We start from the raw sequence: 57,671 nt of genomic DNA, 5'->3' as shown, positions 1-57,671 counted from the left end.
GAAATGATACCCAGATATTTATAATAAATTCTACAATATAGTCACTCAAAAATATCCCCTCGCATTCCCATATCGTTTGTGTTCATTTTCGATAAATCTACACTTCTACAATATTTATTGTAACATACCAGCCTTTGCTGTGAAGACTATAATTTCATTTCCGTATGTTGTTTGCATCCGGCAGGATGTTGTTTGCGCCGGCGTGCCTTGAACAGGGGAATGTGGATGGTATGATGATGAAAAATCATTTACTTGCAAGGGATGATCTTTCAGGTGTACGGGGTGAGAGGTGGCTGCAAAATCATTTACTTGCATGGTTATTTAGGAAGGAGGGCATATCTATGATATTCGGACATGTATTAAAGAAACACATAAGCATGAATCCTGTCATATCCGGGTTGTTATTGTCAGGCGTTGTCATATGTGTATATTGCATCAGTATCATGCTGGGGTTGGCAGTTGGACAGTATCAGTTGGCTACCTGCAGCAATACGGAAGCATCTCTGACGATAGATATAGACGAGAAAAACGGTATAAATATGGATGAGATGTCTGCATATCTGAACAGCATCTCAAAAAAAGGGATGGTAAATGTATTATATTTCACAAGGTTGGAAAGTAAAAAAATATTGGTAGGCTGGGATGGAACAAAAGGAAACAATTGGTTTCCGATCACTTCAGGAAATTTTTTTAACAAAGAGGAACAGGCAGCAGGTGAATATGTTGGTTTTGTATCTGATAATATGAAAAATGCAATAGCCGGAAGCGGAAGTTTTGAGGCAGGAGAGCATACATATGAAGTAATCGGTATGGGCTGGATCGTTCCATGGTCCTTTGCTTCAGCCAGATCATCACAGTCGCAGATCGACATTTTAGGGGAAGAAGCCGGTGAGGAAATGCAATATATGTTGATTCCATATAAATGCTATAAAGAAGAATTTCAACCGGAACAGATACTGGCACAATTCAATTATGCATCTTATGAGGATTTGCAGAAATATGCAGAAAAAATACAGGATATGTTTCCTTCGACGCAGGTATATTTACCTGATAGTAATTCCGATGATGTGCTGGAAGAAGGACGGACGCAATATGAAATACTGGCATTTCTTTTGTGTATGATCGCCGGGATAACAGTGATCAGACTCATGTCAGAGTGGATCACAACTTATAAAAAAGAGATCACCGTTTTGTGGTTGTGCGGGATGCCAAAAGTACGATGCATGTTATTGATCTATGGACACTGGCTTTTATATTATGGCGTTGGCAGTATCATTGCGATTATTCTGCAATATCTTACATTTCCATTACTTCAATATGTCTATGGAAATGCATTCCCAATGCCTGACAGCCTGATATATATATTAGCTGTTATGTTTGGATTTTCGATATTATGTACGTTAAGACCAATGGGAAAAGTCGTTCGTTTATATACAAAGGGGGAGATCGTATGAATTTTCTTCGGATATGCAGGTATTTATATACAAAAAGGTTATTGGGGGAGTTTGTTTTATTTGTTCAATTAATATGTATGTTAGAAATGTCGTTTGTTGTATTAAAACCGGTCGATTCATATTTAATGGAGAAAAAACAATTAAAGGCGGCATATGTATCAGACCTCGATTCTATGGTGCATTTTAGTAAAAATAATTTGATATATGAACAAGAGATGAAAGGAAATAGAGCTGCGGCACAGGAAATCTATAAACTTCTGCTGGAGGCAGACGATGTTGAAAAAGTGGATCGATGTGCATTTGAAAATGGTACTTATATAAAAACGGATGGGAAGATGAGCAGCGCAAATCTGGTTTTATATTCGAGTGAAATGTTAGATGTTATCCGGTTAAATACGGAATCGGCGGCGTTGAAAAATGTATCGGAAGGATATGTTCCGATATTGGTCAGCAGTTCTATGGCAGAGGAATTACCGGTTGGAACAAGGACAGAAATCAGTCTTGCTTTTGATGATACAATAAAAATATCATGTGAAGTAGCAGGCATCTTGCAGAGAGACAGTGCAGTTCCGGTGGTTTTTAGTTACGGAGATACCATGGAATTGGGGAATATGGCAATTCTGCCAGAGGCTTTGTCAGAATACAAATTTGTTGTATTTGCTAAGGATATGGATGAATTGTTTGACCAACTGACAAATGTTAATTTTCTGATAGAACCGAAAAACAACATATCTGGGGAAAAGCTGGCAGTTTCCTTACAAGATAGAATGAAAAACTATGGAACGGTCAATACATATAAGACAATAGCGACAGGGGCGTTAAAAAATAGGTTGGAAGAAAATGCGTGGTATATTCTGGCATTTGCTATGTTAACATTAATTGCAGTGTTTGGATATGGCGGGTATCTGTATCTTATGATCGCACAGAAGAAAAATGAGTTTGCAGTATTTTATATATTAGGAATGACAAGAAAGAAGATGATAACGGTTATTTTCTCATCCGGTGCAATTTTGCTGGCTGTGTCATTTGGAATAGCGGCACTTTTATATCCATGGTTTACAAAAACGGTATTAAAAATACAGGAGAGTTACGGATACACAGGGATATTTAGTTATGGATTTTCAGCAAGTGTGCTTTTGTTTATTTTGCTATTGAGCATATGGATGGGATTCCGTCGCACCGGAAAACAGGCGGAGATTGAATTATTAAAGGGTGGTGACTGATATGATCGAATTAGAAAAGATTGAAAAAATATATAATGCAGGAAAAGCAACCGAGACGCATGCATTAAAGGATATTAATCTGAGAATAGAAGAGGGGGATATGGTTGCCATTACGGGACCTTCCGGTTCCGGAAAATCAACTCTGCTGCATATTATTGCAGGAATTGATTCACCGAGTTCCGGGGAATATCGTTTTTGTGGGAAACTGGTTTCTGATATGTCTGATAAAGAAAGATGCAGAATACGCAATCAAAAGATAGGGATGATCATGCAGGATTTTGGACTCCTTGGAAACGATACAGTTCTGCGGAATGTATGTCTGCCCGAAGTGATCGGAGGACGATATAATCGTAAATTTGAAAATAAAGCAAAGGAAATATTGTCGGCTGTTGGGCTTCCGGGGTTAGAGCAAAAAAAGACAAATCAGTTATCGGGCGGACAAAGACAGCGGGTTGCGATCGCCAGAGCATTGGCAATGGATGCAAAAATAATCATTGCAGATGAACCAACGGGAGCGTTAGATTCTGAAAATACCGATAGTCTTATGGATTTATTGTTGGAACTAAACAGACAGGGGATAACGATCATTATCGTATCGCATGATCCAAAGGTTGCGATGCGGTGTCCGATCCGGTACAGGATAGAGGATGGAAGAATTGAACGAACGAAAATATATTGACATTACACAATTGTTGTGTACAAATAGTATTATAAGGCGGGATAATACTGGGTGAAAAGATCGGATTTAATTAGACAACTTGAGGCAATAAGGATGAGAAATGTATATCCATGGAGGATGATAAAGAGGATATTCCTGATCCATCCAGAATAACAGAGTTAGATATTAGTAGTGGAACATTTGCTGAAGAAGGTGAGACCATTGTTTCTTTTGTGGATGTTGATTCGGCAGAATATAGACGAAAAATTGATACAAGAACTGTTAGAAGAAATGTAGCGCTTCCAAGCTGGTTAAATTATGAAGCAGAGCGGGCAGGTGTAAATGTATCAAGGATTTTGCAGGAAGCATTAATAAGTACATTACATTTAAAAAGAAAAATTTAAATTATTTCAATAAAAAGGCTATAACTATGAACTGTGTATTATTCAGAGCAGTTATAGCCTTTTTGTATTATGAAGCGGGTTACTTTGCGCACTGTATATAATTTGAGCAAAAAATACTTTGCGTACTGTATATAGTTTCAGAAATTTACTTCAACACCGTTTCCGTTTTGGGCAGAAGAAGTGACGGTTGCATTTTTGATCGTAACAGTTGCACCATCCACCCGGAGAGCATTCTCATCATCGCCGGTAGAGTTATAAGATTCATTGCTGTAGGTTCCGTCGGAATCAATCGTATTTGCACTGTTACCTTGAGTTATTTCGCCTGAACTGCCAAATCCGCCGCCGGGCTGACCTGCGTTGTCACCGTCCGGCTTATCAGGCGGTGTGCCGTTGGAATCTACCGGTGCATTGTCGCCGTCCGGTTTTCCCGGCGGAGTACCATTCGAATCGGATGGAACGTTCTGGTCTCCAGACTGACCGGAAGAAGCGTCAGCCTGTGTTTGGGAAGTATCAGATGCTGTTGAACTGTCATCCGTGGATGCAACAGCTTCTGTTGTTAAAAATTCGCTTACCTGTATGCGCGGTTATAAAACAATCCGTTTCTTGTGTTGAAATACAAAAATGGAAGGATACATTACTATTATGCAGCAAGCCTTTTCTAACGCCGGTTCTTAGTGAGCCGCCAAAGGCGGGGAACTTAGCACCGTTGCGTTAGAATAGAGTGCAAACGTCTTGCGTAATAATGGGTAATGTGTTCTTCCATTTTTAAGATTCGGAAAAACGGATTGTTTTATAACTGTGCGTAAAAAAGAGCACAAAAAAATCGGCGCGACAGGATTTGAACCTGCGACCTCTTCGTCCCGAACGAAGCGCTCTACCAAGCTGAGCCACGCGCCGAAAGAAAATCCATACTCAAATGTATGGTTCCCAACACCTGTATTAGTATAAATATTTCTCCTGAAAAAAGCAAGTGTTTTGTTAGAAAGAATTAAAATTTATAAAAAAGCGTGCAACACTAGCCGTTTGTCCAGTGTACAGTGTACCAAAACAAGTGATATAATGAGTGAATAACCCCGGCAAGCAATTACACAGCATGCCTGCTAGCAGGCGAAGCTGTGTAATTATTTGCCGGGCAAACAGACATGAGCAAGAAGGGCGAAAGTCCGGAATGCGAATGCCTGTGGCGATTTCGGGAGTTCGAAGAACGGAGAAATCGCAGATATTCACGGAGAAGAAATATGCAAATGACAGCATGCCTGCTAGCAGGCGAAGCTGTGTAATTATTTGCGGGGCAAACAGACATGAGCAAGAAGGACGAAAGTCCGGAATGCGAATGCCTGTGGCGATTTCGGGAGTTCGAAGAACGGAGAAATCGCAGATATTCACGGAGAAGAAGGAACAAACGAAAGGACAGCGGTTATGAACGGAACTAGATCAATAGAAAAAGACTGTTATATCAAACCGAAAAAAGCGTGGCGGTTATTAAAGACAGCAGATGATGAGAATGTAACCGCGTACATATATGGAGTCAGTGGAACAGGAAAAAGCACCCTGATCACTCGCTATCTGGGAAAGAGAAAATACAAAATGCTTCATGCAGGAACGATAACACCGGAGGAACTTCAGATTCCGGAAGGAGCGGTGCGGAAGATCATAGTGATCGATGATCTGCATGAGTTGATCTGGGAAGAAGATGATGCAATCCAGGATGCTATTTTCCGGTTGATCGTGAGGGAAGATGTCTGGGTGATCTTGTCAGGACGATGCCCGGTTCCGCCGTGGCTTACCACGATTCGGTTTCGGGAAGGCTTCTATATCATAGATGAAACCATGCTTATTATGGACATGCAGGCTATATTAAAATATGTGGAACAGACACAGATGGTTTTAACAGAAGCCCAGAAGCAGCGTCTGTCACGCGAAACCGGAGGTATGGCATTTGCATTATGCGTGGCAATGTCCATGTATTATGAACTGGGATATACAAATGGACTGACTGATTCAGAGTATGATGAATATTCCAGAAAAGTAATAGAGCAGATGTGGAATTATCTGGAATTTCATGTATACGACAAGTGGGATATCCGTATGCAGGAATTCTTGATGAAGATATCGATCGTGGATACATTTACGGTTCGTCTGGCAGAGATGATCACAGGAACAAATGATGCAGAAAATCTGATCGAACATGCAAGATGGATGGGTAATTTCTTAGATGAACAGATGGGAGCAAACGGAGAAAAAATCTATAAGCTTCGAGATCATATGCGGTTATCCATGCAGCGCAGGATGCACAGAAAGTACACAAAGGAACAGATAAAAAATGTATATGAAAATGCCGGACTGTTCTATCAGCTAGCTGGTGATCCAATGCAGGCACTTACAATGTATGAGAAAGCAGGTTCAACAGAACGGATGCTTTCTATCCTGATCGACAATGCAAGAAAATCACCAAACAGCGCATATTTTTATGAATTGAAGCAATATTATCTCGCACTGCCGGAAGAGAGCGTGAAAAAAAGTCCGGAGCTTATGTGTGGCATGAGTATGCTGCAATCGCTATTGCTGAATCCGGAAGAAAGTGAACGGTGGTATCAGGAACTGCGGGCATATGCAGACAGTCATCAGGCAGTAGCCGGAGAATCGCAAAAAATAATCTGTTGTATCTGGAGATCGGATTGCCGCACAGAGGTTCTGTGGATATGGTCAATATTATGAAGCAGGCATACCGGCTGGTATTTGACCGGCAGGCAACGCTTGGAGAATTATCAGTTACATCCAACCAGCCATCGATGATGAACGGCGGCAAGGATTTCTGTGAATGGAGCAAAAAAGACCGCGAACTGGCAGGCAAGATAGGTAAGCTTGTGGAATTTGTCCTTGGCAAATACGGCAAAGGGTTGGTCAATCTGGCATTGGCAGAGAGCTTTTTTGAAAAAGGCGAAGACAATTACGAGGTTGCTGTCCTTGCAAATAAAGGACGGATGCAGGCAGAAGCAGGCGGCAAAATCGAGCAGTGCTTTGTAGCAGATGGAATCCTGGCATGGCTGCATATCATAAATGGAAAAGTTCAGGAGGCGGAAGAGATTCTGCGCAGCTTTTATGAAAAAGCAGAAAAGGAAGGTGCAGAAAAGCTACTTCCGAATATACAGGCATTTCTGATCCGGTGTGCATTGTACAAGGGCGAGTGGTCAGAAGTGAACCGATGGATGGAACAGACGGCAGATGAAAATGTGGAATTTTCGATCTATGAGCGTTTCTTATATATAACGAAGGTGCGGGTATATATCCAGCGTGGAAAATATGATCAGGCATATAATCTGCTAGTAAAGCTGCAATATTATGCAGATGTCATGAAGCGTACTTATATCCGGATAGAATGTAATCTGTTGATGGCGGTTACTTTGTACCGGATGGGAAATGATGACTGGAAAGTGGTTCTTCAGAAAGGTCTTGCAGAAGCGGAAGAGTACCATTTTGTAAGGGTGATATCCAGAGAAGGAGCGGCTATATATCCATTGCTACAGGCATTTCCGGATGACGAGGGTAAGGCAGAGGAGGATGCAGAACTGGTGAAAACACACCGCCAGTATTACAGACAGGTAATGAAGGAAACGGAGAATGTTGCAAAGTCGTATCCGGGGTATCTCAAAGCAGGAAAGGCTGAGGTCCGGTTAAATGAAACCGGTATCCGTATCATTAAACTTCTGGCAGAAGGATATTCCAGAATACAGGTTGCAGAGCAGCTCGATATGACGGAAGCAAATGTAAAATATCATATGGCACAGGCGTATAAAAAGTTAGGTGTAAAAGATAAAGCTGGTGCAGTACTGGAAGCAAAAAACAGACAGTTGATCTGACTCTGATAAGGGAGTCTGGGTTCAATATATTCCTGAAACGATTAAAAAACGGTAAAATAAGACAGAAAACGGGACATTTTTGCAGGGACTGTTGCAAATTGACCGGTATTTTTGTAAACTGATGCTGTATTGGTTTTGGGGACGAATACAAATGGGTTAAGGAGGAAACAAGAATGGATGAGAGAGAAGTATATGGAAATGAAGTCCGGAAACTTCGAGACAGTATGGGAATGAACCGTAAAAAGTTCTGTGACTATTATGGGATTCCATATCGTACCGTGCAGGATTGGGAGGCAGGAAAAAGAAAGATGCCATCCTATGTGCTTCGGATGATGAAGTACGTTGCAGAAAAAGAGCAGATGATAAAGGTATCATAATGTTCTGATTAAATGAAATGATCTGTATGCAGGATAGTCAGAAATGACAGACTTGCATGCAGATCATTTTTTGATTTATAATGTTGTGCAAGTCGGATTTTGAAACGAACAAGGAGATAAGCAGATTTTTATGAAATTAAAGGAATACATACAGACAAAACGTATCATTGCAGATGGAGCGTTTGGTACTTATTATATATCGTTATATGGGGATGGGAGCAGGGCAGAAAGTGGTGCAGGACTTTCCAATCTTCCGGAGCTTGCTAATATAAAAGCGCCGGAGCGTGTTATCGGGATCCATACAGAATATATAGAGGCCGGCACACAATTTGTCCGGACGAATACATTTGCATCAAATACAAAGAGTCTTTCTGCTGATATGGAAAAAGTGAAAGAGAATATCCGTGCAGCGGTTATGTGTGCAAAAATGGCAGCAGGCAAAGTGGATCGGGAAATTTATCTTGCAGGTGATATCGGACCGATCCCTGTCGAAGGTATGCTGCATTCTGACCGGCTGACACAGGAATATATTGCGATTGGAGAAACATTGCTCAGTCAGGGAATCGATATCCTGTTATTTGAGACCTTCCCGGAGCTCGAAACGATCCTTCCGGCGGTTACATATCTGAAAGAAAACCATGACTGTACGATCCTGGTACATTTCAGCGTGAATCAGTTTGGTTACAGCAATACAGGGTTGTCTGCAAAACGTCTGATCGCAGAGGCAAATGCCTGCCCGTATATTGATGGTACCGGTTTAAACTGTGGTGTCGGTCCCGGACATATGGAGAAGCTGGTCCGGAAGATCGCACCGGACGATACGACATTTCTGTCGGTGTTTCCAAATTCCGGATACCCGAAGTATCTGAACAATCGTCTGACATTCACAGATAATGCAGAATATTTTACTGAGAAGATGGAAGAGATCGCAGCTCTTGATGTCGGTATCTTTGGCGGCTGCTGCGGTACAACACCGGAGTATATCCGAAGGATCGCAGCAGGCATATCAGCCGATCATCCGGTTAGGAAAACAGAAACAGAGGAAGAGAAGATTACTGTCTCTGAGCATCCGGCATATGGATTTATGGAACGCCGGGTGAAAGAGCCTGCTCACAAACTGATCGCAGTTGAACTGGTGCCACCATTGAATGCAAATGATGAAAAGCTATTAGATGCGGCGCATATATTAAAAAATGCAGAGGTCGATGTTGTAACTTTCCCGGATTCCCCATCCGGAAGAACCAGAGCGGATTCCGTATTGATGGCAGAGAAGATCAGGCTGGAGACCGGATTATGTGTAATGCCGCATATCTGCTGTCGGGATAAGAATGCGATTGCGATCCGTTCTACGATCCTTGGTTCAAGTCTGAACCACATCACGAACTTCCTTTTGCTGACAGGGGATCCGGTTCCGGTACTGTTCCGTCAGACAACAAAGAGTGTATTTAACTTTGATTCGGTTGGAATGATGAAGATTGTTCAGGAGATGAACAGTGATACATTTACCGACCATCCGGTTACCTATGGCGGGGCGATCAATCACAACCGGATGAATACCAAGCAGAAACAGAACGGATCAGAAGAAAAATGGCAGCGGGAGCGACCTTCTTTATGACACAGCCGATCTTTTCAGCCGAGCAGGCAGATGTTATAAGGCAGATGAAAAAAGAAACCGGGGCAACGATCCTGGTTGGATTGATGCCCCTTGTCAGCCGCAAAAATGCGGTATTTATGAAAAACGAAATGACCGGTATTGAGATACCGGATACGATCATAGAACGATACCGGGAAGATATGAGCCGGGAAGAAGGAGAAGCCTGTGGTGTCCAGATCGCCAGAGAATTCATGGCGGTGACAGATGATTTTGCAGACGGATATTATTTCTCATTCCCATTTAATCGTGTTCATATGCTGAAGAAGATCTTGAAATAGAAGCAAACATTTTCTCCGGAGGATTGGACAGGTACATGATCGTAAGCATGAGCGTGCAGGCTGCCCAGATGATCGGTTCTGTGATCGCAACACCGAGATAGCCAAGTGCAGGAGCAAGGAACAGAACAGCAAGGATTTTTCCTACCATTTCCATGGTACTGGAAAGAACCGGTACGATCTTTCTTCCCATACCCTGCATTGCACAGCGGAGAACAAATAAAGGCCCAAGGACATAGAAGCAGCAGACGCTGATCCTTATATACATAACTGCCGGATCGATGACTGCCGGGTCATTTGTTCCTGCGATCAGCCGGATCAGAAGCGGGGAAGCAGGGAATCCGATCAGAATGATGATCGTGGTTGCAATCGTATTGATAATGATGCCGGCACGGACACCTGTTTTTACACGGTCGATCCGCTTTGCACCCAGATTCTGGCTGACAAATGTTGTAACTGCATTTCCAATGATATAGAGAACGACATCCAGAATGTCGAAGATCTTTCTGGCAGCCGTATGTGCGGTAATGATATTTGTTCCTAATTTATTGATCGAACTCTGTAAGGTGACAGTACCGAAATTAACGATGCAGCTCATGAAGCCCATAGCCAGAGCGGACTGTACCAGATCATTAAAATCTGCATGGGCAACACGGAATTCGTCTTTTTCCGGAATCAGAAAACGACACTTTGTAAATATATAGATAAAACATGCAATTCCTGCGACTGCCTGCGAGATGACAGTTGCGATGGCAGCACCAGCAACGCCTGACTGGAAGACCTGAATGAACAGCAGATCCAGACCGATATTTAATACAACGGATATGCTCAGGAAGATAAGCGGTGTTTTGCTGTCACCGACAGCACGCAGCAGATTTGCACCAAAATTATAAACAGCGGAGAAGATCAGTCCGGCTAAAATATATTTGACGTAGTTGTCAGCCATATGTATAATTTCCTCAGGTGTATCAAGAAGCACCAAAAGGTCATAGATAAACAGTAATCCTACGATGGTAAGTACAATGGCGGAGACAAGTGTGAGAATGGCAGAAACACCGATGCATTTTCTCATATTTTTCTTATCCTGCGCACCAAAATATCGGGCAATCGGTATGGACAGACCCAGAGTGGCACTGTTTAAGAAGCCGATCAGGGTGTTGGAAATAACACTGGTCGCTCCAACTGCGGCAAGTGCTTCCGGATTGATACAGTTTCCGACGATAGCGGAGTCACAGAAGTTATAAAGCTGCTGTGCGATCTGACCCAGGATCATTGGAAGAGCGTAGAGCCAGATTACTTTTATTGGTTTTCCTTCGGTTAAATCTTTCATATATATAAACGGCAGCATTTAAAATTGCTGCATCCTCCTTTCTGCTTTATAGAATTATATACATTTTTGTAAAAGTGTAAATAGCTTATACGGCAAAAAGGTATGGAGAAAATGATTGAGGTAATTTAGTGAAAATGACGGTTTGCGGAAGAAAATGATTTCTGATGCAGGAAAATAAATGCGCAGCAAAACCGGGTAACCGGATATGTAAGATAAATTTAGATTTGATAAAATAGTTATATGCTAGAATAAAATAACTGGAAGGTCTGGTCACATATGAAGAAAAAAGGCTTTTTATTTTTTGCAGTCTACATTCTGGTACTGGTGGGTATCGGAGTGATGGCTGTTACAAGAGCAGGAGAAACAAGCAGAAGAAAGATATCCATATATAAAGAGGCAACACCGGAGGATGGAACCGGGCAGGGAACAGAGACCTTGCAGGAGGTACTTCATCTGACAAGAGAGGCAGAGATCCTTGAAGTTGCAGAGCTTCCGCAGAAACAGGAATATAATGGTCTGCGGCTGGATGATAACGGGATGCCTTATGCGATCAGGATCAACCGGACACTGAATATCGTAACGGTATACAGTCTGGATGATGAGGGATATTATACAGTGCCGGTAAGAGCAATGCGGTGCTCGATCTCACTGGATGATACAACACCGGTCGGATTGTTTACGACGACAGAGAAGCGTCTGGAATGGGCGTTTCTGCAGGGAAATGTATATGGACAATATGCATATCAGATTCATGGAGGAATTTATTTCCATTCTGTGCCATATACAGAAAATAAACATGATAAGCTGGAAACATGGGAATATAACAAGCTTGGTGAGGGTGCATCCCTTGGCTGTATCCGGTTATGTGTGGCAGATGTCAAGTGGATCTATGAGAACTGTCTGCCGGGAACACAGGTTTATCTGTTTAACAGTGACTATCCGGGACCGCTTGGCAGACCGCAGCAGCCATATACATTTGCAGATGTGTCTGAAACCGGATGGGATCCGACAGATACGGCAGATGGCAGCCCGTATGAAGGAACGGCAGCGATCTATGGCGCAGAGGATCATACGATCAAGATTGGTGAACCGTTTGACAGCAGAACAGGTGTCATGGCATTTTCATCGGACAGACAGAATGTAACAGACCGGCTTATGGTAGATGGTACGGTGGATAATCAGATACCGGGGGAATATAAGTTAGCGTATTCTTTCTATGACAATGGAAAGAAAATAGAGCGGGATATATTTATCCGGGTTGTTGATACAGAAGCTCCGGTTATTACGATGCTGCCAGACCGGTTATATCTGGCCGGATATCATGGAGATAAAGAAGAACTGGCAGACCTGATCGCCAGAAATATTACTGCTTATGACAATGAAAAACAGATCATCCAATACAGATGGACACCAGAGAAGGATACAACAGAGGATGCAGAGCTTGTTATAGATCTTTCCAGGGTGGAGGATATACCGGGAAGCTATGAGATATCCTGTTACGCAGAAGATGCGGCAGGCAACCGATCCGAAAGTTATACAATATGGATCGAACTGGAATAAACAATGGTTGAAGATATCCTGATATAAAGGAGAGAAGCATAATTGGAGATTAAGTCAGAAAATGAACAGAAAACCGGCTACGAGGTTCTGGCGGAAACAGAGGAACGGGTTATCCTGTTTGCTGCAGCGATGGATGGTGTGGAGGTTTCTGAAACAGAAAAGTCGCTGGACGAACTGGAGGAGCTGTTAAAGACAGCAGGAGCACAGTCGGTTGGACGTCTGATCCAGAGCAGGGACCGGGCAGCCAGTGACCTGTATCTTGGAAGAGGAAAGGTAGAAGAGCTTCGGAGCATGATCGCAATGTATGATGCGACCGGAGTGGTGTGTGACGATGAGTTGTCGCCGGCACAGTTGATGAATCTGCAGGATGCATTGGAGATCAAGGTTATGGATCGTACAATGGTCATCCTTGATATATTTGCGGCACATGCAGGCAGTTATGAAGGCAAGCTGCAGGTCGAGCTTGCACAGTTGAAGTTCCGTGCGACCAGACTGGTCGGAATGAGGGATTCCCTGTCACGTCTGGGTGGTGGAATCGGAACCAGAGGACCTGGTGAGAAAAAGCTGGAGATTGACCGAAGAGTGATCAGAGACCGTATATCCAAGCTGAAAGCGGATCTGCGGCAGGTGGAAAACCGACGGACGGAACAGCGAAAGCAGAGAAGCCGGACCGGAATCCCGGTTATCAGCATCGTAGGATATACGAATGCAGGAAAATCCACTCTGCTGAACAAACTGACGGATGCCGGAGTGTTGGAGGAAGATAAGCTATTTGCAACACTGGATCCTGCAACAAGGAATGCGGAGCTTCCGGCGGGGCAGCAGGTGTTATTTACGGATACAGTCGGATTCATCCGAAAACTTCCGCATCATCTGGTAGAGGCATTCAAGTCAACACTGGAAGAAGCCAGATACAGTGATGTGATCCTTCATGTGGTGGATGCATCGGATCCGAACTGGGATGATCATGTTGCTACAGTATATACAACGCTCAGACAGTTGAATATTGATGACGAGAAAGGCCGGCCGGTGATCACGGTATTTAACAAGATCGATAAGCTGCCGGAGGATGCCGATCAGTCATCGATCAAGGATCTGAGAGCGGATCGTATGGTTTATATGTCGGCAAGAACCGGAGCAGGTATACCGGAGCTGTTGTCGGTGATCGAAGGAGTTCTCCGGGATCAGAAAACCTATATCCGCCATACATTTTCCTATCAGGAAGCGGGAAAACCGGGGCTTATCCGAAAATATGGCGAAATGATCACAGAAGAATATCTGGAGGATGGCATTTTCGTGGAGGCGTATGTTCCGAAGAGCCTGATCGGGCAGCTTGGCTTGTCTGATGAGGATTAAAGGAATATAGAGGTATTAAAAGTAAATTAAAATCAGGCAAATGCTTTGACAAATCCGGAGATATCTACTAATGTAAGATTTGTCAGGGCTTAAGACAAATATAAACAGAAAGCTGATTTCTGTAACATATTTATTATGAAAGGAAAGACAAATGGACGAAAATAATATGAATCAGGGATTTCCAGAAAATCCAGACGGTTATCAGGCAGCTCCGAATAATGGGGAATATGCCAATTACAACGCAGATCCAAATGGGAATGCATATGGCGGTTACAACGCAGATCCAAATGGAAATGCATATGGCGGTTATAATGCGGATCCGAATATGGGTGGCTATGCAGACTATAATGCAGACGCAGGCAATGGCGGTTATGTACAGCCGGAAATGAATGCATATGGAGATCAGGTTCCATATCAGGTTCCTGCACCAAAGAAGAAAAAAGGCGGCAAGATCGCATTGATCTCACTTATCGCAGTGGTATTAGTTGCTGCAATTGTTGCTGTTGTATTCTTCCTTGTAAGAAAAACACCGGAAGAAGTGATCAAGAGTTCGATCAAGAAAACAATTACTGATACGGTAGATAAATCTCCGGTGGAGGAGGCAACCGGTATTTCAGAATTCAGTGATGACAAGATGGATTTTGATGTCAATATGACAGTCAATAGTATCTATCAGATGGATGGTATCGCAGGATCTAATCTGGATCTGAATGGTGCATTTGAGAAGCAGAGTGACAATTCATATAATATGAATCTGAATGGTTCTCTTTCGATCGCAGATCAGGCATTATCCGCAAGTGTGTATTGTGTTGACCGGGTGATTTATTTTGAATTGCCGGAATTATACAATGATGTGTTTAAGATGGATCTGGCATCTATGATGGATGCACTTGATACATCTGATCTTGATACAGATACACAGAATAAAGTGAAGGAGCTGTATGAGAAATATATGACTCCTGCAAATGAGGATCTTAAGAAGGCAATTTCTTTTGATAAGGTCGGAAATGCAACAGTAGAGAATCACAATGGAGATTCTGTTTCCTGTAAACAGTATACAGTTACACTTCCAACTGCAGATGTAAAGGCATATGTTACCGCATTATGTAATTATCTGAATGCATATGCATCTGAATTTATAACAGATGAGCAGCTTGAGTCTGCTGACATAACAAGATCAGATCTTGCACAGATATTTAATTATGTACCAACCTATTATGGTATGCTGTTCTCAAGAGATTTTGTATTAAATGTATATGTAAAGCATAATGAAGTTGTTAAACTGGGTATGGATTACAAGTTTACTGTACTTAATGCGGAGGCCTCACTGGCAGTTGACTTTATGGGTACAGACAGTCCGGCTGATGATATCTATGCAGCACTTTCTGTTACAAAGGATGAAGAAGAACTTGCATCTGTTACGATCAGTGACAAGAGTGAGAATGGCAAGGGTTCATATACAAAGAAGCTGGAAGAGACAGTTGTTGTAAATGGAGAAACGACCGCAACCCTTACACAGAACAGTTCATTTGTAAAATCAACAAATGCATTTGAGAGCCATATGACAGTTTCAGCAGCAGAACAGCCTGTATTTGCTTATGATCTGACAGGAAGCCTGAAGGATATCAACAAAGGAAAGTCCTATACAGTTGCTATAGATTCCCTGAAGGTAACAAATGGTGATTCTATCGTATATGCAGACCTGAGCGGTGAGATTAAATTAGGTGATCTTGGTACTGAGATTAAGACGCCGGATCCTTCCAAGAATGTGATTGATTATACAGAAATGACGGATGATTACATGCAGAATAATATGAACACAGACAATCTGAAAAAGATTGCATCTGCATGGGAAAAGGCACTTGGTTCAGCAGCAGATATAAAGGATGATATCAGTCTTGGAGATCTGACATCTTCTGATATTGATCTTGGAGATATCTCAGACATTGAGGATGATTCTGAGATGGTCGTAGACAGTGCTGATATTGATGATCAGGATTATTCCGGCATCAAGATGTCAGGCGACAGCTATACGATCGCGATCAAGGATCCGTCCGGCTATGACCGTGGATATGCAGATGATTCTGAAGTTGATATTTACAATGATAAGTACAATGTATACTACACACTGACACCGGACTGTGATAAAGAAAAAGAATGCGAGAACTTTGAAGCATATTTTGATTATCTTGGAGAAGATGGCAAAGTAGTTGATAAGAAGATGGAGCAGGTTACAGGTGCAAATGGCCAGACACTGGACTGCTATGTAATAAATTCAGAAGTTTACGGAACAAATATCCGTGATTATTATTACTTCTATCCTGTCAACGACAAGGATTACCTGGTTGTAAATGTCAATGTATGGGCAGACGGAGAAGGCGAAGAAGTAAAGGCAGATATAACAGCCATAGCAGATGAGCTTGTAAATGATCAGGTCATTGATATACAGAAATAGCAGGAGAAAAGAATTCCGGGAGCACAGATGATATGAATGTAGTAGAAGTGAAAAGGGTAAGGATCGGTGAGGGCGCAACTAAGATCTGCGTACCGATGGTTGCACCGACAGACTATGATGTAGATGCGCAGATCCGTACGATCAAAAGATCTAAGACAGATCTGGTAGAATTCCGGGCAGACTGCTTTGAGGACTGTCTGGATATGGATATATTAACAAAGACGCTGGAAAAGATTCAGGATAAGTTATCTGAGTTCCCGATCATTTTCACATTTCGTACCAGAAGTGAAGGCGGCAGTCATGATATTACACCGGATCAGTACCGGGAAATGCTTCTGCATGTGATCAAAAGCGGATATGCGGATCTGATCGATGTAGAATATTTCTATGATATTCCATTCGTGACGGAAGTGATCGAGACAGCACATGCACATGGCGTAAAGGTTATCGTATCGAATCATGATTTTAAGACTACGCTACCGATGGAGCAGATCGTAAACCGGTTTAAAGATATGATCAATACCGGAACAGATATTGCAAAGATTGCAATGATGCCGGAAGATGGCTCGCAGGTTGTTGATATGATGCAGGCTGCAAAGGAGCTTCAGGAATCTGGAAATCAGACACCATTGATCGTTATTTCGATGGGTGAGCTTGGTGTATCCACAAGAACGACCGGAGAAATGTACGGAAATTGTATCTCATTCGCAACTGCGGGAATCCCTTCTGCACCGGGGCAGATCGATGTAGAAGCACTTCGCAGTCAGCTGGAAATGATACATAATATAATTGGCAGCTAAAGATGAAGGATGGAGACTGGATGGTTTTATTTGCAGAGAACAGGGTTTTTTTTGCAGATAAGATTCTCCGGTCTTTCTTCTTATAGAACAGGAGAGATCAGCTTGAAAGAATATATTAATCAATATCTGGACAGATACAGGAAAGGGGATTATTACCCATGGCATATGCCGGGACATAAAAGGCAGGATGTATTTAAAGATGATTTCTGGGAAAATATGTTTCTCCGGGATTTTACGGAAGCAGAAGGGCTGGACGATCTTCATGAACCGGAGCTGTTCATGAAGGACAGTCTGGAGCAGATGCGGCGGTTTTATGGTACGGAGAAAACCTATATGATGGTAAATGGAGCCACCGGAGGCATCCTGACAGCCCTGTATGCCTGTGCACCGGAGGGGGCATCTGTGTTGATGGGACGGAATTGTCACAAATCGGTTTGCCATGCAGTCAGTCTTCTGAATCTGAAGCCGGAATATGTCGTACCGGAGTTGCTGCCGGGAACGGATATATTTGCAGATATCACACCGGAACAGATGGAACAGGCATTAAATGAACTAAAAAAAACGGATAGGCTGCCGGCTGTGGTTGTTATCACATCCCCAACGTACGAGGGCGTGATATCAGATATCTGTGGGATTAAAAATGTGCTTGAGCCATATAATATTCCATTGATCGTAGATGAGGCACATGGAGCACATCTCCCGTTTTTGCCGAAACGAAATCTGTCAGCGGTCGCAGCAGGAGCAGATCTGGTCATACAGAGTACGCATAAGACGCTTCCTTCACTGACACAGACAGCACTTCTTCATGTGAACCGGAAGGAGCTGGTTCCGAAGGTGGAGCGGTATTTGCATATTTTTCAGACATCATCACCCTCTTATCTGTTCACACAGAGCATGGAGAAAGCAGTCGTATATGCGGGGAATCATCCGGAAGTATTTGATGCATATAGAAAACGACTAAAGCATTTTCGAAAAAAATGTAAGGAACTGAGGCATATCAGACTGTTACAACCGAAGCAGACATGTTATGCTTATGATAAAGGTAAGCTTGTGTTTACTGTATCAGGTGTGCACCCGGCAGAACCGGGAACGGACAGCCGAAACGACATTCCGGCTACAGGACCGTGGCTTGCGCATGTATTAGCGGCGGAATATCAGCAGGTGGTTGAGATGGCAGGAACGCATCATGTGATCCTGATGACCTCATTTGCAGATAAGAAAAAGGCATTTGAGCATCTCTATGAGATATTGAAACATATAGATTCGGAGCTGACAGAAGCAGCGGATAAAGCAGGAAGAAATGCAGATCAGATGAACCATGCAGATTCCATGTCGGTGCTACCGGATATGGAGAATGCCGTTTTATGTAGTACAGGGTTTCATCTGCCGGAGCAGGTTATGACGCCGGGAGCAGCGTGGAGACTGGATAGCAGCAGAGAGAAGCTGGCAGAGGCGGAAGGAAGCATAGCGGCAGATTATGTATATGCATATCCACCTGGAATTGCAGTTATAACACCGGGCGAGAAGATCGACGGGCAGGTGATCCGGGATATTACGCAGATGGTGGAAACTGGTCTGAATATGATCGGAGTCGAATATCAGACGGATGGGATCTATATTCCGGTTACAGAACCTGTGCGGTAAAGAAAACATCAAAAGTTCAGATGTTTAGATGACGATCATTCATTTACAAATATGATTAAACACATAAAGGAGCATGGAATATATGCAGGGAATATTTATAACGATGGAAGGTCCGGACGGAGCCGGTAAGACAACACAGATCGAACTGTTAAAGGATTATCTGAATAAAAAGGGATATGATGTACTTATCACCAGAGATCCGGGCGGAAATGCTGTCAGTGAAGCGATCCGTGAGGTCATTTTGAATAAAGATTTTACAGAGATGGGATATATGACAGAGCTGTTATTATATGCAGCAGCGAGAGCACAGCTTGTAAAGGAGAATATCAAGCCGGCATTATCTGCAGGCAAAGCAGTTATCGCAGACCGTTTTGTGGATTCATCAGCCGTATATCAGGGAATCGGACGGGGACTTGGAATTGATACCGTTTATAAAGTAAATGAATTTGCCTTGCAGGGCATCCTGCCGGATATGACATTTTTAATGGACCTGGATGCAGAAGTCGGTATTGCCAGAAAGAAAAATCAGGCAGAGCTTGACCGTATGGAACAGGAAAGTCTGGACTTCCATAAGAAGGTTGTTGAGGGTTATAGAAGTCTTGCAGAAATGAGTCCCGATCGTATCGTAAAAGTCGATGCAGCTTTGCCAAAAGAGGCAATACATGATATAATAACTTCGTATGTAGAAAAATGGCTGGCAAGACCATAGCATAAGCAAGGAGAATAGCATGATAGAATTTTCTGAAATTATCGGACATGAGGATATAATCCAGCATTTTAAGAGAAGTATAGAGATGGGAAAGGTATCCCAGGGCTATATCATAAATGGAGAAGAAGGCAGCGGAAAGAAGACTCTGACGCGTGCCATAATCAAGACTCTGGAGTGTGAAGAAGGCGGAACGGAACCATGCTGCAAGTGTAGATCATGCAAGCAGATGGATACGGATAATCAGCCGGATGTTACATGGGTCACACATGACAAGCCAAATGTGATCTCGGTAGAGGAGATTCGTGATCAGGTAAATAAAGATATAACGATCAAACCGTATAGCAGCCGGTACAAGATCTATGTGATCGACGATGCACAGCTTTTAAATGCAAATGCACAGAATGCTCTGCTCAAGACAATCGAGGAGCCACCGGAGTATGCGATCATTTTCCTGCTGACCAGCAATATTGACAAGATCCTTCCGACGATCATTTCCAGATGTATCGTACTGAATATCAAGCCTGTCAGAGAGCGGGATGTACTGGATTACCTGATGAATGAGCTGAAGCTTCCAAAGGAAAAAGCAGATTTCTGTATGGACTTTGCGCAGGGAAATCTGGGTAAGGCGATCCGGCTTGCGACCAGTGAAGAATATAAAGAGATCATAGAGGATGTAACAGGCGTTCTCTGCAGGATCCCGGATATGACAGTCGATGATATTATATTTGCGATCAAGAATATGAACCATCATAAGCTGAAGATCAGTGATTATATTGATCTGATGATGATGTGGTATCGTGACATCCTGATGTTAAAGATCACAGGAAATGCCGGACGACTGATGTTTAAGGAATATTATACAGATATCCGCAAACAGTCAGCTCACATTTCCTATGAGGGTATCGAGAATGTTTTAAAGGCGATGGATAAGGCGAAGATTCGTCTGGAAGCAAATGTTAATTTTGATGTGGCTATGGAACTTATGCTTCTGACTATAAAGGAGAATAAATAATGAAAGAGATCATAGGAGTCCGGTTCAGACCGAACGGCAAGATTTATTTCTTCTCACCGGGAAATCATGATGTAGAATGTGGACAGTTTGTTATCGTGGAGACTGCCCGTGGCGTTGAATTCGGCAAAGTGGTTCTGGGAAAGAGAAATATAGACGATGGCAAGATCGTATCTACTTTAAAGACCATCATAAGAGTAGCTACAGATGAAGATAAGAAGAAAAATGAAGACAACAAGGAAAAGAGCAAAAAAGCATTTGTGATCTGTAAAGAAAAGATCGCAAAGCATAAGCTTGATATGAAGCTGATCGAGGCGGAGTATACATTTGATAATAACAAGGTGCTGTTTTATTTTACAGCAGATGGAAGAATTGATTTCCGTGAGCTGGTAAAGGATCTGGCATCTGTATTCAAGACCAGGATTGAGCTCCGGCAGATCGGTGTCCGTGATGAGACCAAGATGGTCGGCGGTATCGGTATCTGTGGCAGGGAGCTGTGTTGCCATAAGCATCTTTCGGAATTTGTTCCGGTATCGATCAAGATGGCAAAGGAACAGAATCTGTCTCTGAATCCGACAAAGATATCCGGTGTGTGCGGCAGACTGATGTGCTGCCTGAAGCATGAACAGGACACATATGAATATTTGAATGAAAAACTTCCAAATGTTGGCGATTTTGTCCGTACAACAGATGGAAACAAAGGTGAAGTCTTATCTGTAAGCGTTCTTCGCCAGAAGGTAAGGATTGTTGTTACGGATAAGGATGACAATAAAGAGGTTATGGAATATCCGGTCAGTGAATTAAAATTCAAGCCGAAGAAACGCAGAAGTACAGAGCGTATCAGCGACGAAGAATATAAGGCATTGGAAGCACTGGAAGATAAGGGAGGGAAATCCAAGTTTGATGATTGATCTTCTCCCTGATGAACGAATCGATGATCTGCAATGCAAGGGACATCAGATCATACAGAATCCGAATATGTTCTGCTTTGGTATGGATGCGGTGCTGCTTGCAAATTTTGTAAAGCACAGACGGGATGGCATGTACATGGATCTGGGAACAGGAACCGGTGTGATACCGATCCTGCTGGCGGCAAAAGAGCCGTCTGACGGCACCTGCCAATTTATCGGTCTGGAGATTCAGGATGCCTGTGCAGAGATGGCTGGAAGAAGTGTCCGATTAAATGATCTGGAACAGAAGGTTCGAATCGATCATGGAGATATCAGAGAGGTCTCCTGTAATTACAGGAAGGCCTTTTTTGATATTGTGACATCGAATCCTCCATATATCAGCGGAAATCATGGACTGACGAATCCGGATGAACCGAAGAATATTGCCAGACATGAAATCTGCGTGACGCTTTCGGATGTGATCGAAGCAGCAGCATATCTGCTGAAGCCGGGCGGCAGTTTCTATATGATACACAAACCATTCCGGCTGGCGGAGATCTTTGAAGGGCTGCTTGCAAATGGATTGGAACCGAAGCGGATGCAGCTCATTCATCCATATATTGATAAAGAACCGAATATGGTGATCGTAGAGGGCGTAAAGGGCGGTAATTCCAGAATCAAGATCGAGCCGCCGCTGATCGTCTATAAAGAACCGGGCGTTTACACGGAACAGCTTCTTGCCACGTATGAAGGAGAAGCAAAGAAATAAAACAGACAGAACAGGAGAATCTACATGGCGGGTATATTATATCTGGTCGCTACACCAATCGGGAATCTCGAGGATATGACATTCCGGGCGGTGCGTACACTGTCCGAAGTGGATCTGATCGCAGCAGAGGATACGAGAAACAGTATCAAGCTGTTAAACCATTTTGAGATTAAAACGCCAATGACCAGTTACCATGAATTTAATAAATATGATAAGGCGAAGGTTCTGGTGGACAAGCTTCTTGCAGGAACAAATATTGCTGTTATAACCGATGCAGGAACGCCGGGTATCTCGGATCCGGGCGAGGAGCTGGTACGGCAGGCACTTGCAGCAGGAGTAACCGTAACAGCTGTACCGGGGGCATGCGCCTGTATCACGGCGCTGATCTCATCGGGATTGCCGACCAGACGGTTTACATTTGAAGCATTTCTGCCACAGGACAAGAAAGAAAAGGCAGAGGTTCTTGCAGAATTAAAGGATGAGACCAGAACGATGGTGATCTATGAAGCACCACACCGGCTGCAGAAGACACTTGCGGAATTATTTGATACACTTGGTGACCGCAGGATCACACTTTGCCGGGAACTTACGAAGCGGCATGAAACAATCGAACAGTTTCTGTTGTCGGAAGCGATCGCCTATTATGCAGAGCATGAGCCGAGAGGTGAATATGTGATGGTGATCGAGGGCATGGATGTGGCTGCGGCAAAAGCAGAAAAGCAGCAGGAATTTCTTTCGATGACGATAGAAGAACATGTTGCCATGTATGAGAAACAGGGCATGACGAAGAAGGATGCGATCAAACAGGCGGCAGCAGACCGTGGCGTTCCAAAGCGTGAAGTATATAATGTGGTTATGCGATAGAAATAAATAGTTGTAAAGTTCATGCCGGAATGAATCATGTGAGATAAAAATGGTGATTTGCAGGCAATTATAAACAGATGAAAGGTGAAAGGGGTATAAGCATATGACGTGGTTGGAGATATCAGGAACAGTTGGCAGGGTGGCAGCCTGCCTTGGATTTTTTATTGCAGGTATGGTGATCTTCTATCTGCTGACAAAGGTGATCTACCGGATACCGGAGAAACAGCAGTTAGAGCGGCTGCATGAACCGGGAAAGTTCAGAAATGCAGGGATCGTTATATTTGGTGGTCTGGCAGCAGTTTTATTTACCGGATTTTTCGGAATGGGGTTACAGGGGATTATTTATTTCCTGTTTCTGGCGGTTCTTACGGTAGTGACCTTTATAGATATGGATACCATGGAGATCCCGTTTATACTGAATGTCATTATTTTCGTGATGGGTGTGGTATCTCTGATCCTTCAGTTCGTGTCCGATGCAGCTCCGGGATCTGAGTTCCTTGCAATGGATGGGGTTACGATCGTATCCAGACTGATCGGTATGATCTGTATCAGTCTTCCGTTATATCTGATCGTTCTTATTATTCCGGAAGGCTTTGGCGGCGGAGATATCAAGCTGATGTTTGCTGCCGGCTTCTTGCTTGGCTGGAAGGCAACAGTAGTTGGTTTCTTTATCGGACTGATCCTTGGCGGAATCTATGGCGTGATCTGTCTGGTTCGCAGAAGCATGGTAAAAACGATCATTTTGCATTTGGCCCTTTCTTAAGCGTAGGTCTGGCTATTACATTATTCTGTGGAAATAATCTCATGAACCGGTATATTGATTTCTTGAAAGCAGCAATGAACCCGGAGATATAAAGAGATAAATCCTGAGCTGATATTATTTATAGAAAAAACTGCTTGTGTATTCGGATGAGATTGAGTATACTAAAGGGTATGGATGTTTAACGCGTTAAAGCGTTTGAGCGAAAAAGTTGTAATATACGGAGGAATATAGGTATGCCAATTATAGATTATCTGGAAAGAAATGCCAGAGAATTTGGGGATGATGTAGCGCTGGTTGAGATTAATCCGGATGTCACAGAGACGAGAAGAGTGACATGGAGAGAATATGAGCTGATCGAGGCGAATCCAACCTGTCAGTATAGACGGGAGATCACATGGAATGTATTTAACGAGAAAGCCAATCGTTTTGCAAATCTTCTGGTTTCCAGGGGAATCCAGAAAGGAGATAAGATCGGTATCCTGATGATGAACTGTCTGGAATGGCTTCCAATCTATTTTGGAGCATTAAAGACAGGAGCTTTGGCAGTGCCGCTTAATTTCCGTTATGATGCAGAGGAGATCAAATACTGCGTAGAGCTTGCGGATGTGGATGTACTTGTATTTGGACCTGAATTTATCGGGCGAGTTGAGACAGTTGTAGATGAGATCGCAGAGAAGCGTATTCTGTTATATGCCGGTGGCAACTGCCCAACATTTGCAGAGGACTACGACAAGCTGACAGCAAACTGTTCCAGTACATTTGAAAAGAGAGATATTAAAGACAGTGACGATGCAGCGATCTATTTCTCATCAGGAACAACAGGTTTTCCAAAGGCAATCTTACATAACCATGAGAGCTTGATGCATGCAGCTACAGTTGAGCAGAAGCACCATGGACAGACAAAGGATGATGTATTCTTATGTATTCCGCCTTTATATCATACAGGTGCAAAGATGCATTGGTTCGGAAGCCTGATCACAGGCGGAAAAGCAGTTCTGTTAAAGGGTGTTAATGCAAAGACGATTCTTCAAACTGTATCCGATGAACAGTGTACCATTGTATGGCTGTTAGTACCATGGGCACAGGATCTGCTGCTGGCATTAGAATCAGGTGAAGTAAAATTATCAGATTATAAGCTGGATCAATGGAGACTGATGCATATCGGAGCACAGCCGGTTCCACAGAGCCTGATCAAACGTTGGAAAGAATATTTTCCACATCACCAGTATGATACAAACTATGGTCTGTCAGAGTCTATCGGACCGGGTGCGGTACATCTGGGCGTAGAGAATATCGATAAAGTTGGTGCAATCGGCGTGCCGGGATATGGTTGGCAGGTGCGTATCGTAGATGAAGATGGTAAAGATGTGAAGCAGGGAGATGTTGGAGAACTGCTATTAAAGGGACCTGGCGTTATGACCTGTTATTATAAGAATCCGGAAGCAACGGCTGAAACATTAAAGGATGGATGGCTGTATACCGGAGATATGGCAGAGCAGGATGCAGATGGCTTCATCTATCTGGTTGACCGTAAGAAGGATGTTATCATCAGCGGTGGTGAGAATATTTATCCGGTACAGATCGAGAATTTCCTGAGTAAATATCCAAAGGTCAAAGACGTAGCAGTTATAGGACTTGCAGATCCACGACTTGGTGAGATCACGGCAGCGATCATCGAGACAAAGGACGGTGTGGAATGTACCGAAGATGAGATCAATGAATTCTGCAAGGAGCTTCCAAGATACAAGAGACCAAGAAGAATTATTTTTGAGGATGTACCGAGAAATGCAACCGGTAAGATCGAGAAGCCGCTCCTTCGTAAGAAGCATAAGAGCGATAACCTTGTTGCAGCCGAGAATAATGCATAAAGAGATCACAGATCGTGGTATTATACAGATAAAGAATGCAGAATCTGATATGTATTCTTTACAAATCCAGATGTGTGTGCTTAAATATATAGTCGGAATTACAAAATACAACAGGAAGGTAAGATGATCATGAAGACACCATTTGTAACAAAAGCACAGGTTGATGAGATGATTAAGAAATACCCAACACCATTTCATCTTTATGACGAAAAAGGAATCAGAGAAAATGCAAGAAAGTTATATCAGGCATTTTCATGGAATAAGGGATTTAAGGAGTTCTTTGCGGTAAAGGCGACCCCAAATCCTACTATTCTTCGTATCTTAAAGGAAGAGGGATGCGGTACGGACTGCTCATCACTGACAGAGCTTATGATGTCAGATAAACTGGGATTTACCGGAGACGAGATCATGTTTTCATCCAATGATACGCCGGCAGAAGAATTTGTTCTTGCTAAGAAGCTTGGTGCAACGATCAATCTGGATGATTTCACACATATTGACTTCCTTGAAAAGACAGCAGGAATTCCTGAGAAGATCTGCTGCAGATATAATCCGGGTGGAACCTTCTCTATTTCCACAACGATCATGGACAACCCCGGAGATGCCAAGTATGGCATGACCAAGGATCAGATCATTGAGGCGTATCGTATCCTGAAGGGCAAAGGTGTAAAGAGATTTGGAATGCATGCATTTCTTGCAAGCAATACAGTGACGAATGACTACTATCCGGTTCTTGCAAGAACCTTATTTGAGGTAGCGGTTGAGATTAAGGAAAAGACAGGCGTAAAGCTTGACTTTATCAATCTGTCAGGCGGCGTAGGTGTTCCGTATACACCGGATAAAGAGCCGAATGATATCCTTGCGATCGGCGAAGGCGTAAGAAAGGTATACGAGGAGATCCTGGTTCCTGCAGGAATGGGTGACGTAGCCCTTTACACAGAGCTTGGACGATTCATGTTGGCTCCTTATGGCCATTTGATCACAACAGCGATTCATGAGAAACATACACACAAGGAATATATCGGTGTAGATGCATGTGCAGTTAATCTGATGCGGCCTGCCATGTATGGTGCATATCACCATATTACAGTTCTTGGTAAAGAGAATGAACCATGCGACCACAAATACGATGTAACAGGTTCGCTGTGTGAGAATAATGATAAATTTGCGATTGATCGTATGCTTCCAAAGATCGATATGGGAGATGTTCTGGTAATTCATGATACAGGTGCACATGGCTTTGCAATGGGATATAACTATAACGGCAAACTGAAATCCGCAGAGGTTCTCCTCTGTGAAGACGGCAGTACCAAACTGATCCGCAGGGCAGAGACACCGGATGATTATTTTGCTACATTAGACGGCTTCTGGAATGTGGATCTGAACGAAAAATAAGTTCACCTGAGACGGTTGAGAATCGTTGTGCCGGGTTACAGAAAAAAGCAAAAAAAACAGCCATTTTGGAGAAATATTTGTTCCCAAAATGGCTGTTTTAGTTTATACTGAATTTTAGTCAGGCTTTTTCAGGTTCCGGGTAATCAATACCAAATGTGTCAACAGTTACGGAAGCCATTTTCTGTTCTTTTACAGGACGATCACCGTAAGTTGTTCGGGTTGTTGCAATCTTATTTACAACATCCATTCCTTCGATTACTTTGCCAAATGCAGCGTATGCACCGTCTAAATGAGGAGCGGCCTTGTGCATGATAAAAAACTGGGAACCTGCAGAATCCGGTCGCATGGAACGAGCCATGGAGAGAACACCTTCAGTGTGCTTCAGGTCGTTCTTGAAGCCATTCTGTGAGAATTCACCTTTAATGCTATAGTTTGGTCCGCCCATTCCGGTTCCTTCCGGGCATCCGCCCTGAATCATGAAACCATTGATGATACGGTGAAAGTTCAAACCATTGTAAAAGCCTTTTTTTACGAGTGAGATAAAGTTATTAACTGTATTAGGAGCAATGTCCGGGTACAGCTCAGCCTTTATAACATCACCGTTTTCCATTGTAATTGTTACTATTGGATTTGCCAAAATAAATCGCATCCTTTCATTTATGATGAGGCTATCATATCATTACAGGCTTTACAAAGTCAATGTTGGATGCATTGTTTTGGGTTGGGGTAAATTTTTATTGGGGAATAAAAAGTTACAAACAGAAAAAGGAGAAACGCAGAGTGAAGAACGGAAAAGGTATTAAGGTAATTATTGTATTGGTCGTCGTTATTGCCCTTGTTGTGATAGGCGGATTAAAGATTAAAAATGTCTATGATGGATTTATGGATGAGTACAAGGGGACGGAGAGCACATCGGGAACAGATGTAACGATCGAGATTCCGGAAGGAGCATCGTCAAAGAAGGTGGCAGCGATCCTGCATGACGCTGGACTGATCAAGTATGAATATGCATTTGTATTACGAGTGAAAGAATCAGAATACAGAGGACGGATCCAGCCCGGTACATTTACACTGAACACCGGAATGAGTACACTCGAGATGATAGAAGAACTTTGTTATGTAGAACCTGTCAAGGAAGTTGTTGATACACTGACGATACCGGAAGGATACAGTATCGAACAGATCGCAGCAAAATGTGAGGAGCAGGATATTTGCAGCTCGGAGGAATTCCTGAATGAAGTAAAGAACGGAAATCATCAGATCCCGTTCAGTACCGGAGACATGAATACAGATGGTGCGAAGTACGACCTCAGGGATATTTGTTTCCGGCAACCTATGATATTTATGAAGATACGACTGCGGCAAGTCTGATTGATACGATGCTGGAAAAATTCCGGAGCGTTTATACCTCAGAATACAGTGCTAGGGCAGCAGATCTTGGATATACAGATTATCAGATCCTGATCATGGCATCAATCGTGGAACGTGAAGCAAAGATTGACAGTGAGAGACCAATCATTGCAGGTGTTATCTATAATCGTTTAAAGATCGATATGATGCTTCAGATGTGTCCGACGGTTCTGTACCCTCTGACAGACGGAATGTATGATAAGTCAGAGGTTACTTATGATGATCTGGAGATCGAATCACCATACAACACTTATAAAAATGCCGGACTTCCGGTAGGACCGATCTGCAATCCGGGTCAGGCATCGATAGAGGCTGTATTATATCCGGATGAGAACGATTATCTGTATTATCATACCAGTGATGCCGGAGATGGAAGCCATATCTTCTCATCCACATATGATGAACATATTAATACGCAGTAATGTATTGGGCAGATTGCCGATTTCTTTTTAAAAAGACTTGCGATATATGGTGAAATTATATATACTTATAGAGTATGCATGAACAATGGGATAATTTGTTACCTTATATGCACAGCAGAACGTGTGATAGGAGGATTGTTTGATGAGAAAAGTGAATTTCAAAGTAAGAAATATAGGCTCTGAAAAGTATTTGTCTTATGTTTTGGATGATGAGACAGATCTGGATGAAGAGTTGCTTGATTACCTTGATGATAATAAAATTGCAGAACTCATTGATATCATTTATGAAGAAGATGATGAGAATGATTATCTTACATACAATATAACGGACAGAACAACAGTTGGAGCACTCCTTTCAGGCACGGTACATGCAGAGATGATGCTGGGTATAATCAGAGGGGTTGCATCAGGAATTATGAATATGCGTGATCTGGGAATCCCTGTTTCATATGTTATTCTGAATAAGGATTTTACATATGTAAATCCTGTAACGTTTGATGTAAAGATGATCTGTATTCCGGTAGGATCGGATGTGGCAGCAAATGCGGAATTTAAGGCTTTTGTAAAAGGCCTGATTCTGAATGCAACATATGCGGACGATGAAGATTGTAATTATGTTGCTAAGCTAATAAATATGCTGAATGTAGAGAAGTTCACGATCCGTGGTTTTGTAAGTCAGATCACAGAGCTGATGGAGGCTGCCGGATTACAGGTAGAAGAAGAATTTATGGATGTTGGAGATTCCGGCGTGGAGGTTTCTCAGGGTGTGGATATTCCACAGGGTGATACCTCTCTGGATGATCTTCCGGAATTTAGGGATATATCATTTGACGATGATGACGATGATGGCCTTGAGATGTACGAGGAAGAACCGACAGAAGAGAATACGATCTTCAAAGATCTGGATTTGAATGCAGATGTTGACAGCGCACTGAATTCTGTAAATATGGATCTGTTCGATGAGAGTAATCTGGAAGAGCTTACACTGGATGAAGATGCAGAGTTAGAAGAAACGGCTCATGATGAGGCAGAACCGGAAACAGAAGAAGCAGAGGCAGAAGATATTAAGCTTGCGACAGAGATTCCGATAGAGACACCGGAGGAGGCAGAAGAGTCAGAAGGTATGACAGAGATGCTGACGGGTGCTGATCTGGCGGACATCGGTGAAGAAAAGCCACATGCATTTAATATCAAGGAGATTGCACATACTGCTGAGGGTGTGACAGAGATTTCTGCTGAAAGTAAGATGGAAGAAAAACCGGTATTGATCGATACTCAGGATCTGGATAATCTGATCGAGAAACCACCGGTTATGAAGAACATAAGAATCAACCGTGCAAAGATCATTCAGAAGGCTTCTGTTGAGATGGAGGATGATGAGGTTATTGATAATCCAACGGAGCAGATCCGGGGAGCGGGTGACGTAGATGAGGCGGATGCAGTAGAGCCTGAAACCCTTACAACACCGGTTCCTGTTGAAGAAAAGGAAGAGCCTGAAACAGGAGCGACCGGAACAACGGTTGAACTTACAGGTGGCATGAGTGTTGTACAGGATCAGACACCGGAGGAAGAGAAGAAACCTGCACCGGGTGTGCCGAAGGCAATGCCATATATTATCCGTGTAAACACAAAGGAACGTGTTATGGTAAATAAGGCAGTATTTAAGCTTGGTAAGGCAAACCGTGGTGTTGATTTCACAATTGACGGAAACGGTGCGATCAGCAGAGTACATGCGATCATTTATCAGAGAGATGACGGTTGTTACCTGAAGGATAACAAAGCGACAAATGCTACACTGGTAGATGGCGTGAAGCTGGAAGAAGGTCAGGAAGTTAAGCTTAAGAATGATGCGACGATCACAATCGGCGGAGAAGATTTCATTTTCAAATTAAGCTAATATATATTATCACCCGGATCGGGTGAACACGAGCAGGTAGGAATACCTGCTTTTGGTGTATACATGGAAAATAATTATCCGGACAGTATTGGAATTTCCGGATCATGAATGGAGAGAGGGACATGAAGAAGAACAAAGTATTACTTACAAAAACGGGAGATACATATAACTGCAGATATGTGCTGGATCAGACTGATATTATTGATGAAAAGGTAGATAAGGGTGTGAGTGGAAAATTTCCACAGATCATACCGTGCAGACTGGAAGAGAAAGATAATCAGAGAGAATTTATTTATGAGATTGGCAACAAGGTGCAGTTGACCGAGTTCCTCAAGAAAGAGATCAACAAGAAGCAGATGCTGACATTACTGTATAACCTTTTAAGCGGTCTGGAAGCATTTGGAATGAACATGATCTCATTAAGCTACGTTGCCAAGGATATCCAGTATGTGTTTGTTGCTCCTGAGAGCCTGAATGTTTATTTTATTGTTGCAGGTGTCGATAAGGAGATCACGGATTTGAATGAGGTTCGCAATTTTGTAAAAGATGTTATCTGTAATGCACATTATTTTGAGATGGATCGGGATAATTATGTAGCAAGACTGATCACATTTACGAATAAACTTGGAACATTCTCAGTTGGTGATATGAAAGAATTTGTCAATCAGCTTCTGATTGATATGGGAATCTACATAGAGGAAGAAAAGAAAAAAACAGAGAAAAAAGAAGAAAAAACTGCAAACGACAAGGTAAGCCGTATTGGTGTTATGCAGAATAATGCAAAGATGGTACGGCCTGGTGCTTCTGCCGGAGGATCGGTGCCGCCAATGCCAAACCGTCAGGTACCACCGATGCCGAATGGACAGCCAATGCCGGGACGGCCAATGCCAATGCGATGGGACCGGATGGCAAGCCAATGAACGGACAGCCGATGCCGGGACGGCCAATGCCAATGCAGATGGGACCGGATGGCAAGCCAATGAACGGACAGCCAATGCCGGGACGGCCAATGCCAATGCCGAACCGTCCAATGCCGATGCAGATGGGACCGGATGGCAAACCAATCGTGCCGCCAATCCCAAATCGTCCGTCACCATCAATGCCGGAGAAGAAACCGGAGGCAGCGCCGGTACCACCGATGCCGGAGAAGAAACTGGAGGCAGCACCGGTACCACCGATGCCGGAGAAGAAACCGGAAGCAGCACCGGTACCGCCGGTTGAGGAGAAGAAGCCTCAGGTGCCAGTGCCGTATCTGTTAAGAATAGCAACAAATGAAAAAATATATATAAATAAACCGGAATTTTCAATCGGAAGATCTGCAACCAAAGCAGATTATACAGTAACAGACAATTCAGATGTCAGCCGGATCCACTGCATCATTGAGAGAAAGAATGGTGTCAGCTATATCAGAGATAATGCCTCCACAAATGGTACATTTGTGAATGGACAGAACATAGCTGGACAGAAAAATGTATTTTTGACAAATAATGCAAAGGTTTCTCTGGGTGATGAAGGTTTCATTTATTTTGTCAGATAAGGATATGGGGATAATAATCAGGAGAAGCGTATGAAATATAGAGCGGCATATCACACAGATGTGGGTATAAAAAAAGAAAAATAATCAGGACTCTCTTGCAATCAAGATTGCAGAGACTCCGAATGGACAGGCTGCCTTTGCGATTATCTGTGATGGCATGGGCGGACTGGCAAAAGGAGAGCTTGCAAGCAAAGAGGTCATAAATGCATATTGTGGCTGGTTTGAACATGATTTTGTAAAACTGGTCAGAACAGGAACATTTAATACAGCGATCTTGAAGGAGCAGTGGGATCGCATAGCTGTAACAGAGAATGAAAAGCTGAAAGCATATGGTGAAAGCCGGGGAATTATGATCGGAACCACGTTGTCAGCCATTCTTATGTATGAGGACAGATATTATATTATACATGTGGGCGACAGCCGGGTATATGAGTTGACAGATAAAATGGAGCAGCTTACACAGGATCAGACATTGGTTGCAAGGGAGATCGCAGCAGGAAGACTGACCCCGGAGCAGGCAGAAACAGATAGCAGACGAAGCATACTGTTACAGTGTGTAGGCGCGTCACCGGTAGTGGAACCTGATTTTATCAGAGGTTATATTACCCAGAATGCATCTTATTTGTTATGTTCGGATGGATTCAGACATAAGATAAGCGGAGATGAGATTATGGCGAAACTCAGTCCGCTGGCAGCACCAGATGAAGATAAGATGAAAGAGGGCTGTATTTTTTTAACAGATCTTGTAAAGTACAGGAAGGAAACAGACAATATAACAGTATTGCTGGTCAAGGCTGAGTAGTGGGGAGATAAGATGACAGAATTAGGAACAGTATTAGATGGAAAATATGAAATACTGAAAAAAGTTGGTCAGGGTGGAATGTCAATTGTTTATCTGGCGATGGATAACCGTCTGAATAAACAGTGGGCTGTAAAAGAGATAAAGAATGATGGTTCCAAGAGTGTAGAAACACTTTTAAAAGGATTGGAGCGCGAAGCAAATATCCTGAAAAATGTGGATCATCCGGTATTGCCTCGAATCGTTGATATCATAAATGAGAATGGAACGATTTATGTAATCATGGATTTCGTAGAAGGTAAGCCGTTAAATGAAGTTCTGAAGGCAGAGGGTGCACAGAAGCAGTCCGATGTAATTGAGTGGGGTCGTGCGCTTGCCAGTGCACTTGATTATCTGCACTCCATGAATCCACCGATCATATACAGAGATATGAAACCATCCAATGTTATGTTAAAGCCGGATGGTTCAGTAAAGCTGATCGATTTTGGAACAGCAAAAGAGTACATAATTGAAAATAACGCAGATACGACAGCGCTGGGTACCAGAGGATATGCAGCACCGGAGCAGTTCGGTGATGCGCAGGGACATGGTATCTATAATACTGATGCCAGAACGGATATTTATAATCTGGGTGCGACGCTGTATCATCTGGTAACCGGAAAGAATCCATGTGAGCCACCATATGAGATTAAACCGATCCGTCAGTGGAATCCAATGCTTTCATCTGGTCTGGAGCAGATCATTATCAAGTGCTGCCAGTCAAATCCAAATGACAGATATCAGTCCTGTTCAGAACTTCTGTATGCGTTGGATCATTACAATGAGTTGGACAATGAGTACAGAGCAAAGGCAAAGAAAAAGCTGGTTACATTTGGCGTGATGGCAGGATTATCCCTTCTGTCTGTTGGCTGTGCCATTTTTGGCGGGGTAAAGAAGAATGAGATCAAGGAGAAGAACTACAGCAACAAGATACTGGAGGCAGAGGATGCGCTGCAGGATAATGATATAAATGGAGCAATCAAGATCTATAAAGAAGCAATTGCTCTGGATGAATCATCCTCAGATGCCTATCTGGGACTTCTTGATACGTATGCATATTATTATGATATGGATCAGAACACTGACACTGTGTCCGAGAACGTGGACAGTGGAGCAAAATTAGGTGCACGTTATGTCACCAAGTATATTGACAAGGTAAATGCAGATGTTGTCTATGAGGTTGCGATCATTTATTACAACGAAATCCAGGATTACAAAGCTGCAATGCAGTATTTTAATCAGGTAAATGATTCGGCAAACTTCCCGGATGAGACAGCACAGGCTGCATACTATTCGGCAATTTGCGAGAATAAGATCAAGAAGAATTCCAATTTTGCAAACAGTAAAGAGAATCTGGTTAATTTTGAAACTTATAACAGTGAGGAACTGGAAGATACAAATCCAAGCAAATATGTAAATTATCTGAATATCGCTTCTATCTATGTTGATAATCTGGGAAGTGATACGGCAGATATGCCGCAGAGAACGATTGCATTGCTGACGGAGGCAAACGAAAAGCTGGATGAAAACAGTACAGCGCTTTCCAATGCACTTCCGGAGGATCGTAATGTAAAATATTACACGGCACAGTATGCGAGAATCCTGTATTCCGTATATTCCTATCAGGCAAAGAATACAAATGTAGATGCAGAGAAGGAAAACTATTATCTGAGTGCAATCGACTCACTTAACCGTTATCTGGCAAGTATCGATATCACGGATCCAAATCTTCCGGATACAACAAAGAAATCATATGTAAAATATATGAAGGAAGAAGCGGAAACTTACATAGCGCTTGAAAAGATCAGCGACAATAAGGATTATTATGATCAGGCTGAAAAGGTATACAGTTCCGCAGAGAGCAGCATGGGAACGGTTGATAATGCAGCCGATATTTATGTCAGTCATCTGACATATCTGTATGACCGGTATTCCGGAGAATACGGATCCAATCCGAAACGCTGGAAGCAGGATGGCATCCAGAAGATCAAAGCGGTATACGATGCGGGCAGTAAGATCAATATTCTTGTCTCCCGTGGTAATAATGAATGGAACTCGTTGATCGTAAACTCTGCAATTTCTGATATTATAAATGGAAATACTGCAGTGACAGGGAGTGAGGAGTGATAACAATGAATGAAACGATATGTAATGTAATGTTATTCGGCGGTATAGCTCTTGCAGTTGTCTTTGCAGTGATAGCAGTTATATTATTTGTAAAACTGGATATCCCGAAGGTGATCGGAGATCTTTCCGGAAGCACAGCCAGAAAACAGATCAAAGAGATCCGCGAAAAGGGTTATGAAAGCTTACAGGGAAGCGGTGCTTCCAAAAAAGATGCGATCAAATCAAAGGGCAGTACCAGTAAGATCGAGGTGCGTGATATCAAGGGCAAGTCAGCATCCGAAGAAGTTTCCAGGAAAGGAAATGAGAGATATAAGAAGGCTGTGGATGAGTTGAATAAGAGCAGAAGCCATCATCATACCAGACCGGAAGAAGCAGATTCTGAGAAAGCAACCGATATCCTGAGACCGGAAGAGGATTACGAAAAAGAAACCGACATCCTGAGACCGGAAGAGGATTACGAAAAAGAAACCGACATCCTAAGACCGGAAGAGGATTATGAGAAAGAAACTGATGTCCTGAGATCAGAGGAGGATTATGAAAAAGAGACCGATGTTCTTCGGGCGGATGATGAATATGAGCGTGAGACTGATATTCTGACATCAGAGGATGAAGCAGATGCGGCAACGGATGTCTTAAGTACAGACAGTGATGCAACAGACGTATTAAGCACCGATGATGATGCAACCGATGTTCTCACTATGGATACAGAAGCTTCTGACAGTAGTGAGACCGATATACAGGGTGAAGAAGCTGAGAAATTCCCACTGTTAGTTGATGTTGTTGTAGTTCATACGGATGAATCGATATAGAAGGGAGTGACCAAAATGAAGAAAAACAAATATTTACATCGTTTTGTGGCTTTGGTCATGACGGCGGTTATGCTGTTATCACTGGTGGTAATTGATAACAGAATCGGAATGAAAGCAGAAGACGAATATACAAAAGAAGTGATCAATCTTGAAACGTATATTCCCAAAAAAGTTACATATAAGAAAAATAAAGATGGAAGCGTAAAGACAGGCAGTGTAGAAGAGGTTGAGATTTCTGTTCCGGAAGAGACTGCTGTCACATTTAAGGGTGACTACCTGATGCAGGAACTGGATGCATCTGATAAGAAGCAGATTATAGCAACATCCTGTGATGCATCTGATAAGAAGACCACAAAGCAGGCTTCGGAGATCGAGGAGATCCGGATCACAGATTCAGAGGATGAATATCAGTATGCAGTGTATAAAGCAGCAGATGAGAAGGATACTTATGAATTTGCGGGGATAATACGTGTATATGGAGAAAATGCTGAAAATGGGGATAATCTATCTGTTGCTGGACCAACTATGCATATTTCAGCAGAGGCGGGAAATAAAAGCATTCCACAGATAAATGATAAAAATGGAGATAGTTTTTATTATGCTGAAAAAGGGGATGTTGTGTCTGTAAAGGGGTATGTGTCAGATGGAACGGAACAGGTTGACGGATATATAAAACAGACACCGGAAGATCCGGCGGATATTGTTAAACTTACATATACATTAAATGGTGGAAATGAGAAAGAAATACCAATCGGTAAAGATGGTGGAGCCTTTGATGTAAAGGTTCCGGAATCCGGATCATATGTATTTACAGCATATAGCAGGGAAGGAAAAAAGGTATTTATTCCGGTGACGATCCGGTATACTTCAGATATCCGGATTCAGGATGTAACGGTAGATGAAGATTCTGAATTAAAGATTACGGAAGGGATACTTGGTGAGTTCCTGAATAAAAAGGGTGATGGTATTCGTGTAACGGTATCGGCGCTTGAGGATATAGGCGACAGTAATTTTGCAGATCTGGATCTGGAATATTGTTTTGTGAATGGAACGACCATGAATAACTGGCAGTCGGTATGTATGGATAAAGATGGAGATACCGGTATCTGCAGTAAAACGGTATTGATTCCGAAATCGTCTGTAGCAGGTGCGGATTATAAAGTAATCTTCAGAGTCACAGATCATATATATGAATCTATCGGTACTTACAAATTTGATGAAAATGGATCATTTGTATATATCGATGAAAAAGCACCAGAAATTACAAAGGGCTCTTTCCGTGGCATAAAGGGAAACGATAGTGCAACGATTTCGATCCAGAATTATACATATGATGCAGATACATGGTTCAGTGGTGCAGAACTGACAGGAGTAGCGGCAGTTGAGGATTATGCACCGATCGATACGGCAAGGATCAGCCTTGATGGTGAGATCATTGAAACTGTAACAGATATATCAGCAGATGCAAATCAGTATTCTTATATATATGATGATATTACGATTTCCGAACTGACAGATAAAGCAGGAAAACATACAGTCTTATATGAGGCAGTAAACCGCCTTGGTCAGATCGGTACCAAAGAGATTACATTTAATCTGGATCCAAAAGCACCACAGGCACTTATCCTGAGTCAGGTAAATGGTGGTGTATCACTGCAGGATCAGGCAGAATATACTGTAACAGCCAAGACAGGAGAGACTTTGATATTCCGGATTTCTGATGCTGACAGTCAGATCGATACGGCTAAAACAAAGGTCTATGTAAATGATGAGGAAGTTACATTGACCGGAGATGAGCTGTCACTGCCGGATGCTGGTGTATATAAAGTAACACTTGACGCATATGACTGTGCGGGAAATATAACAAAGAAAACGGTAACCGTTTATGTGAATAAAGAAACATTACAGGATTCTTTGACAGTTTCCTCTGAGGGGAAAACAATAGATGCAAAGGATCAGGCACTGGTATATGCCGGACATAATGGAAGTGCAACAACGGTTACATATAAAGTAACAGGTCTGGATCTGGATGCCGATGATATTGTAAAGACGGTAACAAGAAAGGCTCCGGATTCCGCAGCGTCTGCTGCCGGTATTGAAGTAGCACCGTCCAGAACAGATATATCAGCAAATGGAAATCTGAAAACCGTTACACTGACCTATGATCTGACGACAGAGGGTGTGTATGCATTCCACTTTACATCAAAGCATCATTATGTGGCTGCGAATGAAGATGCAAACACAACGGATGCATCCATTCAGGTGTTATATGACAAGACAGCTCCATCAATAGCAGCAATGGAATTTGCCGGAGCAAAGGCATCAGCAGATGGTATTTATTATTTCAGTAAAGATCCTTCCATTCATATAACGGCTGAGGATGCGTTTTCACTGGGTGATTACAAGGTCACAGATCAGGTGGGAAATACCATTCTTACAGGAAATATAGCTGCGAATGGGGATAAAACATTTGATAAAACACTTGTATTAACAAATGGAATTGAAGAGAATAAGATTTATACGATCATATTCTATATCAGTGATAAATCAGGAAATATTGCAACAAAATCCAATGAAAATGGGGTTGCATACCGGTTTGCGGTTGATACTGAAAAGCCAGCGGTTGATATTGCAGATAAAGAATCCACAAACAGTCTGAAGCTTACGCAGTACTGGAATGGTTCAGATGTAACAGTAAAGGCGTCTGCATCTGATAATTTTCTGATCAGCAGGATTACTGCATCAGCAACCTGTGACGGCAAGGCTGTTGCAGATCAGGAGCAGAAGATGGATCTGGAGACTGAAACGATCGGTCAGACCATGAATGCATCCTTTATTTACAAAAAAGCCGGTGTATATGAAGTTACAGTAACAGCATATGATGAGGTTGGCAACACAAAGACTGCAAAATGTACCTTTGTTATCGACAATGAACTGGCAGATATCAGCTTCTCCGGTATTCCGGTAAGTGGTGTTTATAAAAATGATGGTACACAGACGATTACTGTTAAGGCAGCAGATGATTATGGCATTGCAGCTTCCGATGTGGTTGTGAAGGTAGTGTATGAAACTTACGACTATGATGCAACGACAGGTGCCGGAGTAAAGGGTGAAGAGATCATCACAGCAAAGAACAGCTCGGATCAGACAGTTACAGCTACGATCAAAAACTGTAAGGTTATTGATGGAAAGCCAATGAAATATTACATTGCGGTAAGTGCAACTGATAGATCCGGCAACAGCTCAGAAAAGAGAAGCAAGACCTTCTATTATGATCCATATAAACCGGAAGTAACGGTAGAACCGGCAATCGCGGGTACCGGAACAAAGTATTATAATGACAAGGTCAGATTCAATATTACAGTGGCAGAGCAGTTTGAACTTGGCGCAAATGTATATGTGTTAAATACAGACGACTATAAGAACTGCAAATCAGAAGCCGATTATGCTGCAAAAGCATATAAGACATTTTCTTATAAAGATGTAAAGCAGAAAACATTTGGTTTCACTGTATCAAAGGCTGACCGGTATAAATGGACGGTTGTAGCAGTAGATGCATCCGGAAATGCAGCAACAGTATCCGATATCCGGTTCACGATCGATACAGAGAAGCCTCTGGTCGAGATTGAAGGTGTTCCGGATGACAAGAAGTCAACCGGTACAACGATCCGTGTCGTGATCACAGATAATGAGAGACTGGATCCGGAAAGCTTTAAAGTCGTTGAGTGTTATAAATATTTTGATGGTACAGAATACATTGAGAAGGAACTCAAGATCAAGCAGGTAGGTGCAAAGGAATTAGAGGCATCTGCATACTGCGGACAGAAGAGCGGCAAGGCATGTTCTTATGTATTTAAGGTAACCGGTAAAGACAGAGCCGGAAATGATGTGGAATATGAAATCAATGATTCCAGATTCAAGGTCGATTCCACACTTCCGGATATCGTGCTGGATCGCTATCCGGATTCTGAGAATGATGGTTACTACAACAAGAACGTAAGCTTCAAGTTCACAGTAACAGAGCAGTTTCCATTAAAAACGAAGATCACAGTAAGTGATAAGAACAAGGACGTGAATGGAGACGAAGATGAGACATACGTTCTGAATGAGACAACCGGAACTTACACAGTAAAGAGAAAAACACCTGGTGTATATAACCTGACGATCAAGGCAGTGGATGCATTTGGAAATGTAAACTATGTAAGAGATATTAAGTTTGTGATCGATAAGGAAAGCCCGGTAGCGACAATTGAAGGTGTACCGGAGAATGGTCTGACACAGGGTACAAATGTGAAGATCACAGTTACAGATAATCAGAAGCTGCTGTTGAAGGATTTCCAGATCACAGAGTATTACAAATGCTTTGATGAAAGCAAATATACACAGAAGAAGCTGGCGATCAAGAAGGTGGATGGCAAGACACTGGAGGCTTCTGCATATTGCGGTCAGAAGAAGGGAAAAGCCTGCTCCTATTACTTCAAGGTAACAGGAACGGATAAGGCAGGCAATAAGGTTTCATACGATGTAGCAGGTTCCCGCTTCAAGGTAGATGCAACAAAGCCGAAGGTAACGATCACACCACGGCTGGAGCAGACAAATGACGGTTATTACAATAAAGATATCGCATTTGACATAGCAGTAGAAGAACAGTTTGCCGAAACACACGAGATCGTGGTTTCCGATAAGAATAAAGATACAAATGGTGATGCAGATGACACTTTCACAATGAAGGGAACGAGCGGAACCTATACAGTGAAACGGAATGCACAGGGAATTTATAATCTGAGGTTACAGTTACGGATGCATTTGGAAATGTAACAGAGGATGAGGCTGCATTTGTAATTGATAAGACAAAGCCTACGATCGGAATTGCAACTGTGAATAAGCTGAATAATGGAAATGTAGCACTTAATGTGAACCTTGCAGATAATTATAAAGGAAAGTCCTATACCGTACATGTAAAACGGAAGGATGCTTCCGGTGCAGTTGCATATGACGGAGATTACAGAACAGTAGAATGGAATAACACTTCTGTAAATCCGGAGATCGTATTCTCAGATGAGGGCGATTATGAGATCACTGTTTCTGCGGATGATAAGGCTGGTAATGAACAGATCGCAGAGAATGTATCCTTCCGGATTGATAAGACAGCACCTGTATTATCGATAACAGGTGTTGCAGATTCACAGAATACATCCTGTACGGCGACACTGACAGTAAATGAGGCATTTGCATTCTCTTATGATGGAGAAGCAATGAACAGTGCTGACATTACGGCAACGATTACCAAAAAGACGGATGGAACAGGAGCATCAACAGTTGCAACCTTAAATACCGGTAATTTCTCGTCCGGTAATCCGCATACTGCGACCTATACCTTTGATGAAGATGGTGAATATACAATCACTTTTAATGCAAAGGACATGACAGGTAATGTTGCAACGGCTGTTACTAAGACATTCAAGGTAGATAAGACAGCACCAGAGCTTAAGGTATCAGCAGTGAACAGCAAGAACAGTGCCGTAAATGAGTATGAGACAGTTGGTGGAAGCTCTGTAAACAACACAGATTATGTAGATATGAACATAGAAGTAACAGAGTCCTTCTTTGCTTCGAATAAGGTAAATATATCTGTACAGAAGGATGGCGAGGACGTATCTTCCTCTTACTTTACAAACTTTGGCAGTAATGCGGCAGTCAGCCGTGGAAGCCAGAGATTTGATGAGGATGGTGTATATACCATAGCAGTTACAGCAGAAGATGCACTTGGCAACAAGCAGATGATTACAACATGGTATTTACGGTAGATAATACACCGCCAACAATTGACAAGACTGCAAAGATGGCTGAATTTACTGAGAGAAGATCAGAAGATGGAGAACTTCTTCTGAACAGTCAGGATTTTGCGGATATCAAGGAAAAGGGATATGATGCACTCTGGTCAGTTAATGATACATCTGTATTTAAGGCAAGTGTAAAGCTGGATGGTATTGATTTTGTAGATTTCTCAGATCTGACAGATGGATATCATACAATGACGATTTCCGTTACCGATGAGGTTGGTCATGTGACAACTGAAACATTTGACTTTACCTATGATGGAACAGCACCTCGTATCATTATCACAGGCGTTGATGATAAGAGCGTTGTAAGAAATCCGTTTACCATGAAGATCGGTCTGGAAGATGCAGATGATATGCTGACAGAGATCGTGATCAACGGAGATACTATTGATCCGGCACTGTATGAGGATACGAATTCGTATGAGTTCCAGGTTGAGAACTATGGTAATTATAAGGTTCGGGTATCTGCAAGAGATACAGCGGGAAATGTTACATCGACCTATGACAGTGCAACAGATGAGGTATTCTCCTTCCAGTTAAAGGAAAAGACATCACCGATCCTGATCGTTATCATTATTCTTGCAATTCTTGCAGTTGTGGCAGTGATCCTTCTTCTGATCATGAAAAAAAGAAGAAACAGCCACAGTAGTAAATAAAACATGACTATAGAAAGAAAGGGACCACGCCCGAACAGGCGTGGTCTTTCAATGAGGTGACATAAATGGCATTAAGAGCGGTAGCATTTGATATGGATGGAGTCCTGATCGATTCCGAGAAGGTATACAGAATGTGCTGGTTGAAGAATGGATTGTCCATCGGTATCCCGGAGAATGAGATGTCGAAGATCTGTGACCGGATGGCAGGTGGAACCAAGAAGACAAATGCACATGTGATGAAAGAAAAGATGGGCGAGGATTTTGATTATCTTGCATTCAGACAACGTACAGTGGATATGGTCGAAGCATATATGAATGAGCATGGTGTTGAATTAAAGCATGGCGTGATCGAGACACTAAAGACTTTAAAGGCAAGAGGGATCAAGATGGCGGTTGCAACCTCGACGGATCGGGAACGGGCAGAGGATAAACTGGTTCGAAGCGGACTGCTTCCGTATTTTGATGATGTGATCTGTGGGGATGAGATCGAGCGCGGAAAACCATACCCGGACATCTATCTGAAAGCCTGTGAGAAGCTTGGTACGAAGCCGGAGGAGACAGTTGGAGTAGAGGATTCCATTAATGGTGTGACAGCCTCCCACGATGCAGGGCTGTATACCCTTATGGTGATCGATCTGATCCAACCGGATGAAGAAACGAAGAAGAAAGCAGACCGTATCAGCAACGATATATTTGAGCTGACGGAATTATTTGAAGACTGATGAAGCAGTTTGACTTCGAAAATGACATCTGAAAATGATTGATATAGCAGAATAGAGAATGATCTCTGGAATGAAAGAAAACCTTCCGGCATATAGTAGTGTCAGGAGGTTTTTCTATGATTACAGGACAGAAAATTTTCAGCCTTTTAAAGGCACTTGCGGTATCTTACATAATAACGGCAATCCTGCTGCTTATAACGGCATTCCTCATGTACAAGCTGGGACTGGGTGATACGGTGATTCATCTGAGTATTATCATCATTCATGGCATCTCTGTATTCCTTGGTGGTTTTCTTACCGGCAAGATGGTAAAGGAGCAAAAATATATCTGGGGATTAATGCTTGGAGTGTGTTATGTTTTGGTGATCGGTATTGTATCTTTCATTATGAACGGTACGATCCATATCTCTGCCGGAGGGACATTGACGAATGTGATCCTGTGTCTGGCGGCCGGAATGCTTGGCGGAATGCTGGGTTAGAGACAAGTTTTTCGTAAAAATACTTTGACTTTAAAGCATGTTGTGTTATAATTTCGCTATATGACATAAAAAGGAGAAGTGTACCTATGAAGAGAATAAAGACACTCACAAACAGAACAATGAAGAACACAATGGTTAAGGGCGGATGCGGCGAATGCCAGACATCATGTCAGTCAGCTTGTAAGACATCATGCACAGTCGGAAATCAGAGCTGTGAGAATGCTGAGAACAAGTAAGAGATCATTGTAGACAGACAACCACAAAGGGGACCGTCAAACAAATGACAGTCCTCTTTCGTTGCGTGTCAGAAAAATTAATTCACAAGATGGGAGAATTTGTATGGTACATCAGTACAAAAGTAATGGATATAATATCGTACTCGATGTATGTAGTGGGTCTGTTCACGTAGTGGATGACCTTGTGTATGATATTATTGCAAATTACGAAAATCATACAAAAGAACAGGTAATAGAATTGCTGCCATCCTATGATAAGGATGAAGTATCGGAAGCCTATGACGAGGTAACCGGCCTGGTAGAAGACGGAACACTATTTACAGAAGACATATTCAAAGATTATATCATTGATTTTAAAAAGAGAAAAACAGTGGTAAAGGCTCTGTGTATCAATATTGCACATGACTGTAATCTTGCATGCAGATATTGTTTTGCAGGAGAAGGTGAGTACAAGGGTGACAGAGGTCTGATGCCACTTGACATAGCAAAGAAATCTCTGGATTTCCTCGTTGCCAATTCCGGTAACCGTGTAAATCTTGAGGTCGATTTCTTCGGCGGTGAGCCACTTATGAACTGGGATGTCGTAAAAGAGACCGTTCGATATGGAAGAAGCCTGGAGGAGAAGCATAATAAGAAATTCCGTTTCACACTGACAACAAACGGTGTGTTGTTAAATGATGAGGTAATGGAATTTGCCAATAAAGAGATGGCAAATGTCGTATTATCCATCGACGGAAGAAAAGAGATTCATGATTACATGCGTCCGACCAGAAATGGAAAGGGAAGCTATGATCTGTTACTTCCAAAGTTTCAGGAATTTGCAAAGAAGCGTGCCGGAAAGAGTTATTATGTAAGAGGCACTTATACGCATAACAATCTGGATTTTTCAAAGGATGTATTACACATGGCAGATCTTGGATTTGACCAGATCTCCATTGAGCCGGTTGTATCTCTGCCGGACGAGCCTTATGCGATAAAGGAAGAGGATATCCCATATCTGTTAGATCAGTATGATATCCTTGCAAAAGAGATGATCAAAAGACATAAAGAAGGAAGGGGCTTCAATTTCTTCCACTTTATGATAGATTTGACAGGGGGACCATGCGTGGCCAAACGTCTGTCGGGGTGTGGTTCAGGTACAGAATATCTGTCAGTTACACCATGGGGCGACCTTTATCCGTGCCATCAGTTTGTCGGTGAGGATGGGTTCTGCATTGGAAATGTAAATGAAGGTATTACGAAGCCGGAACTTGTTGATGAGTTTAAGCTCTGCAATGTCTATGCAAAGGACAAGTGTAAGGACTGTTTTGCAAGATTCTATTGTAGCGGTGGCTGTGCGGCGAACTCATATAAATTCCATGGAAATATATTAGATGCGTATGATATCGGATGTGAACTTCAGAAGAAGCGTATCGAATGTGCGATCATGATCAAAGCCGCATTAGCAGATGAAGAAGAAAATCAATAAGGAGGACAAAGGTAAATAAGATGAAGAAAGCAAGAAAAAAAGCCATATGGGTATTGATCCTGTTCCTGCTTGTGCTTGCGGGTTCCATCTACGTTGCATTGTTTGGTGTAGGCGACAGAGGAAAAGCAAAGTATATCAGCCTTGGACTTGATCTGAAGGGTGGCTTAAGTGTAACCTATGAGATTCAGGATGAGGATTACAGTGATGCAGATGTTCAGGATACGATCTATAAGCTGCAGAAACGTATTGATTCCCATACAACAGAGCATAACGTATATTCAGAGGGAAATGGTAAGATCACTGCCGAAATTCCGGGTGTAACAGATGCAGATGCAATTCTGGAAGACCTGAGTATCGAAGGTAAGTTAGAGTTCTTAGATCCTGAGAATTATGAATTATGGTCACAGGGCAAGGAATATACTCCAGCTCTTACCGGTGATGATATTAAGGGTGCAGATGCCAAGATTGATTCTACAGAGACCGGTGATGACAATGTAGTACAGTTGTCATTCACAACAGCAGGTGCTCAGAAGTTTGCAGATGTAACAACAGCAAATGTAGGAAAGATCGTCTATATCGTATATGATGGTGAAGTTGTAAGTGCACCAACTGTACAGCAGGCAATTACAGACGGAAATGCTGTTATCAACAGCATTTCAACATATGAAGAGGCAGACAGCCTTGCTACTACGATCCGTATCGGTGCATTGCCACTGACACTGAAGCAGGTACGTTCTAATATTGTCGGAGCAACTCTTGGTTCAGAAGCAGTATCAACAACGATCAAAGCAGGTATCATTGGTATTATCTGTATCTTCATTATCATGATCTGCGTATTCAGAATTCCGGGTCTGATCGCATCATTATCATTGACACTTTATACATTTATGATCTTACTTGTTATGAACCTGTTCAATGTTACATTGACACTTCCGGGTCTTGCAGGTATCATCCTTTCTGTAGGTATGGCGGTCGATGCGAACGTCGTTATCTTTACACGTATTAAAGAAGAACTGGCAACAGGTGCTTCTGTTAAGCAGTCTGTAAAAGCCGGATTCCATAATGCGTTATCAGCGATCATCGATGGTAACGTGACAACCCTGATCGCAGCACTTGTGCTTGGTATCTTCGGAACCGGTACGATCAAGGGATTTGCAATCACACTGGCAATCGGTATCGTATTATCTGTATTCACAGCACTTGTTATCTCTCAGATGGTACTGAATGCACTTGTAACACTTGGCGTAACAGATGTAAAATATTTTGGAAAAGCAAAAGAGCCTGGTAAGGTTAATTTTGTAAAGGGTGGTAAATATTGTATTATCGCTTCTGTTCTTGTCATCGTGATCGGCTTCTGTTTCATGCCGATCTTTGCAAAGACAAAGGGAAGTGCATTGAATTTAAGTATTGATTTTGCAGGTGGTACATCAATCACAGCAGAATTTGACAAAGCATATTCATTATCTGAGGCAGAGAAAGACATTGTTCCTGTTATCGCTGAGGCAGCAGGCATCAGTGAGGCAGATATCTCTGTTCAGACTGTTTCCGGTACAAATGAGATCGTATTCAAGACCACAGAGCTTACGACTCAGGGTGATGATTCTCAGTTGACAAAGGTAACAGCTGCACTCAGCGAGAAGCTCGGTGCGACAGTAACAAATTCCGATAATATCAGTGGTTCAGCCAGCAGCGATATGACAAGGGATGCATTCCTTTCTGTAGCACTTGCAGCCGTTCTGATGCTCATCTACATTGTAATCCGTTTCAAGGATGTGAAGTTTGGTGTAAGTGCGGTATTAGCCCTTTGCCACGATGTAGCTATGGTATTTGTTCTGTATATCTTACTTCGGTTATCCGTTGGTAATACCTGTATCGCATGTATGCTGACAATCTTCGGTTACTCGATCAATGCAACGATCATCGTATTCGATCGTATCCGTGAGAATATCGCAAATGCAGGAACAAAGAAAGATTACAAGCATATCGTTAATTTAAGTATTAACCAGACGATCACCAGAAATATTTATACATCCTTAACAACATTTGTTACGATCTTCGTATTATATGTAATGGGTGTAGCAGCGATCAAAGAGTTCGCATTTACTCTGATGGCCGGTGTCGTAATCGGTGCTTATTCTTCTATCTGTGTAACTGGTCCATTGTGGTACTACTTCAAGACCGGATTTGGTAAGAAGAAGGATGCTGCAAATGGCAAGAACAGCAAGAAAGCGGTAGAGAAGAAGAAAACAGCAAAGGCGCAGTAATTAGCTGTCGTCGATAGAATGAAAAACAGACAAGTATGTAGGATTTACATATTTGTCTGTTTTTTCGTTGTGTTACAGGAATGTTTATGCTGTGTGTTATTAAAATTAATACATAATGACAATGCATTGACGGGTGATAAAAGCTGTGATATGTTGAAGCAAAGGAGGTGCATGATTGAAACAATGAAACGATTTGAAGCGGTTATATTTGATATGGATGGGGTTATATTCGACTCGGAGCTGCTGGTTATAAAGTGTTGGCAGGTCGTTGCGGATAAATATGGAATCAAGAACATAGAAGACACTTGTCACAAATGTCTGGGACTGAATAAGGATGCGACCAAAGAACTGATGCTTGGGGTGTATGGAGCAGATTTTCCTTATGATGAGTATAAGGCGGAGATGTCGGCACTGTTCCATGAACAGGCGGCGGGAGGAAAGCTTCCGATGAAACCGGGAGTTACCGGTCTGTTGCAGACATTAAAAAAGAATGGAAGAAAGGTTGCGCTGGCATCTTCTACCAGGAAAGCAGTTGTCGAACAGGAGCTTCGGGATGCAGGTATCCTTCCGTATTTCGATCGGGTAATTTGCGGAGATATGGTAAAGCGGAGCAAACCGGAGCCGGATATCTATCTGGAAGCATGCAGACAGATCCATGTGATGCCGGAGCAGGCATACGCCATAGAGGATTCTTATAATGGTATCCGTTCTGCACATGCAGCGGGACTGCATCCGATCATGGTGCCGGATCTTGCACCGGTCACGGAAGAAATGCAGGAGCTGTCGGATGTCATTCTGGATTCCCTGACCGAAGTAGAGAAATATCTGTTTTTATAAAGAATTAAATCTTTCAATCGGGAATTAAGTTTTATAATCAGGAATTAAGTCTTATAATCGGAAATTAAGTTTTACATTTTACTAAAAAGATATATAAAAACGCTTGACCTTAAGTTCACTTTAAGTTGTAGAATATGTCTAGCATAAAGTTTAACAAGGAGACAATATGTATACAAATACTTTAACATTGGCAAATGGTGTAGAAATTCCACAGTTAGATCTTGGAACCTGGTTTATAGACGATGGAGACATGGCAGATGCAGTTAAGGCGGCTGTGAAGCTTGGTTATCGTCATTTTGATACAGCACAGGCATATGGCAACGAGCAAGGCGTAGGGGAAGGAATCAGAACCTGCGGTATTCAGTGTGATAAGCTGTTTGTTGTATCAAAGGTCGTTGCTGAACATAAGACCTACGAAGAAGCCTCCACTGGAACTGTTAGAATACTGCCAGAAGAACGGAATCGCAGTTGAGGCATATTCACCGATCGCTCATGGTGAGATCCTTCATGAACCGGAGATTGAAGTTATGGCTGCAAAATACAATGTATCTGTTCCACAGCTCTGTATCCGTTATACCTTACAGCTTGGAACGAGCTCATTACCAAAGACAGCAAATCCTGCACATATGGAGAGCAATGCACAGGTTGATTTTGAGATCAGCGCAGAAGATATGGAACTTCTGAAGCATTTCAAGCATATCGAAAGCTATGGTAAGAGCGGTGGTTTCCCGGTATACGGAGGTAAGCTGTAATTCCATGTTAGGGAAAATACACTTCCCTGAGAGGAGTTGTCTGATACTGTAAGTTCAGCGCTATGAAGATCTGCTATGCTTTTTGCGATACTGAGACCCAGACCAAAGTGTGTTTTGTGATTGTTGCGCTTTGAATAGAAGGTTTCAAATATGTGCGGTTTATCTTCATCGCTTATGCCCGGACCCGTATCTGCCACGGTATAGCACAGTCGTTTATTCTGCGTGGATACAGACAGGGAGACATGACCGTTTGTTGTGCAGGATATCGCATTATCAACCAGAATGGAGATGCATTGAAGTATTCTGTCCTTATCCATACAGCAAAGAGGAAGCGGATCATCCGGCAGAGAAACAATAAGGTCGAGATTCTTCTGAATCGCGACAGGCTCGAAACGATCATAACATTCAATAATAATATCTTCCGGCTGGGTATCTTTAAAGTTTTCCCGGCCGGATTTTTTTATGTCTGCAAATGTGAGAAGATTATTTATCATATCTGTTATCCGGTTACATTCTCTGTCTGCTGTGGATAAATAGTCTTTGTCAGCCGGACTTAGATGATTGCCGGAGAGTCCGTTGAGACAGGATTTTATAATGGCAAGGGGAGTTTTTAATTCATGCGAAGCCACAGCAATAAAAAGATCCTGTTTCTGATAGGCTTCATTTACCGGTATAAGAATCTTCTTCATGAAAAAATATGACACGATAGACAACAGGATAATTGCGATCACCGTTACGATCAAAAACAGAATACTCATCTTTATTTTGTATGCAGAGATGAGAGCATTGTTGTATACCGTATGTATGGTATAGTAGGTGCCCCCTATATTTATAATGCTGTAGCTGTTCCAGTAATCCGTATGGTCATATCGGACAGTATAAAATCGGCGGTGGCTGTCTCCTTTGTTTATGGTACTGTAATAGTCATCCCAATATTCAGACTGCATATAAGGCGATGCGGACTGAAGGATGGCTTTACTTTCTTTGAAAGCCTCTGTCGATAAGACCTTTTTATCATTTCGCAGTATATCGATATTAAGGTTTTTGGTGTTGTATTCATTAAGAATGTTCATATCGATAATATTTGTCTGGTTCAGATAGGAATATAACAGATTTGTATCTTTAGAGTAGGAAGCATATGTGCTGTTTGAATATTCCTGCACGACAGCATAAAACAGCAATATGGACATGGTTGCGAGGATTATAGTTATGACAGAGGATAGAAATACAGTGAGTTTTTTCCTGAGCTGTTCTATCATTTTGGTGATTCCTCCTTTTCATATACAAGGGTATAACCGCTTCCGTATACTCCCTTTATCGTAATTCGGCTGTGAACCGTTTTCAGTCTGTTCCTCAGAAAATAAACATAATTCAGGATATTTCCATTTCCAACATTGGAATTAAGCCCCCATATAGCTTCGATAATCTCGTCATGGCTGACAAGTTTACCGGCTGATCTGAGCAGCAGCTCAAATAGCTGGGATTCCCGATTTGTGAGCTGGACAGACCGGCCGTCACATTGGATCGTGCGGCTGTCTATGAGATAATTGATATCACCATAAGAATAGTCAAATGAATGGATCTGGTGGGATCTGCGGTAAAGAGCATTTATTCGTGCCAGTAATTCATCAAATTCAAATGGCTTAACGATATAGTCGTCAGCACCCAGTGAAAAAGCTGCTGTTTTGTTTTCAAGTGTGCCGAGGGCGGTAAGCATTATGATGGGAATTGAGATTTTGTCAAAATATAGTTGGTTTAAAATATCAAGACCTGACTTATCAGGCAGCATCCAGTCAAGCACAATTATATCGATATCAACACCTGAATATATCAGTTCAGTGCATTGTTTTCCAGTTGTACACAGGTATACGGTGATACCATGTGCTTCCATTTGTCTTTTTAGTACTTTTCCCAGATCTGTATCATCTTCTACGAGCAGCAGTTTCATGTAAATCTCCATTTCCCTATTACGGTATAAAATATCATTAATACAATAAGTATAGTAATTCATTTTCCAGATGTTTAAAAGTAATATATATAATTTAGATGTTTTTTAGACAATCGTGCAGATCGGTGGTGTTACAATCGATATATCGAAAGTGGAAATGATTGTAAAAGTATTTGTAATAAGGGAGGTAGACATGAAACGTATCGGGTTTTATTTAATAATGCTTATTGGCATGATGTTATGCTGGGGTTGTGGGGACCATAAGATAACAGAATCTACAGAGACAGAGGCGGGTTTGTCGGAATACCGGATGGCACAGCTTGATATGACCCAGATCTGTGGATTTGGCAAGGTTCAAGATGAATATGTATGCATCGGAGAAGCTGAAAATGGGGGCTATATCAGGCTGACAGGAGAAAAGCCGGATGGAGATTTCCGGCAGGAAGAACTTAAGCTTGATTCTGTTATGGACGAAACGGATATGATCACGGCAGCAGATATGGATGAAGCCGGGAGCATGTATTTGGCAGTCAGCAGGATGGATGATAAAAGAGATATAACGGGCAGAATCGTGAAGGTGATGCCTGATGATACAGTTCAGATACTGGCAGATCATATAGAAGAAAATGTAAAAAATATCAGACTGACGGCTGATGGATATATCATTGGTTGCGCGGATGGGGTGATACAATGCTTTTCCATGGAAGGGCAGAAGAAATACGAAATAGAAAATTCTGACTATACGGATATCTGTGTAGCTGGTGATAAACTGGTTGTTCTCACAGCACGGGATATAGAGACCTATGATATATCGGATGGTCATATGCTGGAAACGATTACGTCTTTTGATGATACCTTGACGGAAGGACTTGAAGATGCAGCTTCGGAGAAAGGAAAAGATGCACTTAGCTGCAGCAATATCATGAAGTATGATGAAAAGTCTGATCAGATATACATTATGCTTGGAACGGGTTTATTTGCATATAAGCTCTCTGACAAGCTGGGGACAAGGCTTACGACATTTAAAAGTGCTGATATAAGATATGACTTTGTTGTGGAGGATTCGGATACATTTGTAGCTGTCACTGGTGATAAGAGTGGAAATAAGAGGATCGTTGTATATTCATCATCCGATGCATATGCAGCTTATAACAGTACAAAAGAAGCTTCAGACAGCAGAACCGTTACCGTATATTCTCTTTATTACACAGAGAGTTACGAAAATCTGATCACGTGGTATGAAAGTGATCATTCGGATATCACGGTGCAGTACATATGGGGCGTGGATGACCAGAATGGAATATCAGAAAAGGATGCCATAAGTTCTTTAAATACACAGCTTCTTGCAGGAGAAGGACCTGACGTCATTATCATGGATGGATTGAATGTAAAAAGCTATGAGAATACAGGGGTGCTTATGGATCTGTCGCAGGTTCTTGATGATATACAGAAGGAGAATCCATCCTGCCTTAAGAATGTACTTTATACATATAAGAATGAGGATGGTTCAGTATATGCCATACCCGCCATGGAGACATTTACAGCAGTTATCGGGCCGGAGGCTGAGATAAGGAATGTGACCGATGTTCAATCCCTTGTGGCTTATATAAACAGTCAGGACAAACCAGCCGATGGGAATGATCTGTCATTTTACTATTTGGAGTCTTATTTTGATACCCTGTATCCTGTATATGCATCGGAGATCGTTGATATGGAGGAGCATTATGACAGAGAAATGCTAAAGAAATTTCTGGAGGATCTCAGACTTTTATACGACTTAGAGATGGCGAGAACGACGCAGGATCAGATCAATGACTGGACTGCAAGGTTCGGAGCTTATGAGGAAAATATAAAAGACAATTATTCAGGATATATGAGCCCGTTATTTAACCGGGAATGGTCTGGCAGGAAGCTGGCATTTGTGGATATGAAGACGATGAGCGAGGCATGGTTGTTTTACAGCATAAAGGAAGATTCCATGGTTGGAATGGAGGATAACACGGCAAACCGTGATTATGACTATGAACCGTGGGGTACGGATGAGGGAATGATATATGTGCCAAATACAATCCTTGCGGTCAATAGCAAAAAGGAGAACAGGGATAGTGCGGTTGAGTTCGTAAAAGCGTTATTCAGCGCAGAGGTACAGAAAAAGTATTATGGAACAGAATGTGGAAATCCGGTAAATATGGATGGCGTGCGGGCATGGAATGAGGATGCTCTCAGTATGGGAACGCCGGGAGGTGCTATTGAAGTCGGCGGGAATAATTATCTGAACTGGACATATTGGCGGACGGACGAGTATCTGGAAGATTATATAGATAAGTTGAGCAGACTCTGTGTGCCTTCAAATCCGGATGTAAGAATTCGCAGCATGATAAGGGAAAATGCGACTGATTATCTGGAAGGAAATGCGAGCCTTGAGGATACTTTGAATATAATTGATAAATTGTTAAATGTATATCTGAAAGAATAGAAATGGATGGTCAGGGAGGCGTTTTATAATCATGAAGATAGATAGAAAAGAAATGAATGGAACGTCTGAATTTATCATACCGGGATTTGTGGGTATTATGATCTTCGTGATCATACCGCTTGTGGATGTATTTATATCATCGTTTCAGAAATCAGGAACGGGAAGCTTTGCCGGTCTGCAAAATTATGCTCTGGTTATGGAGAATGATGCATTCCGGCTGGCGGCAGGCAACTCTATACGTTTTGAACTTGTGAGTGTACCTTTGCTGATCGTTATCTCGCTGGTAGTGGCTATAGAGGTTCATGGAATGAAAAGTAATATTATGAAATTTGCATTTCTTATCCCGATGGCGATTCCGTCAAATTCCCTCACTGTAGTATGGCGTATATTATTTGATGATCAGGGCGTGGTGAATAATATGATCATAAGGTGGGGACTTGGCGAACCGGTAAGCTTCTTTTCCGGCAGGGCAGTTTTCTGGCTGTTTGTATGCACATTTATATTTAAAAATATTGGATATAACATGTTGATCTGGCTGTCGGGTTTGTCTGTAATTCCGGTGGAGATATATGACGCGGCAAAAGTTGATGGAGCTGGCAGATTTACACAGATCTGGAAGATCACGCTTCCAAATATCAGGAGACCGTTTTTTATCGTGGCTATGCTGTCGGTTGTAAATTCGCTGAAGATTTTTCGTGAACAGTATCTTATGGCAGGAGGATATCCAGATATGATGATATATCAGATTCAGCATATATTTAATAACTGGTTTGAGAAGCTGGAGATCAGTAAGCTGACAGCAGGAGCGGTTCTGACTGCGCTGGTGTTCTTTGGTGTGATATTGATCATAAAGTGTATATGTCTTACAGACTGGTATGGTGTGAAGTTAAAAATCCGTAGGGGATTCTTATTAAGAAAACCAAAGCAACAAGAAAGAGGGGAAGGGTGCAGATGAGATGGGTTTCAAAGGGCGTACATTTGTCCATAAAGTTTTTCGTGCTTATGGGCGCAGCATTGTCCGTTCTGCCATTGGTGTTTCTGATCGGCGGAGCATTTATGGGAGAATCGGAGCTTGAACAGATCGCAGCTCCTGTTATAAGCGGAGGTTCAGGTTATGCTTCCTGGCATTTCATTCCTTTATATCCGACATTTAAGAATATAATCGAGCTGTTGTTTGATACACCGGAATACTATGTGCTTTTCTGGAATTCTGTGAAGATCGTGGGCGTTATACTTATCGGACAGCTTGTGTTTGCTGTTCCTGCGGCGTGGGGGCTTGCCAGAAGCCGGAACAGGCTGTCGAAGATTATATATGGGTTATATGTGTTCTGTATGATCCTGCCATTTCAGGTGACGATGTTATCCCAGTATCTGGTGTTGAACAGGTTGAATATGATAAATACACATTGGGCGGTCATACTGCCATTTGTGTTCTCTACATTCCCTATATTTATTATGTACAGTGCATTTGAACAGGTTCCTGATTCGGTGATAGAGGCTGCCAGACTGGATGGAGCGGGTGGCTTTAAGGTCTTTATCTATATGGCGGTTCCGATAGCAAAAAGAGGGATTCTTGCAGCAGTGATACTGGGATTTCTTGAGTACTGGAATATCGTGGAGCAGCCGGTGGTATTTTTAAAGGACAAATATCTGTTGCCATTATCGGTATATCTGCCGGATGTGACTGGGGGAAGTGCAGGAAAAGCATTTGCATTTGCTCTGTTCAGCTGTATTCCTTCTCTTATCATATTTTATATCGGAAAAGATATTCTGGCAGAGGGCATATCCATAGGATCTGCGGATGACTAATCGCAGGGTAATTTACAGGGAGAAAATGATATGAAACGGAAAAAAGGATTTAGGATCGTAAGAATTATAATAATATTTCTGGTAATCGTTGTTGCAGGAACTGTTATGTCAAGATTTGCAAGCAGCACCTTGACGCCCAAGGTAGAGATTATATATGCATCATCCGGCAGTATATCAAGGGATGTCGTACAGGATGTGATGATCGAGGGCGACAGCAGGGCTCCTGTATACAGTTATCCTGATCTCATGGTTCAGGCAATATATGTGCATACGGGAAGTTATGTAAAGAAAGGAGACAGGCTTATGAAGATCGAGGCAGGAGAGCTTTCATCCATATATCTGACGAAAAAACTTGAGCGGAAGAATCTGAAGGAACAATATGTGTACGCATGGGGAGATGAGAGAGCGTTAGTGGAAGAGAATATTGCGGATGTGGACAGACAGCTGAATTATCTGGAAAAGCTGACCACAAATGAGGGTGTCATATATTCCGAGGTGGAGGGGCTTATATCAGAGGTTCGGGTGGATGTAGGAAGCAGAACCACAGAGGAGGCAGCATTTGTGGTTATGGAGAGCTCGGATGAATATACAGTACGAATCCCGGTAACGAGTGAGCAGAAGCGTTATATAGAAAAAGGAGATAAAGTTATTCTTCATATAAATGATACCAGTGTGAATACGGAAGTAACGGCAGTATACAGTGATACCACAAATGAGCAGGGGTATATCGTGGAGACGGTTATATCCGGTGAACTGGTAAATGTAGGAGACAGTGTTCTGGCAGATATCTCCCATCAGTCTGAGAAATATGATTTTATCGTTCCGGTGTCCGCGATATATGCAGATGTTGTAGGTTCGTATGTGCTTGTAGAGAGATCAAAGGATACGATCCTTGGAACAGAGCTTGTGGCTGCAAAAGTATATGTGACGGTAGGAGATACAAATAATTATGAAGTAGGAATTAAGAAAAGTTCCCTGACAGGCGACGACAGGATCATAGCCAGTTCGGACAAGAAGATCGAAGCAGGGGATACGGTTCGGGAGAAATAGAGGGGTTGACGATGAAACGATTTGTGATTGGTATACTGGGAGCTGCTTTATTATCAGGTATGGCGGTGTGGAATATCATACATGCGGAATATATCAGCGGAACTTATGATAATGACAGAAATTATGCGTATCTTACGACAGAACAGGTCACATATAACAAAATGAAAAATGAAGACTATATAAAAGGCACATATCTTATTGACAGGGATGTATCGGTAACAGGTAATGGCGTATATAAGCAGATCACGGCAGATATAGTAACTGTAGATTTTGACGTGGAGGATATGCTCGGTATAAGTGGAAGACTGGCAGAAAATGATATGGGCGGATGTATTATAAGCAGCGGGCTGGCATATCATTTGTTCGGAAGTATTTATGCTACAGGGTATACGGTGACAGTCCAAGGTGTTGATCATGTTGTGCGGTCAGTAACGGATTCAGAGGATAACTTTATATTGATTCAGGCAGGTCAGGAACGTGGAGAAGACTGGGAGCTTGTTGAGCATAGAGAAATAAGTGGTCTGGTGATCGATATATCGGAGGAGAACTACAGAGGGGAGTATGCCACAGAGGTCGGTGAACACCATGGCTATAGTTCGGACTGTTACTATGTAACGGACTACCTGAATATTTTACCGAATATAAATCTGCCTGCAAAGTGGTCAGACTTTGATTTCTGGGCGGAGTCGTCCAGTGAATGGAAGCAGATGTCGGAGAGAAGATTATATGCTGATAAGGATGTGTTTGAAATATTTTATTATAGGCAGAGGCAGC

At 42.4% G+C, this 57,671-nt stretch carries 51 protein-coding genes and 1 tRNA gene (2 of these 52 cut by a window edge); 46 read left to right on the top strand and 6 right to left on the bottom strand.

Translation table 11 applies throughout. The features are described from left to right. Window positions 1-49 carry the beginning of an ATP-binding protein gene (locus DXA07_RS00530; RefSeq protein ID WP_118482869.1) on the bottom strand. The gene continues 1,274 nt to the left of window position 1, outside the view, so the window shows 49 of its 1,323 coding nt (coding positions 1-49); the start codon lies at window positions 47-49; its stop codon lies off the left edge, out of view. Window positions 50-341: 292 nt separating this feature from the next. Between DXA07_RS00530 and DXA07_RS00525 the strand changes: the two genes are divergently transcribed. The 4 genes from DXA07_RS00525 (at window position 342) to DXA07_RS00510 (ending at window position 3,739) form a co-directional block, all read left to right on the top strand. After that, a complete protein-coding gene (locus DXA07_RS00525) occupies window positions 342-1,454 on the top strand; it encodes an FtsX-like permease family protein (protein WP_182427499.1) in 1,113 nt (370 codons plus the stop codon). Between the two features lie 215 nt (window positions 1,455-1,669). After that, window positions 1,670-2,677 (top strand): ABC transporter permease, encoded by a 1,008-nt coding sequence (locus DXA07_RS00520; protein WP_182427500.1) that lies wholly within the window; start codon window positions 1,670-1,672, stop codon window positions 2,675-2,677. 1 nt (window position 2,678) lies between these two features. Next, on the top strand, window positions 2,679-3,356 hold the full coding sequence (locus tag DXA07_RS00515) for an ABC transporter ATP-binding protein (protein ID WP_118482863.1): 678 nt from the start codon (window positions 2,679-2,681) through the stop codon (window positions 3,354-3,356). Between the two features lie 110 nt (window positions 3,357-3,466). Then, window positions 3,467-3,739: a hypothetical protein gene (locus tag DXA07_RS00510; RefSeq protein WP_173783713.1), complete on the top strand. Its 273-nt coding sequence runs from the start codon at window positions 3,467-3,469 to the stop codon at window positions 3,737-3,739. 823 nt (window positions 3,740-4,562) lie between these two features. On the opposite strand, the gene DXA07_RS00505 is transcribed toward DXA07_RS00510, so the two are convergent. Next, a tRNA-Pro gene (locus DXA07_RS00505) sits at window positions 4,563-4,636 on the bottom strand. Window positions 4,637-5,158: 522 nt separating this feature from the next. On the opposite strand from DXA07_RS00505, the gene DXA07_RS13205 reads away from it, so the two are divergent. From DXA07_RS13205 to DXA07_RS13650, 5 genes are all read left to right on the top strand, one after another. Continuing rightward, a complete protein-coding gene (locus tag DXA07_RS13205) occupies window positions 5,159-6,457 on the top strand; it encodes a hypothetical protein (RefSeq protein ID WP_243013872.1) in 1,299 nt (432 codons plus the stop codon). After that, a complete protein-coding gene (locus DXA07_RS13200) occupies window positions 6,442-7,599 on the top strand; it encodes a LuxR C-terminal-related transcriptional regulator (protein WP_243013873.1) in 1,158 nt (385 codons plus the stop codon). Before DXA07_RS13205 ends, DXA07_RS13200 begins: the two co-directional genes overlap by 16 nt. Before the next feature lie 173 nt (window positions 7,600-7,772). Further along, complete coding sequence (locus DXA07_RS00490) at window positions 7,773-7,976, top strand: helix-turn-helix domain-containing protein (protein ID WP_021944353.1); 204 nt, start codon at window positions 7,773-7,775, stop codon at window positions 7,974-7,976. Window positions 7,977-8,106: 130 nt separating this feature from the next. Further along, window positions 8,107-9,591, top strand: coding sequence for a homocysteine S-methyltransferase family protein (locus DXA07_RS00485; RefSeq protein WP_284467252.1), 1,485 nt, complete (start codon window positions 8,107-8,109; stop codon window positions 9,589-9,591). Next, window positions 9,564-9,908, top strand: a complete 345-nt coding sequence (locus tag DXA07_RS13650) for a methylenetetrahydrofolate reductase (protein ID WP_284467251.1) — start codon at window positions 9,564-9,566, stop codon at window positions 9,906-9,908. Before DXA07_RS00485 ends, DXA07_RS13650 begins: the two co-directional genes overlap by 28 nt. On the opposite strand, the gene DXA07_RS00480 is transcribed toward DXA07_RS13650, so the two are convergent. After that, window positions 9,871-11,235: an MATE family efflux transporter gene (locus DXA07_RS00480; RefSeq protein WP_118483096.1), complete on the bottom strand. Its 1,365-nt coding sequence runs from the start codon at window positions 11,233-11,235 to the stop codon at window positions 9,871-9,873. The two genes, DXA07_RS13650 and DXA07_RS00480, sit on opposite strands and share 38 nt — an antisense overlap. 276 nt (window positions 11,236-11,511) lie before the next feature. Between DXA07_RS00480 and DXA07_RS00475 the strand changes: the two genes are divergently transcribed. From DXA07_RS00475 to DXA07_RS00415, 13 genes are all read left to right on the top strand, one after another. Beyond that, entirely contained in the window at window positions 11,512-12,795 is a 1,284-nt protein-coding gene (locus DXA07_RS00475) for a L,D-transpeptidase family protein (RefSeq protein ID WP_118482859.1), read from the top strand. A gap of 42 nt (window positions 12,796-12,837) precedes the next feature. Further along, window positions 12,838-14,151 (top strand): GTPase HflX, encoded by a 1,314-nt coding sequence (hflX, locus tag DXA07_RS00470; RefSeq protein ID WP_348980709.1) that lies wholly within the window; start codon window positions 12,838-12,840, stop codon window positions 14,149-14,151. Between the two features lie 151 nt (window positions 14,152-14,302). Continuing rightward, the gene (locus tag DXA07_RS00465; RefSeq protein ID WP_118482857.1) at window positions 14,303-16,606 is read left to right on the top strand and encodes a hypothetical protein; all 2,304 of its coding nucleotides are present in this window, start codon (window positions 14,303-14,305) and stop codon (window positions 16,604-16,606) included. Window positions 16,607-16,638: 32 nt separating this feature from the next. Then, window positions 16,639-17,406 carry a type I 3-dehydroquinate dehydratase gene (gene aroD / locus DXA07_RS00460; RefSeq protein WP_021944359.1) on the top strand — a complete coding sequence of 256 codons (768 nt, stop codon included), beginning with the start codon at window positions 16,639-16,641 and terminating at the stop codon, window positions 17,404-17,406. 102 nt (window positions 17,407-17,508) lie between these two features. Further along, a complete protein-coding gene (locus tag DXA07_RS00455) occupies window positions 17,509-19,050 on the top strand; it encodes an aminotransferase class I/II-fold pyridoxal phosphate-dependent enzyme (RefSeq protein WP_182429549.1) in 1,542 nt (513 codons plus the stop codon). 82 nt (window positions 19,051-19,132) lie between these two features. Beyond that, entirely contained in the window at window positions 19,133-19,759 is a 627-nt protein-coding gene (gene tmk / locus DXA07_RS00450) for a dTMP kinase (RefSeq protein ID WP_117822480.1), read from the top strand. 19 nt (window positions 19,760-19,778) lie between these two features. Continuing rightward, window positions 19,779-20,771: a DNA polymerase III subunit delta gene (locus DXA07_RS00445; protein ID WP_118482853.1), complete on the top strand. Its 993-nt coding sequence runs from the start codon at window positions 19,779-19,781 to the stop codon at window positions 20,769-20,771. Further along, entirely contained in the window at window positions 20,771-21,679 is a 909-nt protein-coding gene (locus DXA07_RS00440) for a stage 0 sporulation family protein (protein ID WP_118482851.1), read from the top strand. The genes DXA07_RS00445 and DXA07_RS00440 overlap by 1 nt, the downstream gene beginning before the upstream one ends. After that, window positions 21,672-22,427, top strand: a complete 756-nt coding sequence (locus DXA07_RS00435) for a tRNA1(Val) (adenine(37)-N6)-methyltransferase (protein ID WP_173783781.1) — start codon at window positions 21,672-21,674, stop codon at window positions 22,425-22,427. Before DXA07_RS00440 ends, DXA07_RS00435 begins: the two co-directional genes overlap by 8 nt. A gap of 24 nt (window positions 22,428-22,451) precedes the next feature. Then, entirely contained in the window at window positions 22,452-23,291 is an 840-nt protein-coding gene (rsmI, locus tag DXA07_RS00430) for a 16S rRNA (cytidine(1402)-2'-O)-methyltransferase (RefSeq protein ID WP_118482849.1), read from the top strand. A 103-nt stretch (window positions 23,292-23,394) separates the two neighbouring features. Further along, entirely contained in the window at window positions 23,395-24,054 is a 660-nt protein-coding gene (locus DXA07_RS00425) for an A24 family peptidase (protein WP_243015387.1), read from the top strand. Window positions 24,055-24,287: 233 nt separating this feature from the next. After that, window positions 24,288-25,922, top strand: coding sequence for a class I adenylate-forming enzyme family protein (locus tag DXA07_RS00420; RefSeq protein ID WP_117784635.1), 1,635 nt, complete (start codon window positions 24,288-24,290; stop codon window positions 25,920-25,922). A 129-nt stretch (window positions 25,923-26,051) separates the two neighbouring features. After that, window positions 26,052-27,317 (top strand): diaminopimelate decarboxylase, encoded by a 1,266-nt coding sequence (locus tag DXA07_RS00415; protein ID WP_179960555.1) that lies wholly within the window; start codon window positions 26,052-26,054, stop codon window positions 27,315-27,317. A 118-nt stretch (window positions 27,318-27,435) separates the two neighbouring features. On the opposite strand, the gene DXA07_RS00410 is transcribed toward DXA07_RS00415, so the two are convergent. After that, window positions 27,436-27,954: a peptidylprolyl isomerase gene (locus tag DXA07_RS00410; RefSeq protein WP_021944557.1), complete on the bottom strand. Its 519-nt coding sequence runs from the start codon at window positions 27,952-27,954 to the stop codon at window positions 27,436-27,438. A gap of 143 nt (window positions 27,955-28,097) precedes the next feature. On the opposite strand from DXA07_RS00410, the gene DXA07_RS13645 reads away from it, so the two are divergent. The 19 genes from DXA07_RS13645 (at window position 28,098) to DXA07_RS13820 (ending at window position 49,614) form a co-directional block, all read left to right on the top strand. Then, window positions 28,098-28,688, top strand: coding sequence for an endolytic transglycosylase MltG (locus tag DXA07_RS13645; RefSeq protein ID WP_182427503.1), 591 nt, complete (start codon window positions 28,098-28,100; stop codon window positions 28,686-28,688). Continuing rightward, a complete protein-coding gene (gene mltG / locus DXA07_RS13640; protein WP_118482845.1) occupies window positions 28,637-29,149 on the top strand; it encodes an endolytic transglycosylase MltG in 513 nt (170 codons plus the stop codon). Before DXA07_RS13645 ends, mltG begins: the two co-directional genes overlap by 52 nt. Window positions 29,150-29,291: 142 nt before the next feature. Beyond that, the gene (locus DXA07_RS00395) at window positions 29,292-31,046 is read left to right on the top strand and encodes an FHA domain-containing protein (RefSeq protein ID WP_118482843.1); all 1,755 of its coding nucleotides are present in this window, start codon (window positions 29,292-29,294) and stop codon (window positions 31,044-31,046) included. 122 nt (window positions 31,047-31,168) lie between these two features. Next, a complete protein-coding gene (locus tag DXA07_RS00390) occupies window positions 31,169-31,966 on the top strand; it encodes a DUF6382 domain-containing protein (protein WP_118482841.1) in 798 nt (265 codons plus the stop codon). Beyond that, entirely contained in the window at window positions 31,963-32,583 is a 621-nt protein-coding gene (locus DXA07_RS00385; RefSeq protein WP_118482839.1) for an FHA domain-containing protein, read from the top strand. The genes DXA07_RS00390 and DXA07_RS00385 overlap by 4 nt, the downstream gene beginning before the upstream one ends. Window positions 32,584-32,683: 100 nt before the next feature. Further along, window positions 32,684-33,385, top strand: coding sequence for a PP2C family serine/threonine-protein phosphatase (locus DXA07_RS00380; protein ID WP_348980718.1), 702 nt, complete (start codon window positions 32,684-32,686; stop codon window positions 33,383-33,385). Window positions 33,386-33,397: 12 nt separating this feature from the next. Next, window positions 33,398-35,548, top strand: a complete 2,151-nt coding sequence (locus tag DXA07_RS00375; RefSeq protein WP_118482837.1) for a protein kinase — start codon at window positions 33,398-33,400, stop codon at window positions 35,546-35,548. 5 nt (window positions 35,549-35,553) lie between these two features. Continuing rightward, a complete protein-coding gene (locus DXA07_RS00370) occupies window positions 35,554-36,357 on the top strand; it encodes a hypothetical protein (RefSeq protein WP_117784639.1) in 804 nt (267 codons plus the stop codon). A 15-nt stretch (window positions 36,358-36,372) separates the two neighbouring features. Beyond that, window positions 36,373-41,175: a hypothetical protein gene (locus DXA07_RS00365; RefSeq protein WP_118482836.1), complete on the top strand. Its 4,803-nt coding sequence runs from the start codon at window positions 36,373-36,375 to the stop codon at window positions 41,173-41,175. A gap of 59 nt (window positions 41,176-41,234) precedes the next feature. Next, window positions 41,235-42,164: an Ig-like domain-containing protein gene (locus DXA07_RS00360; RefSeq protein WP_118482834.1), complete on the top strand. Its 930-nt coding sequence runs from the start codon at window positions 41,235-41,237 to the stop codon at window positions 42,162-42,164. Next, complete coding sequence (locus DXA07_RS00355; protein ID WP_118482832.1) at window positions 42,149-42,856, top strand: hypothetical protein; 708 nt, start codon at window positions 42,149-42,151, stop codon at window positions 42,854-42,856. The genes DXA07_RS00360 and DXA07_RS00355 overlap by 16 nt, the downstream gene beginning before the upstream one ends. Before the next feature lie 65 nt (window positions 42,857-42,921). After that, window positions 42,922-43,578, top strand: a complete 657-nt coding sequence (locus tag DXA07_RS00350) for an HAD family phosphatase (protein WP_118482830.1) — start codon at window positions 42,922-42,924, stop codon at window positions 43,576-43,578. A 116-nt stretch (window positions 43,579-43,694) separates the two neighbouring features. After that, a complete protein-coding gene (locus DXA07_RS00345; RefSeq protein WP_117808504.1) occupies window positions 43,695-44,057 on the top strand; it encodes a TIGR04086 family membrane protein in 363 nt (120 codons plus the stop codon). Window positions 44,058-44,143: 86 nt separating this feature from the next. Beyond that, window positions 44,144-44,293 carry a six-cysteine ranthipeptide SCIFF gene (scfA, locus tag DXA07_RS00340; protein WP_008401634.1) on the top strand — a complete coding sequence of 50 codons (150 nt, stop codon included), beginning with the start codon at window positions 44,144-44,146 and terminating at the stop codon, window positions 44,291-44,293. A gap of 103 nt (window positions 44,294-44,396) precedes the next feature. Then, entirely contained in the window at window positions 44,397-45,761 is a 1,365-nt protein-coding gene (gene scfB / locus DXA07_RS00335) for a thioether cross-link-forming SCIFF peptide maturase (RefSeq protein WP_117808505.1), read from the top strand. Window positions 45,762-45,781: 20 nt separating this feature from the next. Continuing rightward, on the top strand, window positions 45,782-48,025 hold the full coding sequence (gene secD / locus DXA07_RS00330) for a protein translocase subunit SecD (RefSeq protein ID WP_117822489.1): 2,244 nt from the start codon (window positions 45,782-45,784) through the stop codon (window positions 48,023-48,025). Between the two features lie 171 nt (window positions 48,026-48,196). Further along, the gene (locus DXA07_RS00325) at window positions 48,197-48,862 is read left to right on the top strand and encodes an HAD family phosphatase (RefSeq protein ID WP_243013937.1); all 666 of its coding nucleotides are present in this window, start codon (window positions 48,197-48,199) and stop codon (window positions 48,860-48,862) included. A gap of 166 nt (window positions 48,863-49,028) precedes the next feature. Next, window positions 49,029-49,334, top strand: a complete 306-nt coding sequence (locus tag DXA07_RS13825) for an aldo/keto reductase (protein WP_348980708.1) — start codon at window positions 49,029-49,031, stop codon at window positions 49,332-49,334. Continuing rightward, entirely contained in the window at window positions 49,258-49,614 is a 357-nt protein-coding gene (locus DXA07_RS13820; RefSeq protein WP_348980707.1) for an aldo/keto reductase, read from the top strand. The genes DXA07_RS13825 and DXA07_RS13820 overlap by 77 nt, the downstream gene beginning before the upstream one ends. Here DXA07_RS13820 and DXA07_RS00315 read toward each other — a convergent pair. Both DXA07_RS00315 and DXA07_RS00310 read right to left on the bottom strand, forming a co-directional pair. After that, the gene (locus DXA07_RS00315; protein WP_118482828.1) at window positions 49,569-50,873 is read right to left on the bottom strand and encodes a HAMP domain-containing sensor histidine kinase; all 1,305 of its coding nucleotides are present in this window, start codon (window positions 50,871-50,873) and stop codon (window positions 49,569-49,571) included. The genes DXA07_RS13820 and DXA07_RS00315 overlap by 46 nt on opposite strands. Beyond that, window positions 50,870-51,562, bottom strand: a complete 693-nt coding sequence (locus DXA07_RS00310) for a response regulator transcription factor (RefSeq protein WP_182429547.1) — start codon at window positions 51,560-51,562, stop codon at window positions 50,870-50,872. The genes DXA07_RS00315 and DXA07_RS00310 overlap by 4 nt, the downstream gene beginning before the upstream one ends. A 193-nt stretch (window positions 51,563-51,755) precedes the next feature. Here DXA07_RS00310 and DXA07_RS00305 point away from each other — a divergent pair, with 193 nt between their 5' ends. The 5 genes in view from DXA07_RS00305 to DXA07_RS00285 are tightly spaced (at most 31 nt apart) and all read left to right on the top strand, a layout consistent with a single transcriptional unit that may run on beyond the window. Then, window positions 51,756-54,038 (top strand): ABC transporter substrate-binding protein, encoded by a 2,283-nt coding sequence (locus DXA07_RS00305; protein ID WP_182427532.1) that lies wholly within the window; start codon window positions 51,756-51,758, stop codon window positions 54,036-54,038. 31 nt (window positions 54,039-54,069) lie between these two features. Then, the gene (locus tag DXA07_RS00300) at window positions 54,070-54,993 is read left to right on the top strand and encodes a sugar ABC transporter permease (protein ID WP_118482822.1); all 924 of its coding nucleotides are present in this window, start codon (window positions 54,070-54,072) and stop codon (window positions 54,991-54,993) included. Beyond that, entirely contained in the window at window positions 54,990-55,847 is an 858-nt protein-coding gene (locus tag DXA07_RS00295; protein ID WP_118482820.1) for a carbohydrate ABC transporter permease, read from the top strand. Before DXA07_RS00300 ends, DXA07_RS00295 begins: the two co-directional genes overlap by 4 nt. 30 nt (window positions 55,848-55,877) lie before the next feature. Then, window positions 55,878-56,897, top strand: coding sequence for a hypothetical protein (locus tag DXA07_RS00290; RefSeq protein ID WP_118482819.1), 1,020 nt, complete (start codon window positions 55,878-55,880; stop codon window positions 56,895-56,897). Between the two features lie 11 nt (window positions 56,898-56,908). Then, window positions 56,909-57,671 carry the 5' portion of an ABC transporter permease gene (locus tag DXA07_RS00285; RefSeq protein WP_118482817.1) on the top strand. 128 nt of this gene lie beyond the right edge of the window, so the window shows 763 of its 891 coding nt (coding positions 1-763); the start codon lies at window positions 56,909-56,911; its stop codon lies beyond the right edge, outside the window.

This window comes from Clostridium sp. AM54-37XD (assembly GCF_003478225.1).
Taxonomy (GTDB): domain Bacteria; phylum Bacillota; class Clostridia; order Lachnospirales; family Lachnospiraceae; genus Coprococcus; species Coprococcus ammoniilyticus.
Note: the sequence above shows the minus strand (reverse complement) of the source record. Positions and strands in the feature narration are given on the sequence as shown.

Coding starts and splice junctions, on each gene's coding strand:
- DXA07_RS00525 (WP_182427499.1), top strand. CDS start 342: ATGATATTCGGACATGTATTAAAGAAACACATAAGCATGAATCCTGTC.
- DXA07_RS00520 (WP_182427500.1), top strand. CDS start 1,670: ATGAAAGGAAATAGAGCTGCGGCACAGGAAATCTATAAACTTCTGCTG.
- DXA07_RS00515 (WP_118482863.1), top strand. CDS start 2,679: ATGATCGAATTAGAAAAGATTGAAAAAATATATAATGCAGGAAAAGCA.
- DXA07_RS00510 (WP_173783713.1), top strand. CDS start 3,467: ATGGAGGATGATAAAGAGGATATTCCTGATCCATCCAGAATAACAGAG.
- DXA07_RS13205 (WP_243013872.1), top strand. CDS start 5,159: ATGAACGGAACTAGATCAATAGAAAAAGACTGTTATATCAAACCGAAA.
- DXA07_RS13200 (WP_243013873.1), top strand. CDS start 6,442: ATGGTCAATATTATGAAGCAGGCATACCGGCTGGTATTTGACCGGCAG.
- DXA07_RS00490 (WP_021944353.1), top strand. CDS start 7,773: ATGGATGAGAGAGAAGTATATGGAAATGAAGTCCGGAAACTTCGAGAC.
- DXA07_RS00485 (WP_284467252.1), top strand. CDS start 8,107: ATGAAATTAAAGGAATACATACAGACAAAACGTATCATTGCAGATGGA.
- DXA07_RS13650 (WP_284467251.1), top strand. CDS start 9,564: ATGGCAGCGGGAGCGACCTTCTTTATGACACAGCCGATCTTTTCAGCC.
- DXA07_RS00480 (WP_118483096.1), bottom strand. CDS start 11,235: ATGAAAGATTTAACCGAAGGAAAACCAATAAAAGTAATCTGGCTCTAC.
- DXA07_RS00475 (WP_118482859.1), top strand. CDS start 11,512: ATGAAGAAAAAAGGCTTTTTATTTTTTGCAGTCTACATTCTGGTACTG.
- DXA07_RS00465 (WP_118482857.1), top strand. CDS start 14,303: ATGGACGAAAATAATATGAATCAGGGATTTCCAGAAAATCCAGACGGT.
- aroD (WP_021944359.1), top strand. CDS start 16,639: ATGAATGTAGTAGAAGTGAAAAGGGTAAGGATCGGTGAGGGCGCAACT.
- tmk (WP_117822480.1), top strand. CDS start 19,133: ATGCAGGGAATATTTATAACGATGGAAGGTCCGGACGGAGCCGGTAAG.
- DXA07_RS00445 (WP_118482853.1), top strand. CDS start 19,779: ATGATAGAATTTTCTGAAATTATCGGACATGAGGATATAATCCAGCAT.
- DXA07_RS00440 (WP_118482851.1), top strand. CDS start 20,771: ATGAAAGAGATCATAGGAGTCCGGTTCAGACCGAACGGCAAGATTTAT.
- DXA07_RS00435 (WP_173783781.1), top strand. CDS start 21,672: ATGATTGATCTTCTCCCTGATGAACGAATCGATGATCTGCAATGCAAG.
- rsmI (WP_118482849.1), top strand. CDS start 22,452: ATGGCGGGTATATTATATCTGGTCGCTACACCAATCGGGAATCTCGAG.
- DXA07_RS00425 (WP_243015387.1), top strand. CDS start 23,395: ATGACGTGGTTGGAGATATCAGGAACAGTTGGCAGGGTGGCAGCCTGC.
- DXA07_RS00420 (WP_117784635.1), top strand. CDS start 24,288: ATGCCAATTATAGATTATCTGGAAAGAAATGCCAGAGAATTTGGGGAT.
- DXA07_RS00415 (WP_179960555.1), top strand. CDS start 26,052: ATGAAGACACCATTTGTAACAAAAGCACAGGTTGATGAGATGATTAAG.
- DXA07_RS00395 (WP_118482843.1), top strand. CDS start 29,292: ATGAGAAAAGTGAATTTCAAAGTAAGAAATATAGGCTCTGAAAAGTAT.
- DXA07_RS00390 (WP_118482841.1), top strand. CDS start 31,169: ATGAAGAAGAACAAAGTATTACTTACAAAAACGGGAGATACATATAAC.
- DXA07_RS00385 (WP_118482839.1), top strand. CDS start 31,963: ATGAACGGACAGCCGATGCCGGGACGGCCAATGCCAATGCAGATGGGA.
- DXA07_RS00375 (WP_118482837.1), top strand. CDS start 33,398: ATGACAGAATTAGGAACAGTATTAGATGGAAAATATGAAATACTGAAA.
- DXA07_RS00370 (WP_117784639.1), top strand. CDS start 35,554: ATGAATGAAACGATATGTAATGTAATGTTATTCGGCGGTATAGCTCTT.
- DXA07_RS00365 (WP_118482836.1), top strand. CDS start 36,373: ATGAAGAAAAACAAATATTTACATCGTTTTGTGGCTTTGGTCATGACG.
- DXA07_RS00355 (WP_118482832.1), top strand. CDS start 42,149: ATGGTATTTACGGTAGATAATACACCGCCAACAATTGACAAGACTGCA.
- DXA07_RS00350 (WP_118482830.1), top strand. CDS start 42,922: ATGGCATTAAGAGCGGTAGCATTTGATATGGATGGAGTCCTGATCGAT.
- DXA07_RS00345 (WP_117808504.1), top strand. CDS start 43,695: ATGATTACAGGACAGAAAATTTTCAGCCTTTTAAAGGCACTTGCGGTA.
- scfA (WP_008401634.1), top strand. CDS start 44,144: ATGAAGAGAATAAAGACACTCACAAACAGAACAATGAAGAACACAATG.
- scfB (WP_117808505.1), top strand. CDS start 44,397: ATGGTACATCAGTACAAAAGTAATGGATATAATATCGTACTCGATGTA.
- secD (WP_117822489.1), top strand. CDS start 45,782: ATGAAGAAAGCAAGAAAAAAAGCCATATGGGTATTGATCCTGTTCCTG.
- DXA07_RS00325 (WP_243013937.1), top strand. CDS start 48,197: ATGATTGAAACAATGAAACGATTTGAAGCGGTTATATTTGATATGGAT.
- DXA07_RS13825 (WP_348980708.1), top strand. CDS start 49,029: ATGTATACAAATACTTTAACATTGGCAAATGGTGTAGAAATTCCACAG.
- DXA07_RS00315 (WP_118482828.1), bottom strand. CDS start 50,873: ATGATAGAACAGCTCAGGAAAAAACTCACTGTATTTCTATCCTCTGTC.
- DXA07_RS00310 (WP_182429547.1), bottom strand. CDS start 51,562: ATGAAACTGCTGCTCGTAGAAGATGATACAGATCTGGGAAAAGTACTA.
- DXA07_RS00305 (WP_182427532.1), top strand. CDS start 51,756: ATGAAACGTATCGGGTTTTATTTAATAATGCTTATTGGCATGATGTTA.
- DXA07_RS00300 (WP_118482822.1), top strand. CDS start 54,070: ATGAAGATAGATAGAAAAGAAATGAATGGAACGTCTGAATTTATCATA.
- DXA07_RS00295 (WP_118482820.1), top strand. CDS start 54,990: ATGAGATGGGTTTCAAAGGGCGTACATTTGTCCATAAAGTTTTTCGTG.
- DXA07_RS00290 (WP_118482819.1), top strand. CDS start 55,878: ATGAAACGGAAAAAAGGATTTAGGATCGTAAGAATTATAATAATATTT.